Origin of the sequence: Flavobacterium sp. UBA2787, from assembly GCA_002352205.1 — a bacterium.
GTDB lineage: Bacteria > Bacteroidota > Bacteroidia > Flavobacteriales > Flavobacteriaceae > Flavobacterium.
In genome coordinates this window covers 4,450-62,120 of sequence record DEHZ01000009.1, presented here as the reverse complement: position 1 = coordinate 62,120, position 57,671 = coordinate 4,450, and the positions used below count along the sequence as shown (strand labels likewise).

General features: G+C 31.8%; 45 protein-coding genes (1 of these 45 running past the window's edge). 18 read left to right on the top strand and 27 right to left on the bottom strand.

The window, feature by feature from the left end:
* The 3 genes from B4N66_RS06635 to B4N66_RS06625 form a co-directional block, all read right to left on the bottom strand.
* A protein-coding gene (locus tag B4N66_RS06635) for an McrC family protein (protein ID WP_291093323.1) crosses the window boundary here: on the bottom strand, nucleotides 1–1,080 show its 5' portion. It extends 108 nt beyond the left edge of the window; 1,080 of the gene's 1,188 nt are visible here — the first part of the coding sequence; its start codon is at nucleotides 1,078–1,080; its stop codon lies beyond the left edge, outside the window.
* 34 nt (nucleotides 1,081–1,114) lie between these two features.
* On the bottom strand, nucleotides 1,115–3,970 hold the full coding sequence (locus B4N66_RS06630) for an AAA family ATPase (RefSeq protein WP_291093321.1): 2,856 nt from the start codon (nucleotides 3,968–3,970) through the stop codon (nucleotides 1,115–1,117).
* A gap of 258 nt (nucleotides 3,971–4,228) precedes the next feature.
* The gene (locus B4N66_RS06625) at nucleotides 4,229–8,602 is read right to left on the bottom strand and encodes an NACHT domain-containing protein (RefSeq protein WP_291093318.1); all 4,374 of its coding nucleotides are present in this window, start codon (nucleotides 8,600–8,602) and stop codon (nucleotides 4,229–4,231) included.
* A gap of 558 nt (nucleotides 8,603–9,160) precedes the next feature.
* Between B4N66_RS06625 and B4N66_RS06620 the strand changes: the two genes are divergently transcribed.
* Together B4N66_RS06620 and B4N66_RS06615 are read left to right on the top strand one after the other, a co-directional pair.
* Entirely contained in the window at nucleotides 9,161–9,556 is a 396-nt protein-coding gene (locus tag B4N66_RS06620) for a hypothetical protein (RefSeq protein WP_291093315.1), read from the top strand.
* A gap of 78 nt (nucleotides 9,557–9,634) precedes the next feature.
* Nucleotides 9,635–10,069: a JAB domain-containing protein gene (locus B4N66_RS06615; protein WP_291093313.1), complete on the top strand. Its 435-nt coding sequence runs from the start codon at nucleotides 9,635–9,637 to the stop codon at nucleotides 10,067–10,069.
* 246 nt (nucleotides 10,070–10,315) lie between these two features.
* Here B4N66_RS06615 and B4N66_RS06610 read toward each other — a convergent pair whose 3' ends face one another.
* Entirely contained in the window at nucleotides 10,316–10,546 is a 231-nt protein-coding gene (locus tag B4N66_RS06610; protein ID WP_291093312.1) for a helix-turn-helix domain-containing protein, read from the bottom strand.
* 79 nt (nucleotides 10,547–10,625) lie between these two features.
* On the opposite strand from B4N66_RS06610, the gene B4N66_RS06605 reads away from it, so the two are divergent.
* Genes B4N66_RS06605 through B4N66_RS06590 form a run of 4 tightly spaced genes read left to right on the top strand, consistent with a single transcriptional unit; the run spans nucleotide 10,626 to nucleotide 12,681 of the window.
* Complete coding sequence (locus B4N66_RS06605; protein ID WP_291093310.1) at nucleotides 10,626–11,282, top strand: hypothetical protein; 657 nt, start codon at nucleotides 10,626–10,628, stop codon at nucleotides 11,280–11,282.
* Nucleotides 11,263–11,757: a hypothetical protein gene (locus B4N66_RS06600; RefSeq protein ID WP_291093308.1), complete on the top strand. Its 495-nt coding sequence runs from the start codon at nucleotides 11,263–11,265 to the stop codon at nucleotides 11,755–11,757. The genes B4N66_RS06605 and B4N66_RS06600 overlap by 20 nt, the downstream gene beginning before the upstream one ends.
* A 10-nt stretch (nucleotides 11,758–11,767) precedes the next feature.
* Nucleotides 11,768–12,205 (top strand): DUF2846 domain-containing protein, encoded by a 438-nt coding sequence (locus B4N66_RS06595; RefSeq protein ID WP_291093306.1) that lies wholly within the window; start codon nucleotides 11,768–11,770, stop codon nucleotides 12,203–12,205.
* Nucleotides 12,206–12,264: 59 nt separating this feature from the next.
* Nucleotides 12,265–12,681 (top strand): hypothetical protein, encoded by a 417-nt coding sequence (locus tag B4N66_RS06590; protein ID WP_291093305.1) that lies wholly within the window; start codon nucleotides 12,265–12,267, stop codon nucleotides 12,679–12,681.
* 195 nt (nucleotides 12,682–12,876) lie between these two features.
* On the opposite strand, the gene B4N66_RS06585 is transcribed toward B4N66_RS06590, so the two are convergent.
* Nucleotides 12,877–14,376, bottom strand: a complete 1,500-nt coding sequence (locus B4N66_RS06585) for a hypothetical protein (protein WP_291093304.1) — start codon at nucleotides 14,374–14,376, stop codon at nucleotides 12,877–12,879.
* A gap of 427 nt (nucleotides 14,377–14,803) precedes the next feature.
* On the opposite strand from B4N66_RS06585, the gene B4N66_RS06580 reads away from it, so the two are divergent.
* The 4 genes from B4N66_RS06580 (at nucleotide 14,804) to B4N66_RS06565 (ending at nucleotide 20,077) form a co-directional block, all read left to right on the top strand.
* Nucleotides 14,804–15,985, top strand: coding sequence for a PAS domain-containing sensor histidine kinase (locus tag B4N66_RS06580; RefSeq protein WP_291093303.1), 1,182 nt, complete (start codon nucleotides 14,804–14,806; stop codon nucleotides 15,983–15,985).
* A gap of 341 nt (nucleotides 15,986–16,326) precedes the next feature.
* Nucleotides 16,327–16,776, top strand: coding sequence for a DUF2383 domain-containing protein (locus B4N66_RS06575; protein ID WP_291093302.1), 450 nt, complete (start codon nucleotides 16,327–16,329; stop codon nucleotides 16,774–16,776).
* Nucleotides 16,777–16,902: 126 nt separating this feature from the next.
* The gene (locus B4N66_RS06570) at nucleotides 16,903–17,385 is read left to right on the top strand and encodes a ferritin-like domain-containing protein (protein WP_291093300.1); all 483 of its coding nucleotides are present in this window, start codon (nucleotides 16,903–16,905) and stop codon (nucleotides 17,383–17,385) included.
* A gap of 337 nt (nucleotides 17,386–17,722) precedes the next feature.
* A complete protein-coding gene (locus B4N66_RS06565; protein ID WP_291093298.1) occupies nucleotides 17,723–20,077 on the top strand; it encodes a GAF domain-containing protein in 2,355 nt (784 codons plus the stop codon).
* Between the two features lie 2 nt (nucleotides 20,078–20,079).
* Here the strand turns inward: B4N66_RS06565 and B4N66_RS06560 are convergent, their stop codons facing one another.
* The 6 genes from B4N66_RS06560 to B4N66_RS06535 all read right to left on the bottom strand — a co-directional run bounded on the left by B4N66_RS06560 (nucleotide 20,080) and on the right by B4N66_RS06535 (nucleotide 28,271).
* A complete protein-coding gene (locus tag B4N66_RS06560) occupies nucleotides 20,080–20,682 on the bottom strand; it encodes a TetR/AcrR family transcriptional regulator (RefSeq protein WP_291093297.1) in 603 nt (200 codons plus the stop codon).
* Between the two features lie 53 nt (nucleotides 20,683–20,735).
* Nucleotides 20,736–22,130, bottom strand: a complete 1,395-nt coding sequence (locus B4N66_RS06555; RefSeq protein WP_291093295.1) for an efflux transporter outer membrane subunit — start codon at nucleotides 22,128–22,130, stop codon at nucleotides 20,736–20,738.
* Nucleotides 22,131–22,141: 11 nt separating this feature from the next.
* Nucleotides 22,142–25,285, bottom strand: a complete 3,144-nt coding sequence (locus B4N66_RS06550) for an efflux RND transporter permease subunit (RefSeq protein WP_291093294.1) — start codon at nucleotides 25,283–25,285, stop codon at nucleotides 22,142–22,144.
* 21 nt (nucleotides 25,286–25,306) lie between these two features.
* Nucleotides 25,307–26,416, bottom strand: a complete 1,110-nt coding sequence (locus tag B4N66_RS06545; RefSeq protein ID WP_291093293.1) for an efflux RND transporter periplasmic adaptor subunit — start codon at nucleotides 26,414–26,416, stop codon at nucleotides 25,307–25,309.
* 26 nt (nucleotides 26,417–26,442) lie between these two features.
* Complete coding sequence (locus B4N66_RS06540; RefSeq protein ID WP_291093291.1) at nucleotides 26,443–26,925, bottom strand: GbsR/MarR family transcriptional regulator; 483 nt, start codon at nucleotides 26,923–26,925, stop codon at nucleotides 26,443–26,445.
* Between the two features lie 164 nt (nucleotides 26,926–27,089).
* Complete coding sequence (locus B4N66_RS06535) at nucleotides 27,090–28,271, bottom strand: Pycsar system effector family protein (RefSeq protein WP_291093289.1); 1,182 nt, start codon at nucleotides 28,269–28,271, stop codon at nucleotides 27,090–27,092.
* 27 nt (nucleotides 28,272–28,298) lie between these two features.
* Between B4N66_RS06535 and B4N66_RS06530 the strand changes: the two genes are divergently transcribed.
* Entirely contained in the window at nucleotides 28,299–32,027 is a 3,729-nt protein-coding gene (locus B4N66_RS06530) for a metallophosphoesterase (protein ID WP_291093288.1), read from the top strand.
* 11 nt (nucleotides 32,028–32,038) lie between these two features.
* Nucleotides 32,039–32,932, top strand: a complete 894-nt coding sequence (locus B4N66_RS06525; protein ID WP_291093287.1) for a phosphatase PAP2 family protein — start codon at nucleotides 32,039–32,041, stop codon at nucleotides 32,930–32,932.
* Here B4N66_RS06525 and B4N66_RS06520 read toward each other — a convergent pair.
* From B4N66_RS06520 to B4N66_RS06490, 7 genes are all read right to left on the bottom strand, one after another.
* Entirely contained in the window at nucleotides 32,915–33,826 is a 912-nt protein-coding gene (locus tag B4N66_RS06520) for a hypothetical protein (RefSeq protein ID WP_291093286.1), read from the bottom strand. The genes B4N66_RS06525 and B4N66_RS06520 overlap by 18 nt on opposite strands.
* Before the next feature lie 296 nt (nucleotides 33,827–34,122).
* Nucleotides 34,123–34,605, bottom strand: a complete 483-nt coding sequence (locus B4N66_RS06515; RefSeq protein ID WP_291093284.1) for a DNA-deoxyinosine glycosylase — start codon at nucleotides 34,603–34,605, stop codon at nucleotides 34,123–34,125.
* A 105-nt stretch (nucleotides 34,606–34,710) separates the two neighbouring features.
* Entirely contained in the window at nucleotides 34,711–35,178 is a 468-nt protein-coding gene (locus B4N66_RS06510) for a hypothetical protein (protein ID WP_291093283.1), read from the bottom strand.
* Nucleotides 35,179–35,197: 19 nt separating this feature from the next.
* Nucleotides 35,198–36,265: a fatty acid desaturase family protein gene (locus tag B4N66_RS06505; RefSeq protein ID WP_291093281.1), complete on the bottom strand. Its 1,068-nt coding sequence runs from the start codon at nucleotides 36,263–36,265 to the stop codon at nucleotides 35,198–35,200.
* On the bottom strand, nucleotides 36,255–37,352 hold the full coding sequence (locus B4N66_RS06500; protein ID WP_291093279.1) for a fatty acid desaturase family protein: 1,098 nt from the start codon (nucleotides 37,350–37,352) through the stop codon (nucleotides 36,255–36,257). The genes B4N66_RS06505 and B4N66_RS06500 overlap by 11 nt, the downstream gene beginning before the upstream one ends.
* 327 nt (nucleotides 37,353–37,679) lie before the next feature.
* Nucleotides 37,680–39,134 carry a tetratricopeptide repeat protein gene (locus B4N66_RS06495; RefSeq protein WP_291093278.1) on the bottom strand — a complete coding sequence of 485 codons (1,455 nt, stop codon included), beginning with the start codon at nucleotides 39,132–39,134 and terminating at the stop codon, nucleotides 37,680–37,682.
* A 226-nt stretch (nucleotides 39,135–39,360) separates the two neighbouring features.
* A complete protein-coding gene (locus B4N66_RS06490) occupies nucleotides 39,361–39,951 on the bottom strand; it encodes a hypothetical protein (RefSeq protein ID WP_291093277.1) in 591 nt (196 codons plus the stop codon).
* Nucleotides 39,952–40,398: 447 nt separating this feature from the next.
* On the opposite strand from B4N66_RS06490, the gene B4N66_RS06485 reads away from it, so the two are divergent.
* Entirely contained in the window at nucleotides 40,399–40,986 is a 588-nt protein-coding gene (locus B4N66_RS06485) for a hypothetical protein (protein WP_291093275.1), read from the top strand.
* 56 nt (nucleotides 40,987–41,042) lie between these two features.
* On the opposite strand, the gene B4N66_RS06480 is transcribed toward B4N66_RS06485, so the two are convergent.
* Both B4N66_RS06480 and B4N66_RS06475 read right to left on the bottom strand, forming a co-directional pair.
* Entirely contained in the window at nucleotides 41,043–41,603 is a 561-nt protein-coding gene (locus B4N66_RS06480) for a MepB family protein (protein ID WP_291093274.1), read from the bottom strand.
* A gap of 11 nt (nucleotides 41,604–41,614) precedes the next feature.
* The gene (locus B4N66_RS06475) at nucleotides 41,615–42,817 is read right to left on the bottom strand and encodes an NAD(P)/FAD-dependent oxidoreductase (protein WP_291093273.1); all 1,203 of its coding nucleotides are present in this window, start codon (nucleotides 42,815–42,817) and stop codon (nucleotides 41,615–41,617) included.
* A gap of 354 nt (nucleotides 42,818–43,171) precedes the next feature.
* Here B4N66_RS06475 and B4N66_RS06470 point away from each other — a divergent pair, with 354 nt between their 5' ends.
* The 3 genes from B4N66_RS06470 to B4N66_RS06460 all read left to right on the top strand — a co-directional run bounded on the left by B4N66_RS06470 (nucleotide 43,172) and on the right by B4N66_RS06460 (nucleotide 48,107).
* Nucleotides 43,172–46,000 carry a TonB-dependent receptor gene (locus tag B4N66_RS06470; protein ID WP_291093341.1) on the top strand — a complete coding sequence of 943 codons (2,829 nt, stop codon included), beginning with the start codon at nucleotides 43,172–43,174 and terminating at the stop codon, nucleotides 45,998–46,000.
* Nucleotides 46,001–46,071: 71 nt separating this feature from the next.
* Nucleotides 46,072–47,058, top strand: coding sequence for a metallophosphoesterase (locus B4N66_RS06465; protein ID WP_291093272.1), 987 nt, complete (start codon nucleotides 46,072–46,074; stop codon nucleotides 47,056–47,058).
* 2 nt (nucleotides 47,059–47,060) lie between these two features.
* Nucleotides 47,061–48,107, top strand: coding sequence for a phytase (locus B4N66_RS06460; RefSeq protein ID WP_291093271.1), 1,047 nt, complete (start codon nucleotides 47,061–47,063; stop codon nucleotides 48,105–48,107).
* Nucleotides 48,108–48,230: 123 nt separating this feature from the next.
* Here B4N66_RS06460 and B4N66_RS06455 read toward each other — a convergent pair whose 3' ends face one another.
* The gene (locus B4N66_RS06455; protein WP_291093270.1) at nucleotides 48,231–49,124 is read right to left on the bottom strand and encodes a tetratricopeptide repeat protein; all 894 of its coding nucleotides are present in this window, start codon (nucleotides 49,122–49,124) and stop codon (nucleotides 48,231–48,233) included.
* 499 nt (nucleotides 49,125–49,623) lie between these two features.
* On the opposite strand from B4N66_RS06455, the gene B4N66_RS06450 reads away from it, so the two are divergent.
* Together B4N66_RS06450 and B4N66_RS06445 are read left to right on the top strand one after the other, a co-directional pair.
* Entirely contained in the window at nucleotides 49,624–50,640 is a 1,017-nt protein-coding gene (locus B4N66_RS06450; RefSeq protein ID WP_291093268.1) for a helix-turn-helix domain-containing protein, read from the top strand.
* A 350-nt stretch (nucleotides 50,641–50,990) separates the two neighbouring features.
* Nucleotides 50,991–51,443, top strand: coding sequence for a DUF2383 domain-containing protein (locus tag B4N66_RS06445; RefSeq protein WP_291093267.1), 453 nt, complete (start codon nucleotides 50,991–50,993; stop codon nucleotides 51,441–51,443).
* 326 nt (nucleotides 51,444–51,769) lie between these two features.
* Here the strand turns inward: B4N66_RS06445 and B4N66_RS06440 are convergent, their stop codons facing one another.
* The 6 genes from B4N66_RS06440 to B4N66_RS06415 all read right to left on the bottom strand — a co-directional run.
* A complete protein-coding gene (locus B4N66_RS06440) occupies nucleotides 51,770–52,300 on the bottom strand; it encodes a hypothetical protein (RefSeq protein ID WP_291093265.1) in 531 nt (176 codons plus the stop codon).
* A 268-nt stretch (nucleotides 52,301–52,568) separates the two neighbouring features.
* A complete protein-coding gene (locus tag B4N66_RS06435) occupies nucleotides 52,569–53,951 on the bottom strand; it encodes a serine hydrolase domain-containing protein (RefSeq protein WP_291093263.1) in 1,383 nt (460 codons plus the stop codon).
* Nucleotides 53,952–54,015: 64 nt separating this feature from the next.
* Complete coding sequence (locus tag B4N66_RS06430) at nucleotides 54,016–54,606, bottom strand: hypothetical protein (protein ID WP_291093262.1); 591 nt, start codon at nucleotides 54,604–54,606, stop codon at nucleotides 54,016–54,018.
* Between the two features lie 260 nt (nucleotides 54,607–54,866).
* Nucleotides 54,867–55,262, bottom strand: coding sequence for a hypothetical protein (locus tag B4N66_RS06425; RefSeq protein ID WP_291093260.1), 396 nt, complete (start codon nucleotides 55,260–55,262; stop codon nucleotides 54,867–54,869).
* A complete protein-coding gene (locus tag B4N66_RS06420; protein WP_291093258.1) occupies nucleotides 55,262–55,531 on the bottom strand; it encodes a hypothetical protein in 270 nt (89 codons plus the stop codon). The genes B4N66_RS06425 and B4N66_RS06420 overlap by 1 nt, the downstream gene beginning before the upstream one ends.
* Nucleotides 55,532–56,189: 658 nt before the next feature.
* Nucleotides 56,190–57,671, bottom strand: a 1,482-nt coding sequence (locus B4N66_RS06415; protein ID WP_291093257.1) for a T9SS type B sorting domain-containing protein, incomplete at its 5' end; no start/stop codon positions are given.

Below are 57,671 nucleotides of genomic sequence, written 5' to 3'. Positions count from 1 at the left end.
TTCTAATTGATTATAATGGAAAGTTCCTTCTTTATCAATTTGGTTTATTCTTGGATAAAGTAGCATACTTTTGTTAGCTTCCCAATGTAGATTATAAGTAAACATCTGCTTCAAATCATCATCAGATGGATTATTAGCATTTATAATTTTCCATTTAGTATCAATAATAAAATTTTCATTTTGGTCATTTGTAATAACAATATCAGGTCTTATGGTTTTGTGTTCCCAAAACTTATCTGAGTTTTGAAATGAAACTTGATAGCCATTTGGTTTATGCTTTTGTAAAATTCGATAAATATACTCTTCCCATAATTTATTCATATCAAACAATAATGTTAGCATATTATTATTTCCTGAATTTAAGTTAGGTGAATAATTTAAAATTATCATTTTTGCTATATCAATACCCCTCAAATATGGTTGTGTTTTTCTATCATTTACAAGTTTTTCAAAATGATTTTTATTAATCATTACTTGCTGATAATCTTGAAATTCAAATAAAATCCTATTCAATTTGTCTTTTAAGTTATTGTTTACTAAATCCTTTAGAATCAATAATCCTCTATATAATATTTGATGCATTAAATGGTCTTTATCATATAGCTGATGTTCACAATAAAACCTTTCTTTATGAATTAGATTTTTTTGAATATTTTGAGAGAAAACTAACTTTCCTTTTAGAGCATTTTGATTACTCTGAATTCTTCTGTATTTCTTAATCAATCCTTTTTTAATAAGACTTTCTAATTCATTCAAATACATTTCAAAATACACCTCTAAAATAGAATTGTACTTTTTATTCAAATTAGTTTCGGAAACATTATCAACTTGAATGTGCTTACAAACTTTTAGCATATTTAAAAGTACTTTTTGCCAAGTACCTTTATCAGGATTGTTACTATTATCAGCTTTAGGTAATATTTCTATAGTCAAACCACCTATTTGAATGACTCCAACATAACTATTAAATAAAACTCCTTTGTTCACTACAGTATAGTATTTGTTTTGATTCTTTTCATTGAAAAGAACCATTGCATCAAAATGATGTTTTTTGAAATCTTGATTTTCATCATATTTCAATTTTTGATACTCAAATACTTGTATGAAGTTCTTTTTACTCATAAATTGAAATAAAATCTAAAGCGGATAATTCATCACAATCTTTTATTTGATATACTTTCTTTTCAGTAACAAAATCCACCTCTTCATAAGCTGAAAATTTAGCTAAAATTCCACTATTGTTATTTCCATTTTTAACTGATATGAAATTTTCTCCTAAAACTAGCCCTATTTTTCCAAAATCACCAAAGAAGTATTCCTCTAACAATGGAATAATCTTGTTTTTAAACGCACTTTTTAATTCTTTAAAGTCCTTTAGATTAATGAAAAATGAATGCCCAATTTGATGGTCTTTATCTATTAAAAGTTCAATTCGTTGGTTGATTTTTTCTAGCATTCTTACTAAATCAATATCTTCTGCATCCTTTAAAATTATATCAATTAATTTTTCGGGTTTAGATGGCATTTCAACAAATGAAAATCTTCTTCTTAATGCTGTATCCAATGATTCAACACTTCTATCAGCAGTATTCATTGTGCCTATAATGTAAAGATTATTTGGCACTGAAAATTTATCTTGAGAATAAGGCAAAACAACTTCAATTTCTTCTTTGTTTCCTTTTCTTTTATCTTCTTCAATCAGGGTAATTAGTTCCCCAAAAATAGCAGAAACATTTCCTCTGTTAATCTCGTCAATGATAAATACATATTTTTTATGATAATTAATATTTGATTGATTGCTTAAAGAACTTTCGAAATCTTTTAGTGCCTTGAAGGCGGCATAATAATTTGTTGTCCAGCCAATATCTGTTCCAACACCTCTTAAGTCAGTGACAACATCTTTTATATCCTCAACTTTTTCAAATTTTTCGTATATTCTTTTTAACTTTTCTTTTTTAATTATTTCATTGGAACTTGCTTTTTCTCCTTTTGTTATCAATTCTTCATTCTCAATATCTAGAAGTATTACATTTGATTTTCTTGCAGGAAATTTGTGGTATTCATCTTTTTCTAAACCAGAAATTATTTTCTTTAATTGTTTTAAAAAAACAGTATATAGACCATCAAAATTCTCATATAATTTTGTGTCAACCAAATTGAATTCTGTAAGCTTTTGCGTTTCTATAATATTTTCACAGAAATATTTAAGAATTCCGCTCTTAACTTCGTAGCTTATGTTATTATTTGAGACCTTTGGCTTTATTCCCTCAATAAAATCCTCATAACCCATACTTTGATGAAAAGTAGTAAAGTGTATTTGATTTGCTATTGATAATTCATTATACCTATTTAAGATAATGTCTCTTTCTTCATGCGTAGAATCATTATAAGTTTTGTTATCAATTATCTCGATAGCTAATTTTTTTGTTGTGTAGGTTTTTCCTGTTCCAGGAGCACCATATAAGATTTGGTTTAATGAAGTGCTTGGGTTACTTTTGTTTTCCATCTGATTAATCTTAATTAAAGCAGCATTGTTTTTAAGTTCAAATTCTATTTTTTTTAAGGTATCCTTATTTGTAAGTTGATAAAATGTAGTTTGACTTCCATCAGTTATTTTGTAGTTTGACACTTCCTTTTTCAACCATTCCACATCTCTATAATGAGCAAATGGTTTTGACTCCTCATAATTATAATCAGAAATAATTTTACCAATTGCTAAAACTGTGTTTCCATCCATTAATGTAACTATATCATTAATTGAAGCATTTGAATAAAAATCATAAATTTCACCTGCTTTTCTTGATAAAACATTACTCGCTTTAAAGTTAAAGCCTTCATTTAAAAGTAATTGCTGAACACCTTTTTTATCATCAATTTCTTGCTCTTCTAAATCTCCAATTTCATTCCAACCAATTGCTATATAATTATCATTTAGCATTTGATTGAAAAAAGAACTCTCTCCATCATTACTTCCAACTCTCCAGTATTTCTTACCATCATTAAAATGGTTAGCAATTGTATAAATAAAATCTTGTGTTAATAAATGAAGGCTATCATCATCATAATTTTCAATTTCAGATGTAAACTCTTTGTATAAGTTAATAAAATCTGAATCTCGTTTAATAAAATTTAATACTTCATTTGAAAGGTCAATAAATTTAATAATATTATTATAATCTCCTGCTTTAATTTTAGGTAATTCAAGTTTTAAACTAAAATTTTTAAACATAGTAAACTTATACAGAAAATATTTTTTTGGATATTGCAATGACAAATAAAGAGCTATAGCTCTAAAATCCTTATGGCTATGATAATTGATTTTCTTGTCAGGTACTAATTTTTGTAATTCAGGAAGTTTTAAATTATAAAAATCTATAAAACTTTTAATTCTTTCATCTAATTCAAGTTGTTCATCAAATAAATTTTTAAATTCATTTATTGTTTCATCTTTAAAATTTTCAAACATCCAAAGTGTATGCTTTATAGGATAAAAATTACCACTTTCCCATAAATTCTTTTTACCTTCCACTAAAAAGGCATTTTTAAACATTTCAGGAATATCAATAACATTCCAATCCCATTTTTTATAAACTTGATTTAGAACACCCCATTTATATTTTTCTTGGTGTTCAGATTTTGGAAGCTCAAAGTATTTTTTGTAATCCTTCCAGTATTTTTCAAGTTTGTCTAAATTCATATGATATTGTATTTTGTTTATTATTTTGAAACCCAAATTTTTAAGTGGAATATTTGTTTTATCTCCACCACCTAAAGAATGTTTGTTGTTATCAATTTTAATCCCTTGAATTCTTGCAGCTTCTCTTACCACTTCTTTTGGTGGATAATAACTCCCATTATATTCAAGGTCATAACTTGTGCTTTTTTCTAATACAGGATTACTATCTTCAAACTTTTGTAGAGCTTGTAAAACAGATTCTTTAGTAACAAGCCTTGCTAAATTTTGTTTCATTGTAAAAAATCTTTGAAAATGTTAAATTTAGGAAATTAATATCACTCTTTGTTAAAATTGTTTTTGAAAAAAATATGGACTAATAAATTTTTTCCTTTGAAACCTAACTTAAAAAGAACCACCACTTAAAAAAAACATCCTACACAACTACATAGAATTTTTATCTATCTGCTCTGATAAATATTTATGGATAAATCTTTAAAACAAAGATATCTTCAAGTATTTAAAATGCTTCTGTTTGTGGAGTTTGGTGTGGTTTTATATAATTGTCTCTATCGCCAGATTTGCACTACTTCTTAAATGAACATGTTTTAACATATTATCAAACACGTCAAGTGCTTTATTTATAAGCTTTTTTTCTTTATTAACCTCTGAAACAAGTTTACTATAAATACCTAGAATTAACTGAATTGGCTCTTTGTCATAATGTCCTCTCTCTTGAATGTTAGGCAAATTACTAAAGTCAATATATTCCAACAGGTCCATACATTCTTTTGGGTAGTCCTTTGAACATTTTAAAAGATATTGAAGAAAATATCTTGGTTCTTTTTTGCTTAATTCTGATATTGAATACACTTTAAGAAAATCAAAAAAAACATTAAAATTACTTGGTTTAAATTTTCTTAAAATAATACAAGAATATTCCCTAGCAAATTCTTTATCTGTTTCATTAATAAATTCATATAGTATAGATAATGCATTTTCATTAATTGTTATGTCATCTTCATTAATTAAAAATTTTTCTGCAACATCTATTGCACATAACTTTGCATCTTTACCGGTCTTAATAAATTCTTTATATAATTTTTTATTGACATCCAAGCCTAATAACCAACTTGAAACTAACAAATAACTTTGTTTGTGAAGCTCTGAAGTATTTAATAATCTGTTAAAATAATCCTCCATAACATTATGATACTTATTGTTAAAATACTGTGCTGTGTTAATGGAAGATTTTAGTATTTCTACATCATCAGTTTTTGTAAGTTCCACAAATATTTTAAAAGCTCTTTCTATGTTTAAATAATTTAGATATCCTAAATAATGTAAAATCATAACCTTTAAAGAATCATTACACAGAGGATTATGAATCACATCTTCAATAGTTGAAAATATTATTTCTTCAAAATTATTGTCATAATAACATAACATTAGTGTTTGAAGTGCAGAACCTCTTACAGAATTTGTGGAATCAAAAAGAGGCTTAGTAGGGTTGAGTTCTCTTTCTTTATGAGGGTAATTGACAACTGTCCGTTGCAAATAACTAACTATATCTATATCAATATTTCTGTTTTTAATAAAATACTCTGCTTGGTGGTTGAACATACTTGTATAAAAAAACTCACTAAGATTTAAAAAAATAAATTTTTTGTAAAGAGTTTTTACTCTGTCAGGGTTATAATTACTCTCTATTAATCCATCTATACCCCGCATAATATACTGAGGAGATATTCTATTATCTTCAAATAATTCATCAATAAATTTATAAAATTTATCAGGACACTCTTTTACTTTATCCTTAAAAGCCGTAGAATGCAGATATATACCCCCTCTAAAGCTGTGTGATGATTTATAGTTTTCATCGTATTTCATCATACTTCTTTTCCAACTCTTTAAATCCATTTTTTCATAAGCAGATTTGTTTAAGGGTGTGCCAACAGCTCCATGTGTTACACTAGATACATGTAATGCTTTACTGTGATTTATTTCTCCAAATTTTCTTTCAAGCTCTTGATATGTTTTATAAAGAGTACTATTTGTTTTTATTTTTTCAATTGGTAAAGACTTAATAAATAAGTATTTTTTCTTTCCAAAATCATTTAGATGAACCTTTCTATTTCCATCTGTATCAGACCATATATGATAGTCATATTTTGTTCTTATGCTTAAGAATGTAGAATTTATTAATGCTGTTTGACTCTCATCCAAAGAAGTATAAACACTACTAATTAGATTTCTTAATAGCAATTGAAAATTATCATCACTTCCTCCAAATATATTTTTCTTATTTAATATTTCTATTAATTCTACTACTTTATCTTTATGGTTTATAGGGTAAGCATTTAAACCTCTTACTAATAACTTAAGAATTGATACATTGTCTGTATCTTTAAATTTATTATAAAAGTCGGTAACATAATTAATATTGCTATTTTCTATGAATTTATACAGATAGCTTTTAAGATTTTTCTCTCCACGAGTAATATAAGAATTATCAGAATTTGAGAATACTGAACTACCATACAGAGTTGATAAAACATTTTCATATTTAAAGTAGTCAACCTTATTTTTTTCTGATAGTTGTTGGTATAATTTGAAAAGAAATTCAAAAGTTTCTTTTGGAGAAATTTCATAAAACTCCTCAATTGTACTGTCTAAAGAATGCTCAAACGAATAATCATAATTATATTCTTCATAAACATCTAGAATTGGTTTCGTCATCTTTTCGTAACCATAATCCTTATTAGTTGGAAAAATCTTTTTTAGAATTTCATAAAACCAAAAATTATCTCTTTTCACTTTAGATTCTTCTACGTAAGGAATATACTTCTCAAAATAATGCAATAGCTTTTCATTAGACCAATCTTCTATCTGAATAAGCAAGCTGGATATAAAATTATTTTTATTATCAAAATCTTGTTTGTCCAAATAATCAAGTATTAAAAGAGGACATTCTTTCATATTGTTTCTGAACAGAAGCCAATTATAATTATGTTTTTTTGCCTTTAAAAGATTATAATCTTCCTCACTATTACCTCTATTTTCAACAAAAAAATAACTTTTAGGAATGTCTTCAGAAATAAAAAGTTTTATCCAATCCTCGCTAAATATTGAACTTACAAATACCTCTTCATAATCTGTATTATTTAAGATAATATTAGTTACAATTTCTTTTTCTGAAATACTTGGTTTTTTTACTAGACCTAGTTCACTTATGATTAGTGATTTTATGTGAAATCTATAATTTTTCGAATTTAAAACATTTTTTATTTTTATGTGATATGCATTTATATCATATTCTCTTAGATACTCTAAAACCATTTTTATAACAGACCTTACATATAAACTTTGCTCATTTTCTAAAATATAGTTCTCTAAGTCACATTTGTTTTCTACAAATTGTTTAGCAAAACAATACTCATAAAAGGTTTGATGAAAAAACTGTACTTCTTTATCATATTCAATTAATAAGCTATTAGAGCTTAAAAACTGAATCTCAGAATGGTAATCATCTTCATAAACATTCCCTACAGAAATCCTTTGTTCATTGTACATTCTTTGAGATATTATGTAAATAAGCTTTTTAAGATTTAAATCTTTTGTAGGAGAAATATATTTTATCCAAAGTTGGTCATACAATTCTTTTAATGAAGAAATAGTGTCAACATCTTTTTTAATGCTACTTTCAAATATTCTACAATAAATATCTAAATGATTAGGAGTTCTTAACAACTCTAAAACCTTTGCAGAAGAACAATTTATTCTAAATTTGGATAGAGTATTTTTTACAGCATCTACGGACAGTGGGTTTACTGATATTATTTTATAAATATCAGAATTGTAAATACTTAATTCAGCATCATACTTTAAATCATATGACCTTGACGATAATATTATTCTTGTATTTTTATTTTCTTGTAAAATAGAGATTAGTCTAATGTATGTTTCTATAAACTCTCTGCTAGAAGATAAGGTAAGAGACATTGCATCTATTTGGTCTATTATTACCACAAGCTTATCTCCACTTTCCTCTGTGTTTTTAATAATTCTATTAAAGGTTAGTTGGTCATTAAATAGTTTTTTTTCAAGTTCAAAGATTGATTTGCAATAAAATTTGTCCGCTTTAATACCTAATACTGTAAAATTCTCTTTGTCTAGTTTATTATATAAGTCTTTTAAAATTGCTGACTTTCCAAGTCCTTTTTCTCCTTTTAAAACTAGAACATTTCTTTTGTTTGTAGGTAATACAGCATTAATCCAATTATATATTAATTCTGTTTCTGTTCTTTGAATATGTGTACTGGTATTATTTTCAATATAATTTTTTACTTGTAACAAAGCATAAGAAGTGTTTTTTAATAAAGATTTTATATCAACTGTTGGAGTGATATTTCTTTTTACAATTTCTTCATGTATTTCACTTATTTTAATACTGTCCTCTAATTCAAATGCAGTATTATACAAATTAAATTGTTTTAATAAACTTACTAATTCATTTCCATCTTTTAATTTGATAAACTCATTTGATAAATTATACTTAATTTCAACATTATTTTTCCATGAACTCCACCATTTATTTTGTTGTAAATCAAGTATATTAATGATACATAATGTCCAGCATTTTGTCTCAAATTCTTTAGATTCAATTGCTGTTTTAAAAGATTCTCTAATTTGAGATTTTTGTGATTCACCCAGTCCATCAACAAAAAATTTACATTGTATAACTTCAATAGGTTCTAAACCTATTTCTCCAATAAATATATCAATACCTCCATCTCCTTGATTAACCCTGACAGTTCTAGGTTCTTTTACAGATATTTTTTTGTATAAACTCTCACATATATCTTGAAACTTTGTTCTAGCACTTTCTAAATCAAATTTTTCAACCAAGATTAACCAATCTTTATTCATTCTTTTAATAACATTTAAATTGTTTAAATTTAGAAAATTTATACAACATCTTCTTATAATTTTTTTAGAAAATATTTTTAGCTACAACAACAATATTCATACGTGACCTTACGTAAAAACACCCCCCACCTATATTTGAAAAGGGAAAACTCCCCACCCAATTATATAGAGTTTTTTATTTTTTATGCTTGATAAAAAAATCTTAGGATAATTCTATAGTGTTGAGATTTGTTTAGGCTTTTAAATCTATCAATCTTGATGTTTGAACTGTTACTTTGTTTTCATTTTTTAAGTATTATTTTCTTTACTTTTTGGGGCTTTTTGTTTGATTTAAAGTAATTATAACAGCTATAATTGTACATCTGAAAGCCAATAATTTTTTTGTTTTTAAATCCCCACCGCCACTAAATACCCTCACTTATTGAGGCAGCCTGTCAAACCTGTGTTTAATTCTATTTCGAGAAAGTACATTTTGTATAAATTCAAGTTGATAGCTGAAATTTATTAGGTGTATAAGTAGATTTAGATTAGACAATGTTCAACTCAAAAATTAAATTAATGGTACGTATTGTAAACTATTTAAAAAGACAAGCAGAGGATGGTAGAGAATTCTTTGTTTTAGAAATTTCGGGAGGTATTGAAATGGTAAAAAGCCAAACCTCAAATCAATTTTATGCTACAACTAAAAAAGCATTTATTTCATCAACATTTGATGAGCAAACCTGTAAAGCTCTTATTGGTACAGAAATGCCCGGTAATGTAGTGAAACAAGAATGTGAACCTTACGAGTATGTAAATAAAGACTCTGGACAAGTATTAGTACTAAACCACAGATATGTTTATGCTCAAGAGGAAGATACTATCTCAAAAGAAGATAAATCCATCCAAAAGCTTCTAGCAGAAGAACATACTTTTTCAAGTAATGGTCAACACAAAGAAGAATTTGTAATGTAAAATTTTAACTCGTCCATTTTCTGTTTAGCTATATAATAGATATTCAAATTATGGACGAGTTTTATTTTTTCTATACTTATGGAAGTAGCTGAAATTAAAGTTTCTTATTCAAATACTAATCCTGATAGAGTTCAAGTCACTAATAGCCAAATTATGTATCAAGTGATTATGAAACATTGGAATATGAGTATTTTGGAATATCAGGAAGAAGTAAAAGTAATATTGCTCAACAGGGCAAATATTGTTCTAGGTATATTTGAAATGTCAAAAGGTGGTATTTCAGGAACTGTAGTTGATGTCAGAATTATTCTAGGTGTAGCTTTAAAATGCAATGCATCAAGTATAATATTAGTGCACAATCACCCGAGTGGTAAGTTAGTTCCTAGTGAACCTGATAAAGCAATTACAAAGAAGCTAAAAGAAGCATGTAATTTGCTTGATATATGTCTTCTAGACCATTTAATAATATCAAGATTTGGATATTATAGTTTTAGTGATGAAAATGAATTATGACCTTACAATTTGGTATAACTACTATATAGTAAATATGCCAAACTGTAAGGTTTATTTTCATTCGTGAAGGAGTTTAAATAACACCCAAAAACTGATAAAATTAGAATGTAATTAATTTTTGAGATATAATAATATAGCCAAAAGTTATAAATATACATTTATTGTATAACTATTTTGATACATCTTTTGGTCTAAAAGAAACTTCTAAAGTAATTGGAGGGTTAATACTAAATAGCCAAAATGTTTTTATTTAGCTTCAAATTGTACTAAGTCATTTATAGTAGTTTCCAATGCAACTGCTATTCTATATAGTGTGTATATGGTTGGATTGGTTCTACCTGATTCTATTCTAGAGATATTTGTTGTATCAATATCTCCATCAATTTTACCAACCAAATCAACTTGAGTTAAACCCTTACTAACTCTTAATTCTTGGATTCTTTTACCTACACTTTTTAATAATTCATTCTTATCCATAACTTGACATATTTGGCAAGTCAAGGAAAGATTTATATGTTTGTAACTTAATGCCATATATGGCAAGTTTATATCAATTATGGAAAATTTAAATCATCATATTTTCTCTAGAAGAAGAAATGAAAAATCTGTTGCTCCATTAAAAGAATTAGTTACAAAAGCAGTTGCAGAACTTGATAACAAATTAAATAGAGAAGCAACTTTTGATGACTTTATAGAAAGTTATATAAAAGGAAAGAGTTATAAAGAAATTGAGGAAAAATATAATTTTTTATCTGATGTTTGGATGTTAACAGGAAGACCAATTGATACTAACAAAACCTACAATAAGTATTTTAGTAGCTCGGAGGAGCTTTTTAGAATTGCTGAAAATATAAATAATAATCAACATTCGAGTACTACTAAGATTTCTAAGTTTAATCAAATCTTTAAAAAATTACTATTCAAAATAAACAATAACTTTATAGGTATCACCCTTTTGAAAGATAGTGAAATTTTAATAATATCAACTGGTATTGGTTTAGTAATATCAATTATACTGGGCAATTTATTTCCAAATTATTCATATTACAGACTGAGTAAGCAACAAGGACAAGCAATAGAAGTTTCAGAAAGACTCTCAACTTATTCAATAGAAAGCTTTAATTATTCTGTTGCAATAGTTTCATTTATAATAGTATTAATATCACTCAATTTAATATTTAAAAAGACTAAAGATGAACTTAAAAAAGTTTGATTCTAATGATGTCTTTAAGGTAGCTATTATAAAAACTTGGTTAATAGATAATCACAACAGCTTTCAGTATTTATTAAATGAAATAAGCTGCAATAAATGGAAAGTTTGGCTTGAAGATAAAGCAACTCATATTTACCCTTGCGTATGTTCTAAGAGAGACCAAAATTGCATATTTATTGAAACCTATTACAAGTTAGAAGAAATAGTAGAACTGCACAGTAAAGAGGAATACTTCAATACACTAGTAGAATCATATAAGCTAATTGCACAAGATAAAAAGGGAGTTTTAGACTGGTATAAGAAGTATCAAAGTATAGCTTCTGAGTTAGTATTTGAAGCTGAATTATCTATTCTGATACAATTAGAACCATATAAAAGTTTAAAAATCAAACTCAATGAAAATGAGTTTAGAAATATCATTGAATTTCAAAGTATTTTCAATGAATTAGAGTACAACCAAATTATTAAACCCTAAAATAAATCATATGAAAAAATCACTTATTCTAGCACTACTATGTACTATTATTGTATCATGTGCTTCAACAAAACAATTTAAAAAACTTACTGATAATGAACCTTTGCCAGCAGATAAAGCTAGAATTTACCTTGTAAGAACAGGCAATTTTGGTGGGTTTGTAAAGTTCAATGCTTTTTTAAATGAACTGGATAATCAAGTTGGTGTAGTTGGACCAAAAAGTTTTATTTGTTTTGATGTGCCACAAGGAGAACAAAAGATTATTGTTAAAGCTGAAACAGAAAGATTCTTTACTATAAATGCTCAAGCAGGAAAAACATATTATCTAAGATTAGTTCCAAAAATGGGAGTGAATTATGCCCGAGTAAATTTTGAAATGCTCTCTAATGAAGAAGGTTCAGCAGAAGTAAAAAGGTTGAAATCTCCTAAAATGCTATATGCTGAATAGTAGAAGAAATATTGAATTTAACCACCTACAACAAGGTGGTTTTTTTATACCTAAAAGTTATGAATCAATTAAATATACCTTTCAAGTTAGGTATGCAATATGATACTTGGGAGTTTGATTTGGAACTGGCACATGATAGATTACAGGGTTGTGATAGTTATATTTACATTGGTAAAAAGTTTAATAAGTTTCTTAATTATCATAAATATAAAACTGAATTAATTTTCAATCTAGATACTCTAGAAGCAATATTAATTTCTTTTGATAATTCAAATTCAGATTATAATGAATTATCTGAAATAGTAAACTTAAAACTAAATTGCTTTTCAGAAAATCTTGATTACGAAGAAATTAAAATTTGTAGATTTGTAACCAAGACTAATGAGGTGTGGGTTATTAAAAACAACTCAAAACTATATTTGTTAGTTTCAAATTCTAGGTACTCAAAGAATATAATTAATACTCTATTATGGTAGTAAAAATTATAAAAAGGCACACTTTTAGGCATACTCAAAATCTGAAATCTTGTAAAGTGCTGATATGATTGCCTGAAGTGTCACAGGTTCGAGTCCTGTTCCCGCTACTAAGAAAAAACTCAGCTTTAACTGAGGTTTTCTTAGTACGCTAACCCTCTAAGGTTTTAAATCCTTTGTGGGTCAAGAGAGTTAAAATTATTCCACTATCATGAACTGTTTTTTTCTAACGCCATCACTCATCATAATAAATATGTCGTTGTTAAAGGTGCCGTAAAAAGGCAGGTAATAGTTATTTCCTTTATTGTCTTGAATTTTATTGTATTCCACTTCTCCATTTTCCGAATAGGTAAAGTCATATAGTGCACTGGATTCAAACCAACCTTTAGAAACTTTTGTTCTTCCGTCTTTTTTTTCAGTTAAATTTTTACCGGAATTTAGAATTACGTGCAATTTATCGTCTTTTAAAAAGGCATTGTACGAAGGTGAATTAGCCCTTTTAAAAATGCTTCTTCCCCAATTGATTTCTCCGGTTTTATCAAATTTTAAAATCAAAATATCATCATAATGATAATTGGTCACCCAATATCCAGCCCCATTCATTCCGGTGGCTACGTATGTTGTTGTAGTATAGAACTCCTCTGCCAACAGAAATGTATTTCCTAAGTTGTCTCTTATTATATAATCTACATAAAAGGAGTTGAGTTCTTTTTTATTTTTGTCGTGTCGTTCTGCTTTTGCATCACCGTATAAATCGTTGTACACATCTGTTGGCAGAACATTACTCTTCTTTGAGTTTACGGATAGCGTGGAGGTATTAATCTCAAAATTACAACCCCCTTTTATGTTTCCGGCTCTTTCGTTGGAATAAAATCCAACTAAATTTAACTTGTTTTCATAAAAATTAATCGCAAGTGAAGAGATGAACAGCTCTTGTTCTAAACTAATTTTAAGACTTTTGTAGTTGTCTTTTGAAATTTTATTTAATACAAATTCATAATTGGCATTCCCTTCCTTTTTTTCTGATTTTCCACTAATAAATAGTTTTCCTAAAGGATATACTGTGGCATTGTCATCGATAAATAAATCATTGGGTTCAAAATAATTATCTGCGTCTTCTTGGTATGATTTTTCGAAAACTAAAGCTAATGTTTCCGAATCAAAAACATGTACTTTATACGAATTTAAATTCTTTTTAATGTTGTCGGTAGCAATTGCAATGTATTGTCCGTTGGGTGAAATCGCTACATTGGTTCCACGTTTGTTTCGCCCAGTAAATAATCCTCCTTTTTCTACATCGGCTGTAAAAAGCTGTTTTTTAGAATGCGTATTATTTTCAATATTGAAGGTATTACAATAAACGATTCGTTCTCGTTTACTGGGAGACATCACAGTAATGTATTTGATTTCGTCACCATAACTTACATAACCGTCGAAGCTCTCTTTTTTATCGCTCTCCACAATTTTTGACGTTATTTTAGTCAATTGTTTGTCAAAAACATCCACTAAAAAGTTTTTTTTGTTGGCTCTTATCAATCCGGTTTTACCGCTATTGGTTGTGTGAATTGCTAACACACCCATATCTACTAAAATATCATCCTTAAAAGCAGTACTTTCAGTAATTTTTAATTGTGTATTCCCTTGAGCATTTAGTAAATTGAGCGATAAAAATACTAGTAAACAAATTATTTTTTTCATGACTTAATTGAAAAAGTTTTTACTAATTAATATTAATGTTTAACAATAAAAAATACAAAAGGAATTCTCCCACCGAAGACCGCAAGAAAATTGTTTATGGAATTTCAAATATAAAAATTTTCATGCAATTTCAATAGTTGGTTTAGCTTTCATGAGAAAAATTTTTCTTTCTTTCAGAATGAAAAAAAAACAATTTATTCGAACTAAAGTTCATATTCGCTGATTTGTATCGTCAAGCAACGTGATTTAACTAACTTATTTAGTTCTTCTTCTCAAGTTTCATTCATTTTGAGATGGATTGTTTATACACTTCATCATAAATCTGCAACATATAAAAAATGTTATGTAACATAATTAAACAACAGAACTATATTTTTGTTCAATATGCTTAGTGCATTCAAATAACATTAAAAGTATACGGGTTAGGATGGAAAAGGAAACTGATAAAATTTTGAAAGAACAATATGTACCAAATGCAGAATTCTATAGTCAAATAGTGGATAGTTTACAGGATTACGCCATTTTTACGGTGGATAAAGAGTTAAACATCAATAGTTGGAATTCGGCTGCCACAAAAATATTTCAATTTACTACCGATGAAATTATTGGAAAGCCATTTGAAATAATTTTTACTAAAGAAGATATAGAAAGCGGCATCCCTAAATTAGAAATTGATGTTGCTTTAAAAGAAGGAAGATCAAATGATGTTAGATGGCATTTACGTAAAGATGAATCTACATTTTATGCTGATGGTTTAGTATTTCCACTGAAAAATGAAGAGGATGAAGTAATTGGTTATGTGAAAATTTTGAGAGATATCACAGCAAGAAAAGCCTCAGAAGATGCCATTAAAAAATATGCAAAAGAGCTGGAAGAATTGAATACACACAAAGAAAATGTGCTTGCTATTTTGTCGCACGATTTAAGAAGTCCGTTGGCGGGAATAATTCAAGGTGCAGAATACTTAAAATTAAATTATGATACTATTGAACCCGATTTAGTTAAAGTGTTATTGGATGAATTTCATATAGCTGTAATAGATGAATTAGCAATGTTAGATTATCTAGTGGAGTGGGCCAGAATAAAATATGCAGCCCAAGCATTTGAGCCCACCAACATCAGTTTGAATGAAGCTGTAACCAAGGTTTTTAAGACTTTAAAAGAGACAGCGGCCATCAATGCAATAAATTTCAGGAATGATGTTGATGACGATTGCGTCGTTTTCGGGGATGCTAAAATGGTCAATTCTATACTTCATAATTTAGTTTCTAATGCGATTAAACATTCTGAAGTTGAAGGAAAAATTGCTGTATCGGCCAATGAGAGTGAAGACATGATGATTGTAAAAATAAAAGATTCCGGAATAGGAATGTCTAAAGAAACGCAAGAGGAACTTTTTTCACCTCAAATGAAATCACTCTCCAAAGCAGTAGAAAATGATAAAGGTGCCGGAATCGGACTATTGTTAGTTAAAGGTTTTTTAGAAAAAAGCGGCGGTACTATTTGGGTTGAAAGTTTAGAAGGGAAAGGCTCCTCATTTTATTTCACTTTGCCAATAAATAAGTTATCGTTAAAAAAACAAGTAGTAGATAAAGTTGATGAGAATTAACAGTTATAAATTTCCTTTGACCGAATTAAATTTCTACAAATAAAATTATATAAAAAATAAAAAAATTGTGTAAGAAATTAAATCACAACATTTTGCTTTTAGTTTGCATCTTAAATTAAATTCATATTTTTTTGAAAGGAAACGGGTGAACTAAAACGTTTTCATTTCTAAATAATAAAACAAAAGAATATGTACGTGAATAATAATCCAGAAAATCAATAAATTGATGATTTTAAAAAGTATCATAAAGATGTAGATAATAGCATAATCAAAGTGGTTAAAAATATACCGGTTTAAACACGTTACACTTTAATTAGTTGTAGAACTAATTACAATACATTATGACGGAAAAAGACAAAACACTGTGCGAAGAATTAAAAATGCTTTTGGTATCTCTCCAAGAAAACGAAAGGGGTTTTATGATAGCTGCTATCCACACATCTAAGAGTGAAATTAAAATTTTTTTTCACAGAAAGGCGTTGGAAAGTAAAGAGTTTGTTTCTGAATTTAAGGGCGAATTAGATTTTTTAGACTATCCGGAAGAGGACGAGCAAAGCATTTTGGCCTATGCAAAAGAGGTGTGGTTTGATTTTAATTGGTTTTTTTCGACTTGTGATGATGAAAAAATTCTGCAAAAAATCATAACTGATGAACAGGAAATAATAAAGAAATATGATGCTGTATTAACCTTGATTCTTCGGCCTTCCACTCGGGTACTTTTGACTTTGCAAAAAGAGTGTATTGAAAATGATTTGAACCACAATAAAATTTTCTTTTATTATTGTAAGTAGACGAAATGCATCTAAAAAAATAAAAAAAAATGTATTGTATTTCATTTGAGTTAATAATTGATTTTTTTCGATTAATCCAACATATTATTTCAGACTACTTTTATCATATAAACATAAAAATATACTATGAAGACCTTACAAGATTTATTTGAACACCAACTAAAAGATTTGTTTAGTGCAGAAAGTCAGTTGCTTGAAGCACTGCCAAAAATGGCTGAGAATGCGAATGACAGTATGTTAAAAAAAGCTTTTGAAGACCATTTGGAAGAAACTAAAGAACAAAAAAAACGATTGGGAGAGATTTGTGATAGTTTAAACGTTTCTCCGGAAGGCGAAACTTGTAAAGCCATGAAAGGGTTGATTGCTGAAGCGGAAAGTTTTATGAAAGAAGTAGAAGATAAACATTTGATGGATGCCGGTCTGATTGCCGAAGCACAACGAGTGGAACACTACGAAATTTCTGGATATGGAACAGTTGTTAGATACGCAAAAGAGCTTGGTCATGACGATGTTGCTGCAAAACTGCAGAAAACGCTGGATGAAGAATATGGTGCTAATGAGAAGTTGAATAAATTAGCAGAGAATAGACTCAACCAAAAAGCTATGTAAGAATCACTTTTTTGCTTGTACTGCCTATATTAATTAAGAAATCTTGTACCTACTTTTCTTACTTGTATGGGCAGTATTTTTTTTAAAAACAACAGTATACAAATAGATACATCGGCACATTATCAAATTGCCACATTCACCCAAACATGTAACTTTTCCTCAAACGGAATCCCTGCATTCGCTGGACTCGTGGATCGTTTCAATTGATAGCGGTTTGACACTTGAACCTATTTTTTGAAATACTTTACTACTTTCTGTCTGTTAAAAAAACATCAAAAACCTAATCGATAAATACAGTATTAAGAATATATATTACTTTTGTTATATAGTTTTTTATATGGAAAACAATTACTTTACTGAAAGCCCATTCAAAACATTTATTTCCTTCCATAAAGTTATTAACGTTTTGGAAGAAATTGCCTTGTCTTCAGTAGACTATCGATCTAATTATGCAAAGGCATTACTAAAAGAAGTGAGTTCTAAGCCGGAATTAATGACTGGAATTGACGATTTTAATTTTATAAAGGAAAATGAGCAACTGATTACTTATTTATTGGCTGATTTATTTCCTACCGCTTTAACGCATAATGAAATAAAAGCAGTTACACTTCCATTCCAAAATATTACTTTTAATTATACTGAGCGATTTAAGAAAATTCTAAACGATGCAGGTCAAACATTCGACATGAATATTCGAGATTTTGATGAACATCAGTTTTATATCATGAACTGCACGTTAATTCTCAATGCTCATTACAGTCAAAACATAGACTTTGGTAAACCATTATTTTATGATATTCCGGATGCCAACGGAATTATTAGGCATTACAGAATATTATACAATGCTGATTTTGTTGAAATTTTTCCCAATGAAGAAGTAAAACACTTATCGAAAAATGAAATAGAAGAACTCATTGATAATTATGATAATTTGCAATTGTGGAAACAAAAGTTTCCGCCCCATTCGTGGATATTGAAAGGTTTTGTAATTATAACTTTGGTGGATGTTACGGTTGAAAATGCAGTATCTAATTTAAAAACCTATTTACTCAGACCCGAAAATAAAGATTCGGAAAGCAAACAAAAGTCTAATTCAATTTTCCGTTCCGTTTTCAAAGTACCTGATTTGCAATTGGGATTTACGATGTATAATGAAGAAGAAGATCGGTTTGAAAAGCCGGTTTTTAAAGAAGAAACCATGTTTAGTTTTATTCTTTTAGATCAAAAAGATGCGGATTGTAAAAATGCTTTATGCGGTTGTTCGTATGAATATTTGATTGAAAACAAAAATGTATTTATTATTCCCGATGTTACTGAATTTGCTAAACAAGAACAAAATAAATACTTTGCCGAAAAGCTCTTAAGTCAAAATATCCAAAGTTGTTTGTTGGCTCCTGTAATTAAAAACAATAAGTTATTGGGTATTTTGGAGTTAGCTTCTTCCAAAGTAAGAGCGTTAAATTCGATTAATGCCAATAAACTTGAATTGATTATGCCTTTTTTGGAAGACACTATTATTCGAACTTTTACAGACATGCAGAATCAATTGGAAGCTATTATTCAAAAAGAATATACGACTATCCACCCAAGTGTGTATTGGAAATTTAAACGAGAAGCAAAAAATTACTTTCAAAATATAACGTCTTCAAAAGATTATATTTTAAAAGAAATTGTTTTTAAAAATGTTTATCCGTTATATGGTCAAATCGACATCAAGAGTTCTTCGGAACACCGAAATGAAACGGTCAAAACCGATTTGAGGAATCAGCTCAAAAACATTATTGACATTTTTGATACACTCAAATCTACTTCAAATTTATTAATCGTAGAACAACGTAAGTTTGAATTGAAAGAGTTGTTAAATGAAATGGATGCTCCTTTAAAAACTGATACAGAACAACAAGTTCAGAGTTTTATCGAATTAGAAATTCATCCGATTTTGACTACTTTACAAAATGAAGAATCGAAAGTAAAAGCTTATTTTGACAACCTTGATCCAAAAACAAGCATGTTCTATCATGCTCGAAAAGATTTTGATCATACGCTTTCGGTCATTAATAAAAAGTTGGCCTCCGTTTTAGATGCAAAACAATTGGAAGCCCAACAAATTTATCCTCATTATTACGAACGTTTTAAAACAGATGGCGTAGAGCATAATTTATACATTGGCGAATCGATTGTTCCAACTATTCCTTTCGATAAAATGTATTTAAGTAATCTTCGATTATGGCAGTTGCAAACACTTTGCGAAATGGAATTAGAACATCATCGTATCAAAGACACATTGCCTTATTCGTTGGATGTAACGTCATTAATTTTGGTTTTCAGTTCACCAATTTCTATTCGTTTCAGAATGGATGAAAAACGATTTGATGTAGATGGTTCCTATAATGCACGTTATGAAGTGGTGAAAAAACGCATCGATAAAGCCAACATCAAGGGAACCGATAAACGCATCACTGAAAAAGAGAAAATCACCATTGTTTACTCACACAATCAAGAAGAAGCAGAATATTTAAAATATATCAAATACCTACAATTCAAAAAGATTTTAGAACCCGCTTTAGAACGATTTGAGGTGGAAGACTTGCAGGGTATTTCAGGTTTAAAGGCATTTAGAGTAAAGGTGTTGAACACTGAAATCTCAGAGAAAAAATACTCCTATCATGAATTGTTGGATGAGTTGAAGTAATTTTAAATCTCGTCAATCAAATGTTGATGATCTGCTTTGACAATTCCGCGAAGGCGATTTTTGATTAATTGATTTAAAATTTCATCGTTATCAAATCGTTCAAAAAGTTTAAATTGATATAATTTTTCGTCGAAATCAAGCAAATTTAATTCGCAAAATAACGTCAGATTTACTTCTGAACGAATGAATCCTTTTGCTTTAGCTTCTGTTAAAAAACCTAACAACGTTTCAAAAATTAGTTTTTTACGAAACCCTTCATACTTTTTCATCGATTGATGATAATAACGTTTCAAACTATATAAAAATTGAGAATCGGTTTTTCTTAATTCTTGTAAACCAAGTTCATATAACAAAATTACTTTGGCTATCGGATCAATTTTTAACTTGCTTATTTCTTCGGTTTGTTGCTCAAAATGAACCCATAAGTATTCGACACATTCGCTAATTAATTCTTCTTTACTGCTAAAATATTTGTAAATCGTTTTCTTTGAAATAGCTAATTCTGACGCTAAATCATCCATAGTTACATTTTTACTGCCGTATTTTTTAAAGTAAGTTAAACTTTGAATCAGTAAATCTTCTTTGGTCTCCGATTTCAATTCCATACTAATTAAATTAAAAAAACTGCCTTGAAATGGATCAAGGCAGTTGATGTGAATTAATAACCTCCGCCCAATGCACGATACAATGAAATAACGGCATTAAGTTGTTGAAAGCGATTGTCAATTGTACTTAATTCTGTGTTTAAAGCATTGTCTTTGGCCGTTAACACTTCCAAATAATTGACCATTCCGTAGCGTAATAATTCATCCGAATAATCCGCCGCATTTTGAAGCGATTCCAATTGTTTGGTTCGAAAGGCTAATTTTTCGGTTTCATTTTCATAGGAAGCCAACGCATCTGAAACTTCTTTTCCGGCGGTTAAAAGCGTTTGCTCAAATTGAAGATAAGCTTTTTCCTGATTGGCTTTGGCTATTTCGTGACGGGTTTTTATTTGTCGCTGATTAAAAATCGGTTGAGCTAACCCAGTTATTACCGAAGCAAAAAGCGAGTTGGCACTAAACCAATCTTTCAATTCCAAACTCTGAAAACCTCCGTTGGCAGTTACGGTTAAGGATGGATAAAAATTGCTTCGGGCAACATTGGTCATTTCAAAGGCATTTCTAAAATTCATTTCCGCCGAAATTACATCGGGTCTTTTGCTTAATAATAAAGCAGGAATTCCTACTTTTACATCAGTGGTCATATTTTGGTTTTCAAACAAACCTCTTTCGATGGTTCCCGGAGCTTGTCCGAGTAAAATACTTAACGTGTTCTCCAAAACTTTTACGTTGTATTTTAAATCTTCCAAAATAACTTGAGTTCCGTATAATTGAGCTTCCGTTTGTTTTACGGCAACGGCATTTACACTTCCGGCATCTTTTAATGCTTGAATAGTTTCAACACTTTGGTTTCTGTTTTCCAAAGTTTTTTCGGCCACTTTTATTTGAGCATCCAACGCCAACAATTGAAAATAGGTTGACGAAATACTTGAAATCAATTGTGTTTGAATCGCTTGTTGAGCTGCTACGGTTTGCAAATAACTGGCGGCAAAAGCTCTTTTGTTACTTCTGATTTTTCCCCAAATGTCTGCTTCCCACGATAATCTTCCAGACAATTCATATTGATCTAAAGCTCCGTTGAAGAAACTTCCAAACTGACTGTTTTTAGCCAATTCTTGGTGCGTCCAACTTGCATTGGCAGAAAAAGTGGGTAAATAACCAGCTTTTCCTTGTTTCATATTGGCTTCTGCGGCGGCTAAATTTTGCAATCCAATTTTAAGATCATAATTGTTTTGCAATCCGGTTCTAATGTGTTTTTGCAAAATAGGGTCTGTAAACAATTGTTCCCAAGAAACGGTCGCCAACGAAACGCTGTCTTTGACTTGTTCAGTTCGAAATAATTTTTCGGTTTCTATGTTCGGACTTTGATACTCTTTCGCCACAAAACAAGACTGCATTACTAAACTTGAAATAATGACAACCGTTATTTTTGATATTTTTAGATAGTTCATCTTACTTTTTATTATAAAATTTCTGGATCAGTTTCTTTTGATTTTCCGCTAATTCGTTCTTGTAATCCTTGGAAAATAACGAACAATACGGGAATAACAAATACACCCAAAAGTGTTCCCACTAACATTCCGCCAACGGCACCCATTCCGATTGAACGGTTTCCAACGGCTCCAACACCCGAAGCAAATGCCAACGGAAGTAATCCGAGAATGAACGCGAATGAAGTCATCAAAATAGGTCGTAAACGAGCTTTTGCTCCATCAATCGCTGACTCAAATAATCCCATACCGTGTCGTCGTCGCTGGATGGCAAATTCGACTATCAAAATGGCATTTTTGGCTAATAATCCAATCAACATAATTAAAGCTACTTGGAAATAAATGTTGTTTTCTAATCCAAATAAATTCACAAAACCAATCGCTCCGGCAATTCCGACAGGCAATGACAAAATAACCGAAAGTGGTAACACATAACTTTCATATTGACCTGCCAAAAGGAAATAGACAAATATCAAACTCAATAAAAATACGCCTGCTGCTTGTCCGCCAGCGATGATTTCTTCACGCGTCATTCCTGAAAATTCATATTCGTAGGTTTTCGGTAAATGTTGAGCGGCAACTTCTTCCACAGCTTTAATGGCATCACCCGAACTAAAACCTGGGTTTGCTTTTCCTGTGACACTAATTGATTTCAATAAATTATATCTGGCAACCGATTCCGGTCCGTAAACACGTTTTAAATTCACAAATTCGCTGATGGAAACCGTTTCATCTTGAGCATTTCTGATGAAAATATTATCTAATGATTCAGGAGTTGCTCGGTCTTCCGGTTTTGCTTGAATCATCACGCGGTATTGCTTTCCAAAACGATTAAAATCGGTTGTATATAATCCACCATAATAACCTTGTAACGTATTGAAAATTTGATTGATAGATATTCCTGCTTCTTTCGCTTTTTCAACATTTACATCCATTTCATATTGTGGGAAAGAAGGATTAAAACTCGTCATCGCATATTGAATTTCCGGACGAGCATTCAACGCTTGTAAAAATTCGCCTGAAACTTGGCTTATTTTCATCCAATCATCATCGCCTTTATCTTGCAGTTTTAATTCAAATCCGTCGGCATTTCCAAAACCTTGCACACTTGGTGGTGTGAAAAATAATAATCGAGCATCTTTAATTTCGGCTGTTCTCCCGAAAAGTTCGCCCACAACCGCATCAACTGATTGATTGTCTTCTTTTCGCTTGCTCCAATCTTTTAATTGAATAACCGAGAAAGCATACGAACCTCCGTTTACATTATTCAATAAACTGAAACCAACAACATTCATTCTGGCTTCAACAATATCCATTGAAGCAAGGATTGAATCATATTCATTGACAATTTTTTGCGTTTGTTCCAACGTTGCACCGGGTGGTAAAGTGATATCTGCCATAATTAAACCACGGTCTTCTGTTGGAATAAATCCTGAAGGCGTAGATTTAAAAAGTAATAACGCAATTCCGGAAGCCACAATTAATCCTACTACTGCAATCCATTTTCTTTTTAATAAAAATCCAATTGAATTGACATATTTGTTCGTAATCGAATCAAAACCAGTATTAAAAGCGGTGAAAAATCGATCTTTAAATCCTTTTTTATGATGTTCTGAACCTTCGTGCGGTTTTAATAATAAGGCACAAAGAGCAGGACTTAAAGTCAATGCGTTTACAGCAGAAATTAAAATCGCAATTGCCAACGTTATCGCAAATTGTTGATAGAAAACTCCCGAAGATCCTTTGATGAAAGACACCGGCACGAATACAGCCGACATTACTAACGTGATGGAAATAATCGCTCCGGTAATTTCGCTCATCGCAGAAACGGTAGCTTCTTTGGCAGATTTGACTCCTTCATCCAACTTGGCGTGAACGGCCTCCACGACGACAATGGCATCATCGACGACAATTCCGATGGCGAGAATCATCGCAAAAAGCGTTAACATATTGATGGAATAACCAAATAATTGCAGGAAGAAAAATGTTCCCACAATCGCAACCGGAACTGCTATCGCCGGAATTAATGTGGATCGGAAATCTTGTAAAAACAAGAATACCACAATAAATACTAAGATAAAAGCTTCGATTAATGTTGTAATTACTTTTGAAATAGAGGCATCAAGGAATTTTTTAGTGTTGTAAGGCACAACATAATCTACACCTTTTGGAAAATCGGCTTTAGCATCTTCCAAAATGGTCATTACTTCTTCAATAATTTCTTGAGCATTGGAACCTGATGTTTGGAAAATACCAACAGCAACACCCGGTTTTCCCATTCCCATATTATTAGTTCCGTAATTAAATCCGCCTAATTCAACGGTTGCTACATCTTTTAATCGAAGGAAATTTCCGTTTCCGATGGATTTAATGATGATATTTTCATATTCTGAAATTTCAGCTAAACGACCTTTGTATTTGATTACATATTCATAAACTCCGTTGGCATTTTCACCAAATTTTCCGGGAGCAGCTTCTAAATTTTGTTCTCTTAAAGCAGCTTGAATATCGGATGGAACGACTTTGAAAGCTGCCATTTTTGCAGGATCAATCCAAATTCGCATTGAATAATCTTTGGCTCCAAAAACATTTACTTGTCCAACTCCTTTTACACGTTGAAGTTTTGGTACTAAATTAATTTTAGCATAATTCTGTACAAAAACCTCATCATATTCCGGATTATCCGAAAACATGGAAAGAAACATCAACGCACTCGTTTGACTTTTTAACGTAGTAACCCCCGTTTGGATTACAGCTTCCGGCAATTTACTGGTTGCTCTGGCTACACGGTTTTGCACGTTTACGGCGGCAATATCGGCATCAACACCTAATTCAAAAAACACATTGATTTTGGCAGCACCATCGTTACTGGCAGACGAAGTGATGTACGTCATTCCTTCCACACCATTGATTTCTTCTTCAAGCGGAATGACTACACTATTTAAAACTGTTTCTGCATTTGCTCCGGTATAAGTGGCGTTTACTTGCACAGTTGGCGGAGCAATTTCAGGATATTGTTCGATGGGCAACGACATCAAACCCAATATTCCCAGGATGGTTATGAGAATAGAGATTACTGTTGAAAGAACGGGTCTTTCAATAAATACTTTTAACATATTGATTAAGTTTGAGCGTTATTATTTTTGTGAAGTAGCGGTTTGAGCTGTTTTTTTAGATCCGTCGTTGGGTATGATTTCCATTCCGTCACGTAGTTTTGAAACACCTTCAATAACAACCAAATCTCCTTCGTTTAAACCTTCGGACACAATATAATTGAGTTCTGAAGTTCCTTTGGTTTGGATAACTTTGGTGGATACTTTATTTGATTTATCAACCACAAAAACCAATTGTTTTCCTTGCATTTCCGAAACGGCAATTTGCGGAATTAAGACGATGTCTTTTTGTTCTGTAGGCAATTGAATGGTTCCGCTGCTTCCGCTACGTAAAATTCCGTTAGGGTTTTTAAATTCGGCACGTAATTGAATGCTTCCGGTTCTTCCGTTTATCAAACCATTGATTGTTTCAATTTTTCCTTTAATTTCATAAGGTGAATTATCGGCTAAAATTAAATTTACTTCCGGTAAAGATTTGATTTTATCCGCCATCGTTTGTCCGCTGAAAGTTCGATTGAATTGTAACAATTGTTTTTCATTCATCGAAAAATAAGCTCGCACGTTTCTGGCATCGGAAATGGTTGTAAGCGGTTCCGGATTGGTTGAACTGACTAAACTTCCTTCTTTATAGGGCAAACTTCCAACAACTCCATCAACCGGACTTGTTATCGTTCCGAAATTAATATTGGCTGCAATGCTACTGTAATTGCTTTGAGCTTGAGCTAAATTTGCTTTAGCCGTTTCTAACTGCACATTACTGATTATGTTGCGTTCTACCAACGGAATCATTCGATCAACCTCAACTTGAGCTGCTCTTACTCTCGCTTTGGCAGCGGAGGCATCTTGATTTAAGGTTTGTGTTTCTAATTTGAACAATAATTGTCCTTTTTTGACAGGTTGACCTTCATCAACATAGATTTTTTGAATAAATCCGTTTACTTTTGGACGGATTTCTACATTTTGTTGCCCTTCGATATTGGCAGAAAACTCTTGATATACAGTTGTGTTTTCTTTCTTTATTTTTTGAACAGTAAATGGCATTGGCCCCATTGCTTGTTGCTGTGGAGCTTCTTTTCCGCAGGATATGATTAGAAACGCGGCTATTGCTACCGTGAAAATTGACTTGTTTTTCATTTATTTAATTGATTAAGAGGTTCTGATTATTGTTGTTCTAATTCATTAATTTTTTTAATTGAATCGAGAAGGAGTTTTTCAAAATTTTGAACATATTCTAGGTAAACGTTTAAGACGCTTCTTCCTTTTTCGTAGTCGGCAGAAATTCGATATTTTTCATCGAATGCCTTCACTTTATGAACTATTTCAATTTCTGAATGAAGAATTTTTAAGTGATTTTGAATTCTATCAGCCAAATTGGAAGGACGGAAATGCTTTCTTCTATCTCCTGGTAAAGTGTAATAATTGATTTTTTCCAGTTTTAGTAAAAGATTTATATTGGTAGAAACAGAGCTTTTGCTGGCACCGGTTACTTCAACCAATTCTTCAAAAGTGAGTCCTTTTATTCTACAGTTTAAGATTAAAGTTCCTAAAATTCTTGAAGACAAAGGAGGAAGATTGTGATGGGTTTCAAAGTGAATCCCGAACATTTCGATGAGTTCTTGTTTTTCTTTTTCAATAATATCCATGTCATTTCAAATTAAATTCGGGACAAAGATAATTATTGGTTCGTTTACAACCGAACCAAGCGAACTTAAATTTTTGTTAAAAGTAAATTGTGCTTATTTTTATGCTTGAAAATAAGGTGTAGATTTTAATTTTTATCATGAGTCAGAAGAAGTTTCAATAGCTATTAAACTCCTGAATTTTTAAATGCAAACACAAATGTTAATACAGAGACGATTATTCCAACCATAAAAATGTTATACGTTATTCGTAGTAAACGGTATTTTCGTTCCAAAACCAAACCCAAATAATACAAATCTTTGATCATCGAGTTGTATAGATATTCACGGTCTTTCATCATTACATTCACAGCATCTTCATAATCTTTGTAAGGCATTTTATAAAAATTGCCAAAAAACAAAAGATTCACTTTTCGTTCTTCCACATCTTTTTGTGTAAACGTACCTGAAGTTACTTTAGGTCGGGTTGAAAGTATTGCAAAAATAATAGTAACCACACTAAACATAACCAAAACAAAAGTAGGTATAATTAAATGTACGTTACTTGGACTGTCTAATTTAGGAATCAATGTAGACAAACTTATCGAAATAATAATTGCATTAACCGAGAGCAAAATATTTGCTTTACTATCGGCAATTTCACTTAAACGAGTATGATTATTGAGTGTTACACGAAACATTGTATCGATGCCACGTTCAGGCTTATCTTCTTTTATTTTTTTTGGGCTATCTGTTGAATTTGCATCAAAATTATTCATGAGTTTTTTTATCCTTTTTTCAATTCTAGTGATGTTTTTTTCCTTGCTCGGTTGCCAAAAAGTCAATGCAAACGGGGTATAAAATTGGTGTTTTTGCGAAAGCATTTGTAGGTTTTCTTTAGCCCATTCTACATCTGTAAAACTCTTTTTACAAGTGGATTGCCATTCTTCACGCAAAAATTCGCAAATAGTTAAATAATTATCATTCGCAAAATGGAAATAATCTGCATCACGAATAATTTGTTCTAATTCATTTTGTGGTTGATGTGTAAAGACCGTTGCCATTATCAAATCAGCAACAGCTAAAATGAATTGTTCTTCACAATTATGCTCTTTCAAAAATTCGGTAGCAATTTGAACACTTGCCACTTCATGTTTTTCAGTTCCAAAAATATAGCCTGTGTCATGGAACCATGCTGCGATTAATAATTTTTCAGTATCTTCGTTTTGAACTTGTTGATAGTCTGTAATTTTTGTAACTGATTGAACTACACCCACTGTATGATTAAAGTTGTGGTAAACAAAAGTAGTGGGTAACTTCTCTTTTAACAAAGTTGACACATGTTGTTCAGCAAGTCGGATCAAATTCATATACTAAATTTTATTTTCTACTAAATTATGAAAATGTTTTCTGTTTTCATTAAACTGGTTACAAATTATAAAAAAGGAGTACTGCTACTTTCTTCGTTATTCATGCTTTCTTGTGCTACGCATTCTGTTCAAGTTGGAAAAAGTGCAAGTAGTGCCGTTTATAATCAAACGATTGACACCTCAAGAATAAGTCATAGTTTTTTCTTTATTGGCGATGCAGGAAACACGATCAACCCGGAAACTATAGAAACACTTAAGCTTTTGAATAACCAACTATCCAAAACGGATAAGAATAGCACTTTAGTATTTTTGGGAGATAATATTTATCCGAAAGGAATGCCTGCCAATCAAAATGACCCAAACAGAGCGGATGCCGAAGAAAAATTAACGATTCAACTTGAAATTGCTAAAAAGTTTAAAGGTAAAACCATCTTTATGCCCGGCAATCACGATTGGTATAATGGTTTAAAAGGATTAGAAGAACAAGAAAAATTTGTCACAACTTTTTTAAATGAAAAAAAGGCATTTTTACCTAGAAAAGGTTGTGCCATTGAAACCGTAAAAATCAACGATTATATTGGAATGATAGTGGTTGATAGCGAATGGTTTTTGCAGGATTGGGATAATCATCCAACCCTAAATGACGATTGCGACATTAGAACCAAAACTGAATTTTTTGATGAACTAAAAAGTGAAATCAATAAAAATCAGAACAAGTTTACTATTTTGGCAATTCATCATCCATTGATGAGTCATGGTCCACATGGCGGAAATTATTCACTTAGAAAACATTTATATCCAATAAATAATAAAGTTCCGCTTCCTATTGTAGGGTCCCTAATTAATCTTTTACGGAAAACTACTGGTGCAAGTCCGCAAGATTTGCAAAACAAACAGTACCGACACCTCATCAATATGATTAAACCAATGATTCAGAATCGAGATAATGTTTTGGTGGTATCCGGTCATGAACATAATCTTCAGTATATTGAACATGACGGTGTGAAGCAAGTCATTAGTGGAGCTGCCTCCAAAAAAGAAGCGGCGAGAGCCATTTTTACAAATGATTTTTCGTTTGGCGGTTTTGGATTTTGCACTTTAAAAGTATATGAAAACGAATCAGCTTTACTTACTTTTTTCGGTACTGAAAATAGCGAATTAAAAGAATTACATTCCGTTAAAATTCCAAGTCCAAATGAAGGATTAACTGAAACTAATTACTCAGAAAACAACGCTGTAACTGTCAAAACATCTATTTATTCACCTGAATCAACACAAAAAAGTAAGTTTTACAAATTTCTTTGGGGAGAACATTACAGAGAATACTATGGTTTGCCAATAGAAGCAAAATCCGTTCAACTCGATACACTTTTTGGCGGAGTAACTCCAACCATTTCCGGCGGGGGAAATCAATCAGAATCACTTCGATTAGAGGACAAAAACGGAAAAGATTACGTGATGCGTGCCTTGAAAAAGAATGCCACTCGTTTTTTACAATCCATTTTTAGAGATCAAAATGCTGTATCGGGTTTTCAAAATACGTATGCAGAAGAATTTATTTATGATTTTTATACTTCCGGTCATCCTTTTACACCTTTTATTGTTGGTAAAATGGCTAATAAAATTGGAATTTATCACAGTAATCCAACATTATATTTTATTCCGAAACAAAGCCGTTTAGGTAAATTTAATGATTCGTTTGGAGACAAATTATATTTGGTTGAAGAACGCCAAACAAACGAACATCTTGATTTAGAAAGCTACGGAAAACCTCTAGATGTATTGGGAACAGATGAGGTACTAGCAAACATTCGAAAAGACGAAAAATATCAAGTTGATGAAGAATCTTATATCAAAGCTCGTTTGTTTGACATGTTAATTGGCGATTGGGACAGACATCAAGACCAATGGCGTTGGTCGGAATTTAAAGAAGGGGATAAAGTGATTTATAAACCCATTCCTCGCGACCGAGATCAGGCTTTTGCAAAAGTAGATGGTAACTTAATTAGTTTACTTCTTAACATTCCCGGAGTTCGACATATTACCAATTTTAAAGCTGATTATCCAAGTGAAAAATGGTTCAACTTTTCGGCACACAGCTTAGATGTGGCTTTTATTAAAAATGCGACAGAAGAAGACTGGAAAAGGCAAGCCAATTTCATAATCAACGAATTATCAGACGAAGTTATTGACAAAAGTTTTGCCTATTTACCAAATGAAATTAAAGATGATGATACCACACTTTCTATCAAAAACAAATTAAAATTCAGAAAAAAAGGATTAGAAAATTTTGCTTTAAGCTATTATGCACTGCTTCAAAAAAGAATCATTCTAACCGGAACGGATAAAAAAGATAAATTTCTAATTGAACGTTTATCTCATGGAAACACAAAGGTTTCATGGTTTCGATTAAAAAAAGAAGGAGAAGAATTTCAATTTTCAAGAACCTACAACAAAAAACAAACCAAAGAAATATGGATTTATGGCTTGGATGACGACGATCAATTTGAAGTAAAAGGAAAAGAAAAAAATAACATCACTATTCGATTAATTGGCGGACAAAATCACGATAACTATGCAGTTGAAAATGGCAAAAAAGTAAAAATATACGATTATAAATCAAAGAAAAATACCGTAAATGTTCAAAACTGTACGGCTGTTCATTTAAAAGATGACTATGAATTAAACGAATACCATTATAAAAAACCAAAATACAATCACACTTTTTTAATGCCGATGATTGGTTTTAATCCGGATGACGGTGTAAAAATTGGCGGAACATATAGTTTTGTAAAACAAGGATTCATCAACAATCCGTACACCGCCAAACACAATGTGAATGCTAATTATTATTTTGCTACAGAAGGTGTAGAATTAGGTTATAAAAATAGTTTTACCAAATTGATTGGTGAATGGAATTTAGAAATGGAAGCCCGTTATACTACTCCAAATTTTAGCATCAATTATTTTGGATATGGCAACGAGACTGAAAATTTTGACAGTGAAGAAGGAATGGATTATAATCGCGTTCGAATTCAAATTTTAAAAGTGGCTCCGTCTTTAAAATATGTTGGTCGTTTTGGCAGTGAAGTTACCATTCAAACTTCCTTTGAAAATATTGAAGTAGAGGAAACTTCCAATCGATTCATTAATGAACCCGGATCCATAAATTCTGAAGTTTTTGAATACCAGCAATTTGCCGGAGCTTCATTTAAATATGCTTTTAAAAACTATGATCGAGAAGCTAATCCAACCATCGGAATGCGATTTGCTATTCAAGGAACATGGAAAACCAATTTATCCGACTTTAAACGCAATTTTACTTATTTGGAGAGTGAATTAGGCTTTAGTCATCAACTAATTACATCCAATAAATTAATTTTAGGAACGTTATTGAAAGGAAAAATGCTTTTGAACAATAATTTTGAATTCTATCAAGGAGCAACATTAGGTGGCGATTATGATTTGAGAGGTTACCGAAATGAACGTTTTCTGGGGAAAGAATCGTTCTTTCAAAGTACCGATTTACGTTGGAATATCGGGAAAATAAAAACTATAATTCCAATGAGTTACGGAATTCTTGCTGGATATGATTATGGAAGAGTTTGGTTAGATGGAGAAAATTCTAATCAATGGCATCAATCTGTTGGAGGAGGAATTTGGCTCAATGGATTAGATTTAGTAACAGCACGTTTAACTTTTTTCAATAGTCAAGATGGTAACCGAATTGCTTTTGGATTAGGTTTTGGATTTTAATTTTATGATATATGGATAAGTTCCTGAAACTCTTACTTGTATTTTTTGCCTGTCAACATTTTATTTACGCCCAAACGGATAGTCTATCCATTCATCGCGACACGTTGGTTTTTAGCGAAATTAAAAATGATACACTAGTTAAAGAAACCATTTGGCAGAAGCTTAAATATGATGCTCGAAACGGTGCAAACGGTTTTCTTTACACATTTGCACAACCTACCCGTTGGGACAAGAAAGACCTTGCGTATTTTGGTGGTACTTTGGTGGGAACGGGAATTTTATATCTAACCGACGAAGAAATCAGTAGTTTTTTTAGAAGACAAAATAATGATATTCCACCTTCTGTCAGTGAATTTGGTTTTCGATTTGGAAAACCATTAGTAAATTATGGTCTAACAGGAAGTGTCTATTTGGTTGGATTACTCTCAAATAACGAAAAAATTCGTTACACAGGAGTGCTTATGATTACCTCTGCCAGTGTGAGTGGTTTACTTCAACAAGTGATGAAAACAGCGGCAGGACGAGTGAGACCTTCAACGGGATTAGGGCATGATTATTTTGATCCTTTTAATGGCACACCAGCTTTTAGTTCTTTTCCTTCAGGTCATACGGCTTTATCCGTTACAACTTGTTATGCTTTGTCAAAACAATTTAAAAGTCCATGGATTAAAGGAGGCTTTTATGTGTTAGGGATGGTTTCACCTATGTCAAGAATTTGGGAAGGTGCTCATTGGGCTTCGGATGTCTTTTTAAGTACCGTGATGAGTGTGGCCATTGTTGAATGTGTTGATTCTTATTTGAAAAGAGATGCTAAATATAAACTCAATCCCGAAGAACAAAAAAATAAAATTTCGTGGAATGTTAGAATGGGTTATAACCAATTAGGTTTAGTGGGTACTTTTTAAGGTATGAATTGAAACCTCATAGAGATTTCCACCTCTTTTTTTAGTTCTTTCATCAGCAATTAACAGTTTATCATTGTCTTTAAAACTTACTGCTTCTTTTTGACTATAATGATTTAGAGCAAGTTCTGTTATTTTACCACTTAAAAAGTCATCATCGTTGAATTCTTCAAAAAGCCAAATGTTTTTATGACCTAGCAAGACAATTTTTTTTTCATCGGGGCTAATGGCTGCACCTGTTATAACGCAAGAATTATAATTTGCACAGGTTTTAAATTTTCCAATTAACTGAGCAGAATGATTTCCGACAATTGCGGGGATTTTGTAAATTAACGTAGTCCCGTCAAATCCTTTACTTCTGTTTTTTGTGAATAAGTAAAAAGCGTTTTGATAAATAAAAAAAGCTTCACAATCATATAGTTTTTCTTTTTTCTTAGCCGGAAAATGAGTTTGCTCGGGATAATTAAAATTTATTTTTTCTACAGGTAATGAAGGGTTATTTGGTGAAATTTTATAAATAGCTAAATCTTTTCGATCATTATCATTATTTCCAAAATCGCCGATGTATAAGTTATTATTATCTCGAGTGAGGTCTTCCCAATCAATATTGGGGATGTCATCCAATTTAATAGTATGTTCCACCATACCATCGTACTTTATTCCGTATATTTTGGATTTATTTCCGCTGTCTTCAATCATCCAAATTATACTATCGGTTGCAACCATGCCGGAGACTTCAGAAAGATTTTGAGGTAAAGAAACAATTAAATTTACAGCATTATTTTTATCATTTTGACATGATACATAAACGGTAAAAATCACTAAATATAAAAAAGTAATTTTTTTTATTGATTTTAGGAAGTTATTAATAACATAAATTATAACAGCAGTTTTCAAAAGTTTCAGCGTTTAATTAAGGAGGAAATTTTTTCGAAATGGATTTTCAAATCGCTTTAGCAAAGTTATTAAAATATGTGTAACTATGTCTATAACTTGATTTATCTCTTTCATGGACGTATTATTTAGCAAAGTAGATTTAAGTCTTGGTTTTCTTAATGAAGAAATTATTTTCATAGCCCAATAACTAGAGTTACTAATGGATCAGTTTTTAAACTTTCATACTCTTTGTCGGTGAATTCACATTTTGAATCGATTAGTTTTAATTGGTTTTTTGTACATTACAAATTGACAAATTACTTCATAGCCACATTCCCCCAAACATGTAACTTTTCTTCAAACGGAATCCCTGCATTCGCCGGACTCGTAGAAGGTAAAGTCATTAACTGATAGTGATTGGCTAACTGAACATACTTTTTGAAATACTGTGCCGCTTTTTGTCCATTAAAAAAGATTTTTACAATTTTTGGATGAGTAGCTAAGAAATCTGTAAAATCATTCGGAATTTCTTGTTCAATGGCACTGTCTAAACTTCCTTCTCGCACGCAATTTTGCAGTACATCCCAAAGGGCAATGTTATGGTTTAGAACTAACTTTTTTCTAATTTCATAATCGGTGGAGTAGGGTTCCTCAAAAATTGAAAACAATAATTTCCAAAAAGCATTCCGTGGATGACCATAATATTGGTTTAACGTTAATGAAGCAATTCCGGGCATTGTACCCAAAATCAATACCTTTGCCTCTTGGTTGGAAATGGATGGGAAGGAGTGGATTTTCATTTGGTGGTTGTGGGTTTGATATATTTTAATTGCGTTAATTTACTTGTTGCGGTTCACATTATAATTAAATAACCACTTACTTTTTAGAAAAACAATTTATTAAAATCATTTTTCTTGCAACGTTTTTATTTTGATTACTTCAGTCAATTTTTGTAGTAATCTTTTGGAAACATATCTGAAACCTAATTCCAGAAAAATAAATCGTAGCATTACAATTGCCATCATAAGCTTAAAAATCAGCTCAAATTTATGTTGAATCATTGCTATAATCATTCCGGAAAGCGTGAATAAAATTATCAAAATAAATAAGATTTTTAAGATTTTCCCCGTCTGAATTTCTAACGTTCCTTTTTTATTTTCCAATTTTCCGTGTACAATGCAAAAATCTCCATACAACTTTTTTGATAGTTTTAGTTCAAATTCATTTTCTTTGATTTCGCCAATAAATAGTTGATTATTCCAATTTGTAACATACTGTTCTTTTGATAAAGTATAATTTTTTAAATTTGAAATCGCTGATTCTTTATCATTGAATAATTCAATTGAATACTTATTTTCAGGGAATAGTTTCATTGATTTTGATCCACTTAATTTATACCATTCTTTCCGGATTTCCCATTCGTTTTAATAATCGCAAATGCGAAACAAGTCCGCCCCAATAACTTGTTTGATTGGGTTTTATATTGTTTTCAAGTAAAACACCATACAATATTTTGTTGAGTTTTGGGTAATGAATATGATGGTAATGCGGAAACAAATGATGTGCAATGTGGTTGTTGAAGCCACCCAAAATAAAGTTGGCTGTTTCGCTAAACGGATGCATATCGTTTGAACTTTTAATTTGATTCATTAACCAAGATGTTTTGATGTAGCCGTTTTCATCGGTGGTTGGGTATTCGGTTTCTTCCACGTGATGTGTCATGAAGAAAGTGAAAAGTAAAAATAGGGATTGTGATAAATGCATGAGTAAAAATCCGATTAGCACCACGTACCAAACTTGTCCGGAGAATAGTAGTGGCAATAGAAGAATAAAAGTGAGGTAAACGAGTTTTTGCGTCCAAAAGGAAAAGTGGTATTTTACACCTTTCTTTTCTGTGTATTCATCTTTGGAAAATAGAATAACAAAGTCTTTTATAAAAACCCAAAAAAGCGAATAGGTGGTGTATGCCAATGGTGCATATAGGTGTTGATATTTATGATACCAATGGTATTCACTGTTTGGGATTACTCGAATTAGTTTAGTGATTTTAAGGTCAGAATCATAGTCTTTTACATTCGGTGCATAATGATGTGATTGAATGTGTCGTTGTTTCCAAGCTTCTGCGTGAGCACCCACAATGGTGTAAATAAAAATAAAGCAAAGGTTGTTTAGTTTTTTGTTTTTGAAAATAGTGTTATGTGAAAAGTCGTGCGAAAAATTGAAAGCAAACAGTAACGAAACAAATCCGTAAAGTATAAAACTAAGAATAAAATACAAGGAACTATTTGCTAAATATAAAAGAGCATAAGCCAACACCGAAAAGAAGAAATAGAAAATGAACTTCGTCCAAATTTTCCATAAGAAACTGCGTTTGTTGATGTGTAGTTTCTCATCTACTTGTCGGTAAATGTTTTTTAGCAAATCGCTGTCTTTAGCAATATGAATGTGCTTATCTCGCAAAAGGAATTGGTTTAAAAGTTTGTTGTGTTCCCATCCCTTTTAAAAAACGAAAATGGGAGGCAAGTGATTTTCGGTAGGGCATTTCCATATAAGTAAGTCCATGTTTTTGAGCTGTCTCACGAAATATAGGAAGAATTTCCAGATAATGAACGTGACAAATGTTCGGTAATAAATGATGCAAGGCATGAGCATTGAAACCGCCTAATGTCCAATTGAAAAAAATGCTGTCTGCGTTGTAATCTACAGACGTACACATTTGTAATTTTGGCCAACTCATGTTTAGCTTATTGTTTTGGTCAGGTATAGGATGTTGTACATAATCGGATAAATGGGAAACACCCAAAACACCCACAAATAGAATTGAAACGATAAAGTGATTTAGCAGAAACGCTAATAAAACGGTTGTCCATCCAAAAGGTAATAAGTAAATTGGGATGATAATCATATAGCCAATATAGAGTAGTTTGTAGATAACCAGCTTAACTACTTCGTTTTTGGGAATTTCAATCTTTATGGTTCTACTCGAATAGTTCAAAAGCATTAACGTTTCACGAAAGAAAAACCAATTGATGGAATAAAGAAGGTAAAGGAATGGTGCATAAATGAATTGGTATTTGTGGAACCATTTTAATTCTTGAGTTTCCGTCATTCGGAACAATGGATTGTTGAGTACATCAATATCGCTTCCTTCAATATTGGTGTAAAGGTGATGGGATTCATTGTGGTTTTTTCCCCAAACGTAAGCATTGTTTCCTTGCAGATTAAAGCTGATTGAAAACAAGAGTTTGTTCCAAAATTTGCTTTTTACGGCCACTCCGTGAGCAGCATCGTGCGAAATGTTGAATGCTGTTAGTAACACTGAAAGTCCCATTAACAGATAAAAAGTGTAAAAACCAATTGTTGTAGTGCTTGTAATCATAAGTGCATAAAACAAAATATCTAAACTGAAATACAGTATGATTTTGAAAATCATAATCGTATTGCCAGTTTTCCGAATGCCTTTTTCAGCAAAATACTGTTCGATTCTTTCATTCAATTCTTTATAGAAATCAGAGCCTTCGTCTTTAGAAAATTTTAGTTTTTTCATTGGAATGGTTTTTTTTGATAATTTAAACGATTGAATGGGTTAAAAAAAAATAAATTTTAAATTACAAAGCATAACAATTGTTTAAACGATTATTTGCTAAAAACATTATATTTCGTTATTATTATCCTTTTCCTAAGCCATTTTTTTCTGTTTTTCTAAACTGTCTTCAAGCCATTCTCTTTGTTTTTTTCCTTAATTATAAATCAAACTACTTCTGAGCATAATCTAAGTTGCTCATTTTTTATTAATGAGTTTGAATTTCATACTGATTAGTATTCTTGCAAGACGGTTGGAGAAGAGTTGGATTGATTAGTACATTCAACCTTTTTACTCAATTTTTTCTTCAAGTAATTTAAATTCTTTATCTGAATAATTTAATTCAGTCGCTATTTTTCTTAACTTGGTTAGGTTAATTTTCTTTAATGGAGAATAATAAACATACTGTCCAAAACCACCTAACTCACCCATCGGGCTATCACTTTCTTTTTTCGAGTTTAATAATGGTTTTACAACAAACAATATCTCTTTTATTCCTTTTTCTTCATCAAATTTTATCATTTTTTCAGGTAAATTGGGCGGAATCATTGTCATTGGTAAATTTGCAATATGGGGTAAATATTGTTTCATAAGTTCCCAAGAATCTTCATCTTTTACTGTTGCCATTATATCAGCTAAGTTTGTAATTGTGCAGGTTGAAACATCAAGTTGAAATAGTTTATTTACTTTTTCAATAGAAGGTTTTCCAATTTGTATTAAAATTTCTGTTGCTTTTTCTTCAACTCCATTACCATGATTAGCATGAAGTTTTAAAATGAGTAAACAAACATCAATAGTGAAATTTGGATTATTTTGATTTACAATGTTATTTAATTTCTTGATTTTTTGATCTGATTTATTTTCGTTTGTCCCAAAGAATTTCAATAATTCAAAGTTGTCTTCCGAGTATTCCAAATCAGAAAAGTAAGGAACATTGTCAAAATAAATCGCCATGTTTTTAAATTTGGTAGCTTTGTCTTCATCATTTTTAAGGGCATAAATTTCTGCAAGTTTATCATAGATCATCCCTTCTTTGTTGTTATTTACCAAAAGTTTATTTAATTCGGTTTCGGCATCATTTAATTTATTTTGAGCAATATAATTTTCTGCAATATTGAATACAGCACCGTACTTGTAATCTTCATGATCTGTAAGCGTTTTGAATAGTACTGTTGATTCGTCATATTGTTTTAATAATTGTTGAATTTTAGCAACATAAAATGTTTCTTCACTTCCTTTATATTTGGTCATTAAATAATGTAAATCAACCAAAGCAGATTTTAAATTTTCTTCTTTGAATTGTTCTTCATCATATTTTAATGAATTTGCTTTATATACTGAACTGCCATCAATATTTTTTTGCCCTGTTCCAAGTTGAGCCATTTCTAAGCTCATTTCAGATTTTCGTTTTATCAATTCTGGCACACTTCCAAATTTTTGAATTCCATTTTCAATGATTTCTATACCTTCAAACCATTTGCCATTTCTAAATAAGGAATAGCTATACGTTTCATAAACCTGAAAACAATCATTGTTATTGTCATACATTTTTTTTGCAATTTTAACTGCTTCGGCACTATTGTTTTCTTGAATTGCAATAAATGACGCTTCCAATTCTCTTTTGATGCTTTCATCACATTCAATAAAATTTTCAGTAGTGAGTTTTTCATATTCAAAAGTGTTTCTTTTGAGTTTTTGAGAAAATACTAGTATGGGTAAAATTATCAGAATAATAAGGATTTTCATTTTACTTCGATTTATTGTTGTTTTCATGTATTATTAGTTTAAAATTATCTCCATTTAAAAAAGGAAAATTTACTTCTTACAATTTTAGCCAATGTGTCAAATTTATACTATTTTCATTTCACAATTTGGAAAATATATGTTGAAATTTATTTCATGCAGTAAATAATATGATAGATAGCATTGAATGGTTTTTTTATGCGACGTCTTCTTACAGCAAATTCATGCATCAATTACATCCAATGAGAGGGAGGCATAGCATTGGCGATAAGCCTCCTGCTATTGAGATTCCAATTTTTTTAGATTTAAGCGTGAAATACAGAACATTATTCTCAATTTTTTCAGGAAGTTCGTCCGGCATGCCCATATTGTATATAATGGCATTGTCTAGATTGTTACTCAAAAAAGCGATGTTGCTCATTCCTCGTGGCGAATCCATTTCTCCAATACCGATTATTTTGAAATTCGTAATTATGTGATAGGAATTTTGATTATCTAAATCCATTAATTTTCCTAAATACGTAATTTCCGTTTTTGAGTACTCATCTGTTATAATTTGCTTTTCGTTAATTTTATCTTCAGCAACAAATTGTTTGTAAAAATTTAGTTCAGATAAACCGAAAGCATTTTTTTCTATCAATAATTCTCCATCCATGCTTTTGTCAAAAACTAATGTATCTAATAATAGATCAGATTCATTTTTTTCGATATTGATTTTTACAGCTTTATTATCAGATTCTAATTCATTCATACTGTTTTTCTGTTCAGATTGACATCCAAAAGCTAAAAAGGTCATTAGTGCGATTAAAATTTTATTCATTTTTGAATTCATTATTACTCAAACATATAATTAATAACCTTTCGAATATCCTATCATTTTACTAAAGTAAAAAATAATTTTAACCTATCATCTTCTCGTTGCTGTAAGTTTATAAACCTTAGCAGAATATTAAAAATTAGAGGTAAATTGGGTTTCTATCTAATCCGCTTTTCCTTGTTCCATTAAAAAATGGTTAAGGGTTATCGTGGGAATGGGTAATAGGTTAGAGAACTATATCTTTTCAAATAAAAATTGATTGATTTCTATTTTTTTGTGTTTTCTGTGAAAGCTACTCTTCTTTCTATTCCCAAATTAACACATTTTCCAATTCTCAATGTTAACTTTTACCCTAAACTAAAAACTTAACATTGCCCTTTAACACAAATGACTTAAATTTGCTTAACACGTAGTTATCAATACGTTTACAATTAATTTACAATAAAAAATATGGAAGAAAATAAATCACCCGAAGCCACTTCAAATGAAGTAAAAAAGACGACCACAGAGAATAAGCAACCGGAGGCTAAAAAAGCCACTCCGCGTAGAACACCTGCAGCTGCAAAACCAAGTACGGCAAGAGCTGCCATAGCAAAAACGACTACTGCTAAACCGGCCGCTCCAAGAACCACGGCATCAAGAACAACTACGGCCAAGTCTGCTGCTCCAAAAACGACGGCTACTAAGCCATCTACACCTGCGAAACCAGTAGCAAGTAAAACGCCTGCTTCAAAAACGCCTGCAAACGCAACACCAAAAGTGAAAGCTGTAAGCAAAGTTGAACAGAAAGAAGTTGAAACTCCGGAGTCAATCCAAAGTCAACTTAAAAAATACAAAAAGATGAGGGATAAAATGAAAGAAGAATTGAAAAAAGAAAAAGCTAAAAAAGCCAAAGCGAAAGAGAAAGCCAAAAAGGCAAAAGAAAAAGCCAAAGCAAAGGAAAAAGCTAAAAAAGCAAAAGAAAAAGCAAAAGCGAAAGAAAAAGCTAAAAAGGCAAAAGCAAAAGGCAAAAAAGCCACTTCTAAGAAGAAGAAATAAAGTATATTGTTTTACATAAACTCACTTCTTTCTATTTTTTAGAAGGTAGTGAGTTTTTATTTGGATGGAATTTGTAAATGACTTACAGATGGCTGGTTCAAATTATTTTGGAATAATTCTTTAAATTTTTTTGTCAATTCAACTAGGGTAGAGTTATCTCGTTCAATTAGCACAAAATAGTTAGTTTGCCAGCGTTGCGTTTGTTCTGCTTGTTTGCTGTTAGCATTATCCCAAGGCGGATAAACTCTAATTCCTCTTTTTCCTTGTTTGCCATTACTTGTGATAATTCCTTTTTCCACCAATACAGATTTAGGAAAAATAAATTGCCCTATTTTGTCACCGCTTTTTGAAGTAATTACGATAAAATCAAGGTCAGAAACGTCAAAAGGTGCTGTTATACCTTCGTTGTTTCGTTTCCAAATCGTTACAAATTGCCCTGTTTTGGTGGGTGTGATTTTAGAAACTCGGTATTCCACTTTTTGACCGTCAAGTTCAAATGAACAAGCAGCGTATTCACTACTTTCTGAATGTAGTTTTAAGTTTGTTATAGTGAAACCACATTTAGCATAGACGTCCAGTATGAATTTTAAATCGGAAGATATTGGAAATTCTCTCATCATCATTTTGTTTATCTTCCAAAACGATAATATTCCGCCAACGCATGTTCTTTTCCATTCAAGAAATCAACAATCATTTCCATTCCTTGCACCGAAAAAGTGATGCCGTTTCCACCAAAACCCAACACAAAATGGGTGTTCTCATATTCCGGACTTTTCCCGATATACGGAAGACCATCTTTTGTACTGCCAAACGTTCCTGCCCAACTGAAATCTTCAGTAAATTCTACTTCAGGCATTAACTCCAAGAGTTTTGCTTTTAATTTATCTGCTTTTCGCTCTTTAATTTTTTGTTGAAAGAACTGAAAATTAAAGTTAGAATCTTCGCCACCAATTAAAAAACGACCATCATCGGTGCTTCTCATATAAAGATACGGATCGTCAGTTGTCCAAATCAAAGTGTTTTGAACATTTTTGTTTAATGAAATACCTTGTTCACTAACCGTTGCATACGTATAAAACAAATCGGCTATTTTTTCTTTAAGTAATTGGGTGCTTTCGAAACCGGTGCAACAAATGATTTTTTTTGCTTCAATCACATGCTCATTTTTTAGAATCACTTTGGGGCGAAAGTCGGTTGTGTCAATTTTCTCAATTTCGGTTTGATCATATACTTTCATTCCTCTTTTCACATTCAATTGAATGAGTTCATGAGCCAATTGATACGCGTCAACACTTGCTGCCACATCTGATAAAATTCCGCCGTGTGTGATGAGTCCGTATTTTTTTTCAATCGTTTTGGCATCCAACCATTTTACACTAAGATTATATTTATTCCGAATGTCAAATTCTTTTTTCAGCCAAACTGCTGCTTTTTTGTTGTGAGCCACATACAAACTTTTTTGCATTTTAAATCCGCACTTGACTTTGTTTTTTTTTACCAAAGCTTGTAAATTGAGAATTGCTTCCACACCCGCTTTATAGCATTTCACAGCACCTTCTTCGCCAATCATTTCGACTAATTCATACAACGGAACATCCACTTCGTATTGCAACATACTTGTGGTGGCACTGCTGCTTCCCATGGCAATGTCTCTTTTGTCTATTAACATTACTTGGTGTCCGGCTTCCATCAAAGCATGACTTATCAAAGCTCCTGTAATTCCGCCACCAATCACCAAAATCTCGGTTTCAAGATCTTCTTGTAAGGAAGGATAACTGTATAAAATTCCATTTTTTACTAACCAGAATGATTCAAATGTTCGTATACGCATGGTGATTTTTTATTTAGATACTGCTCTTTTATATATATAAACCCTTTTCTACTACTAGTAGATAAAAGTGTCTTACAAATATAACAATAAGACTGTAAACTTTACTTGATTTAAAAACCGTAGCCTGCTTTACCTATTTTTAATGTTAATTTATTCTGTCATAAACTTTAATTAATGTTTAATTATATTCAAAATTAGATTCAAAAAAAGTCTAAATAATCTGTTGTCGATTAACATTTTAGTAATAAACGAAATCGAAAATTAACCTCAATCGAGTTTATGATAATTTTTGAATAACATTGAATATTTTCACATGGAGTAGTATTGCAAAATATAATTAACACAACAACTATGATGAAAAAATTATTTTTATTTGTACTAATTTTTGTTTCAAATTGGGTAACAAATGCTCAGGAAACTGGTATCATTTCGGGAAAAGTAACTGAAACAGAGGGAAACTTTTCGCTTCCGGGAGCCACGATTAAATTGAATGTTGGAAATAAATATACCATTTCCAATCAAAATGGAGATTATGAATTTTTGAATGTTCCGGCTGGAACCTATCAAATTGAGGTTACTTACATAGGATATCAAAAGCAATCACAAGAGGTAAATGTAGTAGCCGGTAAAAACGTTTTAATTAATTTTGTTTTAATTCCAGGCTCAGAAGAACTTTCTGAGGTTGTTGTTTTAGGAGATCGTTTGCGTGGTCAAGCTAAAGCAATTAATAAACAAAAAAGCAATCAAAATATTACGAATGTAATCTCTTCCGATCAAGTGGGTCGTTTTCCTGATGCAAATATTGGTGATGCGTTAAAGCGTGTGCCTGGAATCACGATGCAAAATGACCAAGGTGAAGCAAGAAATATAATCGTTCGCGGTTTAGCACCAAGTTTAAATTCGGTGACTCTAAATGGCGATAGAATTCCGTCTGCTGAAGGAGATAACCGTAATGTTCAAATGGATTTAATTCCGGCTGATATGATTTCAACAATTGAAGTCAATAAAACGCTAACTTCAGATATGGATGCTGATGCGATTGGAGGTTCTGTAAATTTAATTACACGTGCTACGCCAAACGGAGAACGTATTTCCGGTACATTAGCGGGTGGGTATGGTCCGATTCGTGAAAAAGGCAATTACACCGCTGGTTTTGTCTATGGAAACCGTTTTTTTCAAAACAAATTAGGGGTGGTTTTCAGTGCCTCCTATAATAACAACGATTTTGGTTCCGATAACGTGGAAGCAGTTTGGGTTAGAGGAGAAAAAGATCAAGTTTATATTGAAGAATATGATGTTAGAAAATATGATGTACGACGTATTAGAAACTCATTTGCATTAGCAACTGACTATAAGTTCAATGAAAATAATAGTATTTATATTAATGCTATTTATAATTTTAGAGATGACTTAGAAAATCGTTACCGTGCACGTTACCGTGGCATTGACCCTATTTATGATGCTAACGATGATATTATTGGTTTTGAAGGCGATGTGAGAAGACAAACTAAAGGTGGTATTGATGATAGTAAAAACAAAAACCGACGTTTAGAAAGACAAACAGTGCAAAACTACTCTATTGGTGGAGATCATTTATTGACTTCTAAATTAGCGATGGATTGGTCTGTTAACTACGCTCAAGCAAGTGAAGATAGACCTAATGAACGTTATATTGAATATCAAAACCGAGGGTTAGATATGAATATGAATTTAAATGACACAGAATTCCCATTAATCACAGCTGTTGGAGATAATGTAGCGGAGGATTTTGAATTTAGAGAATTAACACAAAATCAAGATTATACGGAAGAAAGTGAATTAGGTGCAAAATTAAACTTTAGAATACCTTTTTCAGTAATTCAAGATCAAAAAGGAAGATTACGTTTTGGAGCACGTTTAAGAATTAAAAATAAAGATCGAAATAATATTTGGTTTGAATATAGTCCGATTACTGAATTTGGCAATTTGAATACCATTCCAAATTCTTTTTATGGTGGAGAAGATTGGCAAGCCGGTTCTCAATATGTGCCCGGAACATTTGTAAGTAATTCTTTTCTGGGAGGTTTAGATCTGAATAATACCGATTTGTTTGAAAGTGAAGCCGTTCCATCAGAATACTTAGCATTAAATTATAAGGCGAAGGAAAATATTTATGCAGGATATATTCGTTGGGATCAGGATTTTAATGATCGATTATCAATGATTGCCGGGTTACGTGTAGAAAATACGTACATCGATTACACTGCCAATTATATTTTAGATGAAGAGGATTTAGTTGGTGAAATCAACAATACGAACTCGTATACAAATGTTTTACCAAGTATAGCTTTTAAATATAATGGTAATAAAGATTGGGTATATAGAGCTGCTTTTACAACCTCCATTGCTCGTCCGGATTATTTTGCTTTATCACCATTTATTAGCGTAATTCCCGATGATGATTCTGCTATTGATGCAGGAAATCCAAATTTAAAAGCAACGTATGCCTATAACTTTGACTTAATGGTTGAAAAATATTATAAATCAGTAGGTTTATTATCAGGGGGTGTTTTTTATAAAAATTTAAATGATTTTATTTACACCTATCGTGATAATCAATATACTAATGGTAAATTTGCAGCTGACTTTCCTGGTCAAGAAAACCCAATACCAACAGAAAATCCGGGTAACTGGTCGTTAACACAACAACGCAACGGAGATGAAGTTAGTGTTTATGGATTTGAGGTTGCTTTTCAACGTCAATTGGATTTTTTACCTGGTAAATTTTTCAAAGGTTTAGGTGTTTATTTAAACTATACATTCACTGAGTCAGAGGCAAAAGGTATCACCAATTCTGATGGGGAAGCAAGAACAAACGTTAGTTTGCCGGGAACTGCTCCACACATGTTTAATAGTTCATTGTCATGGGAAAACAATAAATTCTCAGCTCGTATTTCATTAAATTATGCATCTGATTATTTAGACGAATTAGGAGGCGAAGCTTTTGACGACAGATACTACGACAAACAAATGTTTTTAGATGCCAATGCATCCTATAAAATTACACCGCGATTGAGAATTTTTGCCGAAGCCAATAATTTAACCAATCAACCGTTACGTTATTACCAAGGAATTTCATCAAGAACCATGCAAATGGAGTATTATCAGGCCCGTTACAATCTTGGTTTAAAATTTGATTTGTAAGTTTATATTACTTGTTTAAAAATGTTTGACAGGGTGAAAATCCTGTCAACATTTTTTTAATTTTAGAAAAAATGAAAAAAAATAACATTATTTTTATTCTGCTTTTAGTCTTTCATTTTGCAGAAGCTCAAAAGTATTTAGAAGAGGAAAAATCGGGATACAAAGGCGGATTTATTCCCGAATTAAAATTATTGGACAAAAGCGAGAATTTTTTAGTAATTGGCGATTTTGGGCGACATGGCGATTATTATCAAAAGGAAGTCGCCAAACAAATGACAAAAGCAGCAGCTACAATTGATTCGGATTTTGTGATTTCTGTTGGCGATAATTTTTACCCAAACGGAGTTCAAAGCACGCAAGATTTGCAATGGAAAGCTTCTTTTGAGGATATTTATTCCAGTCATCAATTGCACAAAGATTGGTTTATCACGTTAGGAAATCACGATTATAACGGCAATATTCAAGCCCAATTGGATTATTCAAAAATTAGTCGTCGTTGGCAATTGCCTAATTTGTATTACAAAAAAACGATTGAATTGAAAGGCGGAAATAAATTATTGATGGTTTTTATCGATACTAATCCGTTTATTGACAGTTATCATTCCAAAGGCGAACAGATGGAAGAAAATGTAAAAACGCAAGATACCATCGCACAAAAAAAATGGCTCATTGAAACGTTAAATACAAATGATAAAAGTATTAAATGGAAAATAGTCATCGGTCATCATCCAATGTATTCCGGAGGAAAAAGAAAGAACAGCATCGATACCAAAAACATGGAAGATAAGTTTGCTTCGCTTTTTGATCAATACAAAGTAGATGCTTATTTGTGTGGTCACGAACATGATTTGCAAGTGATAAAACCAAAAAACAGATATACTACACAATTTTTATCAGGAGCAGGTTGCGAAGTTCGTCCAACCGGAAATCGTGAAGGAACCTTGTTTGCCATTTCCGAACCTGGATTTATGACTTTTTCTGTTACTGAAACCAAGATGTTGGTGCAACTCGTCAATGCTTTTGGAAAAGTAGTTTACACAACTGAATTAACTAAATAGAAATGAAAAAATTAGCCTTCCTATCATTACTGTTTTTAATCGCTTGTGGTGATAAATTAGCCCCGGTTAGAGAAGATGCTTTGCGACCTACTGTTGTAACCCAGCCTTTGCCACACGATACAGACGATCCTGCTATTTGGATACGTCCTACAGACCCAACCAAAAGTCTTATCATCGGAACAGATAAAGATACCGATGGTGGTTTATATATGTATGATTTGGATGGGAAAATCATCAAAAAATCAGAAGTTTTAAAACGACCAAATAATGTTGATGTTGCTTATGGTTTATTAATCAACGGAAAGAAAGTGGATATTGCTGTGACAACCGAAAGAGAAAGCAATAAAATCAGGATCTTTTCTTTACCCGATTTAACCGCAATTGACAACGGTGGAATTGAAGTTTTTGTAGGCGAAACAGAACGTGATCCAATGGGAATTTCGCTTTATACGAGACCATCAGACGGAGTTATTTTTGCTATAGTGGGAAGAAAATTTGGTCCATCAGGAACCTATCTTTGGCAATATCAATTAACTGATTCCGGTGATGGAAGTGTTAGTGCCACAGTAGTTAGAAAGTTTGGTAATTTCAGCGGTAAAAAAGAAATTGAAGCTATTGCTGTTGATAACGAATTAGGATACGTTTATTGTTCCGATGAGCAGTTTGGTGTTCGAAAATATTATGCTGATCCTGCTAAAAATGACAACACCGAATTAGCCATTTTTGGTCAAAAGGATTTTAAATCTGATCACGAAGGAATTGCCATTTACAAAAAAACAGCTACAACAGGATACATTTTAGTTTCTAATCAGCAAGCCAATACTTTTATTGTGTATGCGAGAGAGGGAACAAACGGCAACCCGAACGACCATAAAATGTTGGCAGAAATTCCAACTTCCACGATTGAATGCGACGGAGCCGATGCAACAAATATCAATTTAGGCAACAAATTTCCAAATGGACTATTTGTAGCCATGAGCAACGGAATGACTTTTCATTTGTATGACTGGAATGAAATTCAAAAGTTGATTGATTTGCAGAAAAAATAAATTTTTTGGTTGGGAGGATGGATGCTAATTTATTAATCCTCCCAACTTTTTAAAAGATAAGAATAGTCTATTTTGGTGATGCAAACGAATAGATTGTTAGCACAAGTTATTTTTTATACTTCTTTAATTTTTGAGCATATCAATTTGTTGTTTAGCAGATTTCTTGGCTTGTTCATCTCCAAACTCTATAGTTTTTTCATAATATTTTATTGCTTTTTTTAGATCACCTTTAAGTTTATAACCATGAGCGATATTATTTAAAATTATAAAATCTTTTGGATTAATTTTTTCTGCTTTCAACAGCGGTTCTATGCCTTTGTCGTACTCTCCAACAAGTAGATAAGTTATTGAAAGGTTTGAAAGACTTTCAATGTTTTCCGGATAATAGTTCAAAATTTCATTAGCTATGTCTCTCATGTTGACGAGCAGTTTGTCATCACCGGTATTATAAAGCTGTACTTGGTAGTTCTGTAAAGAAGAAAGAAAAAATTCTTTACCATTGTTGTGTTTTTCATTATTCGTCCAAGTCCACTCATTTTTGTTTGTAGCCGAATGTTTGATAGTTTTAATAATCTCGGTAGTAAATTCATCCCAATTGGACACCAGTCCCAATACATAGATTTTGCCAAACCGCATATCTAAACGATCCGGAAAACGTTTTATACCTTCGTCAATCTTAGTAAATCCTTTGTTTAAATCGCTTTCAGAATAGTAGATGTCACTACCAAGATAGCCGGCTGTTTGGTTTAAACTGTCTTTTAATTCTAATGCGTTTCCATTTGGCTGTTCTGAAGTTAAGCGAATAGTTTCTTGTTTGGCAATTTTAACATGATAATTAAAATAACTAGTATACAGTTCAGCATCATTCGGATTAAAATTTTCCCATTCTTGTAAAACCCTCACTAAATTGAGTGTGTCGTTCTCTTGAAAATATTTTTTAAAGTCCGTGTGATGGTTCTGACCAACCATTAGTTGTGTGAAAACCATGACTATAAATACACTTACCTTTTTACGCATTGTTTATTTATTAATTGTTTGATGAAACAGAAAAGAAATCAACAGCTCTTGTTTTCCGGGTTAATTGATTTACAATTCAAAATGTATGCAGCTTCATACAAATATACTGTTTTACCAGTATAGTTTATGACACCTTTTTTGATACACAGAAATAATAATGGAATGTATGAATTGGAAATTGTCAACTACGTTATCTAACTCAAAATTATATAAATTTCTTTAAAAATCTTGTAATTCATCTTTATCACTTTCTGCAGAACTTTGTATTTATAAAAGTTAAATAATTTAATATACTGATTAAAAAGTATTAAAATAATGGTTTTATATATAAAAATTAACGAAAAAACGTTTTAATTTTTATTAAAAAGAATGTGTAAATTCTTTGAAAACCTTTATTTAAAATAGCTGTAAACCATTCAAAAGCCTGTGACTTTTTAGTGCAAATAGAAACAAAGTTTTTGTCTAACAACTATTTGTAATTAGTATTTAAGACAACAAAATGAAGACGATTACTATCATATCAAACACTACTGCTGCAGTTTTTAATGAATTGCATGCACAATTGGGAGGTACTCTTATCATAAAGTCCCGTGAGTATGTTTTAAAATTAAACAATGATTTGGCTGTAGGAACAATTTGTGGTGTTGCGGTTGAAAATACCATTACCTATATTGAATTTAATTTGACTTTTAAGTTGAATACTACGATTCTTTATGAAATGAATGGGCAACATTTTTTACATTTTGCCTATTGCCTAAAAGGAGAACTATTTCAAAGTTTTATAGAAAACAAAAAGAAAAACAAAATGTCGCAGTTTCAAACGGGTATCTTTTCAAACCGACTCGACAAAAAATCATATTTCTATTTCAAAAAGGAGAAAGAGATCAAAGTTTCTATCATTACGTTTGATACTTCTCACGTAAACGATGCTGACTTATTTGATTATATTCAACATAAGTTTTTTAAACACCCCTGCAATGATCAATTTGCATACATAGGTTCATACAACCTAAAAATAGCCGAGAAAATCCAAGAATTAAAAACCATTGAACAAAATGGTTTAGCGAGAAATTTGCTGATTAGTAGCATCGTCTATTTAATTTTGGCTTTAAAAATTGAACAACATTCCAGTGATGAAGACGCTGATATAAACGTATCCTCCTCATTGACCAAGAAAAATATGGAGGCTATTCAAATGATTTCACTCTTTATAAAAAATAACCCGGAGCTTGATTATTCCGTAAAATTCCTTACTAAAAAAACAGGACTCCCTCCTCATAAACTGCAAATAGGGTTTAAAATTTTGCACAACAGAACAGTGGCCGATTATGTCAGAAATGCTCGTGTGGAAGTAGCCGAAAACTTAATTAGAACAACAGAACTAAACATCTCTGAAATTGTTTACAGTGTTGGATTGACCAGTAAAAGTTATTTTTCCAAAATTTTTAAAGAAAAATACGGATGCAATCCAAAACAATATAAAAATCAATTAAATGAACGAAGTTCTTCGGCTTAAATAGCATTAGTGTTTTTATGATTTTAGGTAAAATTTTGAATACTAATGTGCTGAAATTTTATACTCTAAATCATTTGCTGTGATGTAGTTGTCATGTATTTAAAGTAGTAAGTGGTTTAGGTTAAAAGCGAAACCACTTTTTTTTTGAGTTATTTTTAAACTTTTTTGAGTCATTTAGCAAAGCTGGAAACAAGTACATTTACTTAAAAAACAAAATAATTTAACGGTAATTATTAATTAAAATAAATAGTTATGATTGGCAATCATATTGACTAAGACGAGTTAGAAAATTAAAATTTCACTAGTCGAAGCTGTATATCTAATTAGTATTTCTCGAAAATACACCATGTATGAAAGCTATTGAAAAAACGCTAAATGATCAATTAGATGTACTATTGGATCTACTACTCGAAAATCACGAAGGTTTTCAAAATGCAAATAAGTTTGCAACAAATGAGAACCTGAAAATATATTTTGAAAAAAAATCGCAAGAATGTAAAGAATTTGCCACCGAACTAATTGGCGAATTTGAATTCTTAGGCATTTTGGATGAAAACGAAAGTTTACTAGACTACGTTAAACGAGCGTGGACTTCCATAAAATGGGTTTTTTCTACCTATGATGATGAAAAAATTATTAACGAAATATTTTCTGCCGAAGAAGAGTTAATTGAGCAATATGAGGCAATTCTACAATTAGAGTTACGGCCTTCTACCCAAACTTTACTGAGCTTGCAGAAAGAATGTATTCAAAGCAATCTCAACTATACAAAGCAGTTAAAACAGTTGCCAAAGTGGACGTAATGTGTCAATGTGGTAATGTGTCAATTTGTTGCGGTGAGGTTTTAATCCTCCCAACCACACAACGTTAATCCGAAGTCTTTTGTCTCCTTTTGGTTTCTTTTTTAATTTTAGGTATTTGGTGAGGGTTTTGTTTGGATTTTGCTAACGTCCCGACGCTTGGCGAGGTTGGGGACTAAATTAAGATTTAATTTCGGTTAAGCACAAAATTTCCAAGCACAAGACCAACTTTAAATTAAGCCTAAAACCCCAATCTAGCCAAACGGCTGTTAGCGGTTAGGTCGTTTCAAAACGGAAATTTCTATTTAATTCGGTTTACTTTGGTTTCATTACTTTAATTTAGAATATGAGTCATTAAACACAATATTGGTTATTTTAGCTTTTTCAAATAAATCTTTTACTTTATCAGTACAAACTTTTACACCAGTATCTTTTAATCTAAAAATGTCTGAGCCATCCCAGCCTTTTTTATCCCATTTTATAGGTTTAAACATCGGAACACAATCATCTTTGTCTCTATTTGTAACTTCTCCACCAACTCCAGTTATGTGAAAACCATAATAATTTTCTTCAACTTTATCAATTTTAATTGGATAACAAGACCAGCCAGAGATTTTATTTTTCTCTAATAACAACTTCACTCTTTCTGAAATTGCAAAATTTGTACATTCACAATATGCAATTAAATCAAGTGGTTTTTGACCTCTATAAACTTTAAAAGTATTATTTTTTATAAGCGGTGTTGGGTCTTGTGCTATTTCCCAGGAATCGTATTTTATTGTTGACTCAATAGCTATTGCACCTCTTTTTTGGAAAATTGTACTAAATGTATTAAAATTGATTTTCTCTTCTTTTTTCATTTCAATTTTTTTTAAGAAACTTAAGATCATAATCATTTTCATTTATAATTGTTTGTTTGCGTAATTTTGGTTTCGACTTACCGCTAACTTATCGCTAACCGCTACAAACTTTCGGTTATACACCTCGTTTTGGAACTATAATCGAAAGTTTTACTTTTTTAGCGAAATCAAATATATCCTTTTTTACTTTGATTTGAAAGTAGTTAGAATTGATTTTTGAAAAATGACTTGTAGAATTTCTTTATTAAAATGTAAAGTATTTTTGCAATTACTCACGTGTAAACAACACTTCCATTTTACCCTGTTTTAACTGCACTGTTTTTTCCTCCGGATTAAAAATAAGCTTAATATTCGCCGGGTCAAAGGTAAATGTATGATTTTCGAACGCACTCATCGGAATGGCTCCCTGTCCGGTGGCTTGCGTCATTAAAACGTTATCATTTTTAAAAATGGTTAGTTTTAGCGGAAAACCTTCGCTGGCATAAACGCCCAGATAAGCATCTAAATCTTCCGATTTGAGCGTAACTGCTTTGAGACCATTGCTTTCTATCTTTTCATTATATAAAATTTTACGCACTTCTTTATGCGGTAAAACGGTTAAAACAGATTCATTATTTTGCAATAAAATGATGGTTTTGTCATGGTCGATATGCCTTTCGATAAAAGTAATATAACCAGCCCAACCTCCGGAATGATTTACAATTTTGCCATATTTTTCATGTTTAGAAACAGCCCAGCCAAAACCATAGTTGGTTTCTTCTCCGTTGGTAGTTTTAATAGAATTAAAAATAAGGGCTTTGTCTTTACCATTAACTAATTTGTCTGTATATAAGGCTCTATCCCATAAAAACAAGTCGCCCAAAGTAGAATTCACCATTCCATCACCCACAATTCCGTCGAGGTAATAGGTGTAAAAGGTTTTGCCAAAACTATCTGTTAAAACTTTTTTCCCCAAACTGTCAGGCACATAGCCTAACGCATAATTGTCTATTTTTTGCGGAGCATATCGGCTTCTGTACACCAATGTATTTTTCATTTTCAATGGGTTAAATATATTATCCTTCAAATAGTTTCCGAATGATTTTTTAGATGCTTTTTCAATAATTAGACCCAACAATGCATAGCCGGTGTTGCTGTATTCATATTTTTCATTGGGTTGAAAAACCACAGCAGGTTTGTGGGTTGCCATCAAGTTAACTATATCCTGATTCACTGCGAACTTAGTTTTGTCCCAATGTTTTTCAAATAACTCCATGTAATCGGGAAGTCCACCCGTATGATGAAGCAAATGACGAATAGTTATGTCGCCATAAAAATCCAGTTCAGGAATGTACTTTGCCATCTTATCATCATAGTTCAATTTCCCTTGTTTGGCCAATAAAACGATGCCCATAGCCGTAAACTGCTTGGAAACTGAAGCCAATTCAAATACCGTTTGCGGATTTAATTTTTGTCCCGTTTCTTCGTTAGCAAGTCCGTAACTTTTTTCAAATACGATGTTGCCTTTTTCAGCTACTAAAACATTACCGTTAAAAGCTTTTTTAGCGTGCAAAGCGGTAAACAAACTGTCTAAACGTTCACTTTGACTTTTTTGTGCGAAACCGGAATAGGATAGCGTAGAAACCAAAAAGAGAAGTGCAAGCTTTTTCATAGTTAGGATATTTTTCAAGAATTAAATGTACTAAAATAAATGTAATCTTTGTGCAGTTGAGGAATTATAAAACCCTTTTTAACTGCATCACCATATTTTTAGCTAGTTTTTCATAAGCTCCGGCAATTCGGTAGCCTTGATCAAAATCGAACATTCCTTCTTCTAAACCAATTGATCGGGTGTATTCCACTTTCAAAAGAATTTGTGTTGGGTTTTCAGTTTCTGAGATGGTTATGATTGCACTAATTTTGGCAGGTTCGGTACCGGCCACAACATTATAACCGGGATAAATCCAAGTGGTTTTTACGTTCAAGGTGTGCTTAGCATTACCGTCTTTGACTAGCTTAATTTCACCTTTATCAAAACGCTTGTTGAAGTAGTCAATAAATTTTGGCTCATATTTAGCAGAACGATCAGCATACCAATCCGTTTTGAATTTTTCTGCTTCTCCCTCTTTATGGGCTCTTTTTTCCATTTTTTCTTTCAGATACTCTTCTTCCGAATCAAAGCCATGCACTTGTAAATCTGAATAATCAAAAGTTACAGTATATGCTGAAATCCCTTTCAGGTTTTTAAAATTCCCTTCGAGTATTTTTTGTTGTGAAAAAGTGACAATCGCCCAAAAAAGAAATATAAAAAGAAAATACGTTTTCATAGTATTGTTCAATAATTTAATTGTTTACTATCTCCTCCCAACTACAAAATGTTAGTCTCAGCTCTTTTGCCTTTTTTAAAGTAACTTTTTTGGTTTATTTTTTAGTAGAATGTATGTGGTGAGTTTTGTTAACGGTTTCGGGCTTTGCGTTGGTGGGCTTTTGAAACCGTAAACTGTCTGCCAGCACCAGTGTTATTAATTGCTCAAATGTTTCTATTCGCACAGTTCGCCCACTAACGCAAAACCCGTGTTAGCCCTAGTCATTTATTTTTCGTTGGGTTAATTTTTAAGTCTAACACTTCAATCACTTCACAGTCGGCCGAAAACATTGCTCCCTCTCTAAAATTTCCTTTTACACCAATTTTGATTTTGTCATAATGTAAAGGTCTCATTTCATTGTTTATTATCCACATTCTCGCAGTGCCTTGGTTGGGTACTGATTTGTCATTACACAACAATACATTTCCTTCCCTGTCTTCAAATTCTGGCCAAATCATATACATTTTATTTTCGGTCTCTCCAACAAATGAAAAGTCGCAACGTATTCCCTGATATGGTTCTCCAGTTTTTCTTCCACCATCTTCAGGACTTCTAAATTTGTATTTTACTCTGAAGTCTGCTTTATGTCCTAATCGTTTTTCGTAGGGTTCGTGCATCACTTTGATTTTAGTCTCTTAATTTCAGCGATTAATTTAGGAATGTCTTGTCTTGCATGTGCAATAAAGTCTTGGTCAGCAGTCGTTGCACCAGTCAAGTAAATGTCTTCACCTCGTTTGTCGCTCCAAATATCTTCGCCCTCAGAAATGCCAGTCATAATAAAACTGCTCCCGATTTCAATGTCACGTCCTTCGATCATTGATGTCCACGGTCCAGGTGTTGTCAATTTACAGCGGTCTTCTATTTCTTTAATTTCATTGTCTGTCATGTCTTGTAATAATTGGGGCTAACTTGTTTATATGTATGACAAAATCATACTATTGCATCCATATTTGGATAGCTTTGTATGATAATCATCATACTTTATTGATTTATCAAATATAACAAAAGATAGTAAAAATTATCAAAAGAACTTTTAATTTGTTAAATTTTTTGTGCTAACATGGGTGTAAATTTTAGTTGTTTAACTGCTGTTGTGCACTAACAATTTTTGAATGACTTATATTATTTCTTTCTAATAAATGCCTTGCATAGCAATAACAAATTAATGTAATAGAATACTTATTTGATGTGGTCTAAATCCCCACGCACGGGGTAGGAGAACCTCTTTTTTGCCGTCTTGTACTCCTTTTTTGGGGTTGTTTACTGTTTTTATGGGGTGTTTTGCTCCATGAATGGGGTTATGCAAGTGGTTTTTTGGGGTCTCAAACTCCTCGAATGGGGTTCCGAAGTCCATGCATGGGGTTCCGAATTCCAAAAATGACGTCTCTCTACGTCAAAAATGACGTCTACCAACGTCAAAAATGACGTCTGCCTACGTCAAATGATAGGTGATAGTATATTTGACAATACTTTTATAGTATGTAAGAATCCTTTCGGTACGCAATTACAGTACGAAAAGCAGAAAAGCGATAACAGACAACTGCCTATCGCTTCAAACTAAAATGTGCTTTGAATTCTTTCTCAAAACCATCATTATTGGTGTAAAGTAATGTAAACCAATAATCGGTTGAAGGCATGTTTTCACCATTATAAGTGCCATCCCAGCCATTTCCGCCGGAAGCTTTTAGGGTTTTTAGTAATTTCCCATAACGATCAAAAATGTAAATTAGCGATGTAGGCTGGTTTTCCAATCCGCTAATGTTCCAAGTATCATTAAAACCATCACCGTTCGGCGTAAAGAAGTAAGGGTAATTCAATGAATAGACGGTTAGCACCAACTCACCACAACCATTTTTATCCCTAACAATAATAACGTTTTCTCCTTGAAGAACATTCGTAAAATAATTACTGCTTTGAATTGGTCCGTTGTTTAAAATATATTCATAATCACCCGATCCGCCCGTTACAGTAACAGTAATCACTTGGTTTTGATCAAAATCTTGTCCCACGGTGGCACTTCCAATGGCTATGGATGAAGCCGAAACTGTTGCAGAGGAAGAACCCGAACAACCTGTTATGGTGTGTGTGGCTGTTACGGTATAAAGACCTGTTGCTGTGGCTAAATGATTGTTTTGTGTGGTGGGCAGAACATCTCCATCCAATGTCCAAACAAAGGTGTAATTGGTGTTCGAAAGTCCGCTTTCCAACAAAATAGGAGCTAAAATTTCCCCGGTCAAATTATCTACACAAACATAACTGTCTGTTAGAATTGGCTCAGGCAGATTAGTAACCTCAATTGTTTCTGAAACCGTCGTATCACAACTTCCTTGAAGGAAATAGTTGATGGTGGTTATTCCGCTTCCAATGGCTGTTATATTTCCGTTGCTGTCGATAGTGGCAATATTCGTGTCGCTGATAGACCAAGTTCCTCCGGTTATTGAAGATGTCCACTGTGTAGATTCACCAACACAAAGTGTATCTACTCCGGTGATGGAAACTGCAATAGTATTTACAGTGACAGTCAACGTAATCGGCAAAGCACACTCAGTAGTATTTGGTGTAAACACATAATTTCCACTCGTAATAGTATTGATAGTGGATGGATTCCATGTTCCAATGATTCCATTCGGCGATGTAGTATTTAAAGTTGGGGCAGTTGTTCCGCTACACAACGTTAAAGATGTCGCAAAATCAGGTGTAACAGGATTATTGACCGTTACTGCTAATGTTATTGGCGAAGCACATTGATTTGCATTCGGTGTAAAAACATAGTTTCCACTTGCAGCAGTATTAATAGTGGATGGACTCCAAGTTCCCACAATTCCATTTGGTGAAGTTGGATTTAGAGTAGGAGGAGTTGTTCCGCTACATAACGTCAAATTCGTTGCAAAATTTGGAACAAGTATAGGGTCAACCGTTACAATTAAAGTGACTTGCGAAGCACATTGATTGGCATTCGGTGTAAAAACATAATTTCCGCTTGTGGTAGTATTTATGATAGAAGGATTCCAAGTTCCAGCAATCCC

Bases quoted from the DNA above. Each gene is read 5' to 3' on its own strand.
- B4N66_RS06630 (WP_291093321.1), bottom strand. From the start codon at position 3,970: ATGAAACAAAATTTAGCAAGGCTTGTTACTAAAGAATCTGTTTTACAA.
- B4N66_RS06625 (WP_291093318.1), bottom strand. From the start codon at position 8,602: ATGAATAAAGATTGGTTAATCTTGGTTGAAAAATTTGATTTAGAAAGT.
- B4N66_RS06620 (WP_291093315.1), top strand. From the start codon at position 9,161: ATGGTACGTATTGTAAACTATTTAAAAAGACAAGCAGAGGATGGTAGA.
- B4N66_RS06615 (WP_291093313.1), top strand. From the start codon at position 9,635: ATGGAAGTAGCTGAAATTAAAGTTTCTTATTCAAATACTAATCCTGAT.
- B4N66_RS06610 (WP_291093312.1), bottom strand. From the start codon at position 10,546: ATGGATAAGAATGAATTATTAAAAAGTGTAGGTAAAAGAATCCAAGAA.
- B4N66_RS06605 (WP_291093310.1), top strand. From the start codon at position 10,626: ATGGAAAATTTAAATCATCATATTTTCTCTAGAAGAAGAAATGAAAAA.
- B4N66_RS06600 (WP_291093308.1), top strand. From the start codon at position 11,263: ATGAACTTAAAAAAGTTTGATTCTAATGATGTCTTTAAGGTAGCTATT.
- B4N66_RS06595 (WP_291093306.1), top strand. From the start codon at position 11,768: ATGAAAAAATCACTTATTCTAGCACTACTATGTACTATTATTGTATCA.
- B4N66_RS06590 (WP_291093305.1), top strand. From the start codon at position 12,265: ATGAATCAATTAAATATACCTTTCAAGTTAGGTATGCAATATGATACT.
- B4N66_RS06585 (WP_291093304.1), bottom strand. From the start codon at position 14,376: ATGAAAAAAATAATTTGTTTACTAGTATTTTTATCGCTCAATTTACTA.
- B4N66_RS06580 (WP_291093303.1), top strand. From the start codon at position 14,804: ATGGAAAAGGAAACTGATAAAATTTTGAAAGAACAATATGTACCAAAT.
- B4N66_RS06575 (WP_291093302.1), top strand. From the start codon at position 16,327: ATGACGGAAAAAGACAAAACACTGTGCGAAGAATTAAAAATGCTTTTG.
- B4N66_RS06570 (WP_291093300.1), top strand. From the start codon at position 16,903: ATGAAGACCTTACAAGATTTATTTGAACACCAACTAAAAGATTTGTTT.
- B4N66_RS06565 (WP_291093298.1), top strand. From the start codon at position 17,723: ATGGAAAACAATTACTTTACTGAAAGCCCATTCAAAACATTTATTTCC.
- B4N66_RS06560 (WP_291093297.1), bottom strand. From the start codon at position 20,682: ATGGAATTGAAATCGGAGACCAAAGAAGATTTACTGATTCAAAGTTTA.
- B4N66_RS06555 (WP_291093295.1), bottom strand. From the start codon at position 22,130: ATGAACTATCTAAAAATATCAAAAATAACGGTTGTCATTATTTCAAGT.
- B4N66_RS06550 (WP_291093294.1), bottom strand. From the start codon at position 25,285: ATGTTAAAAGTATTTATTGAAAGACCCGTTCTTTCAACAGTAATCTCT.
- B4N66_RS06545 (WP_291093293.1), bottom strand. From the start codon at position 26,416: ATGAAAAACAAGTCAATTTTCACGGTAGCAATAGCCGCGTTTCTAATC.
- B4N66_RS06540 (WP_291093291.1), bottom strand. From the start codon at position 26,925: ATGGATATTATTGAAAAAGAAAAACAAGAACTCATCGAAATGTTCGGG.
- B4N66_RS06535 (WP_291093289.1), bottom strand. From the start codon at position 28,271: ATGAATTTGATCCGACTTGCTGAACAACATGTGTCAACTTTGTTAAAA.
- B4N66_RS06530 (WP_291093288.1), top strand. From the start codon at position 28,299: ATGAAAATGTTTTCTGTTTTCATTAAACTGGTTACAAATTATAAAAAA.
- B4N66_RS06525 (WP_291093287.1), top strand. From the start codon at position 32,039: ATGGATAAGTTCCTGAAACTCTTACTTGTATTTTTTGCCTGTCAACAT.
- B4N66_RS06515 (WP_291093284.1), bottom strand. From the start codon at position 34,605: ATGAAAATCCACTCCTTCCCATCCATTTCCAACCAAGAGGCAAAGGTA.
- B4N66_RS06510 (WP_291093283.1), bottom strand. From the start codon at position 35,178: ATGAAACTATTCCCTGAAAATAAGTATTCAATTGAATTATTCAATGAT.
- B4N66_RS06500 (WP_291093279.1), bottom strand. From the start codon at position 37,352: ATGAAAAAACTAAAATTTTCTAAAGACGAAGGCTCTGATTTCTATAAA.
- B4N66_RS06495 (WP_291093278.1), bottom strand. From the start codon at position 39,134: ATGAAAATCCTTATTATTCTGATAATTTTACCCATACTAGTATTTTCT.
- B4N66_RS06490 (WP_291093277.1), bottom strand. From the start codon at position 39,951: ATGAATAAAATTTTAATCGCACTAATGACCTTTTTAGCTTTTGGATGT.
- B4N66_RS06485 (WP_291093275.1), top strand. From the start codon at position 40,399: ATGGAAGAAAATAAATCACCCGAAGCCACTTCAAATGAAGTAAAAAAG.
- B4N66_RS06480 (WP_291093274.1), bottom strand. From the start codon at position 41,603: ATGAGAGAATTTCCAATATCTTCCGATTTAAAATTCATACTGGACGTC.
- B4N66_RS06475 (WP_291093273.1), bottom strand. From the start codon at position 42,817: ATGCGTATACGAACATTTGAATCATTCTGGTTAGTAAAAAATGGAATT.
- B4N66_RS06470 (WP_291093341.1), top strand. From the start codon at position 43,172: ATGAAAAAATTATTTTTATTTGTACTAATTTTTGTTTCAAATTGGGTA.
- B4N66_RS06465 (WP_291093272.1), top strand. From the start codon at position 46,072: ATGAAAAAAAATAACATTATTTTTATTCTGCTTTTAGTCTTTCATTTT.
- B4N66_RS06460 (WP_291093271.1), top strand. From the start codon at position 47,061: ATGAAAAAATTAGCCTTCCTATCATTACTGTTTTTAATCGCTTGTGGT.
- B4N66_RS06455 (WP_291093270.1), bottom strand. From the start codon at position 49,124: ATGCGTAAAAAGGTAAGTGTATTTATAGTCATGGTTTTCACACAACTA.
- B4N66_RS06450 (WP_291093268.1), top strand. From the start codon at position 49,624: ATGAAGACGATTACTATCATATCAAACACTACTGCTGCAGTTTTTAAT.
- B4N66_RS06445 (WP_291093267.1), top strand. From the start codon at position 50,991: ATGAAAGCTATTGAAAAAACGCTAAATGATCAATTAGATGTACTATTG.
- B4N66_RS06440 (WP_291093265.1), bottom strand. From the start codon at position 52,300: ATGAAAAAAGAAGAGAAAATCAATTTTAATACATTTAGTACAATTTTC.
- B4N66_RS06435 (WP_291093263.1), bottom strand. From the start codon at position 53,951: ATGAAAAAGCTTGCACTTCTCTTTTTGGTTTCTACGCTATCCTATTCC.
- B4N66_RS06430 (WP_291093262.1), bottom strand. From the start codon at position 54,606: ATGAAAACGTATTTTCTTTTTATATTTCTTTTTTGGGCGATTGTCACT.
- B4N66_RS06425 (WP_291093260.1), bottom strand. From the start codon at position 55,262: ATGCACGAACCCTACGAAAAACGATTAGGACATAAAGCAGACTTCAGA.
- B4N66_RS06420 (WP_291093258.1), bottom strand. From the start codon at position 55,531: ATGACAGACAATGAAATTAAAGAAATAGAAGACCGCTGTAAATTGACA.